This window comes from Paraoerskovia marina DSM 21750, assembly GCF_000701465.1.
In the GTDB taxonomy this organism is placed as follows: Bacteria; Actinomycetota; Actinomycetes; order Actinomycetales; family Cellulomonadaceae; genus Paraoerskovia; species Paraoerskovia marina.
The window spans coordinates 1-57,671 of the sequence record NZ_JNIY01000006.1 but is presented as its reverse complement, the minus strand read 5'-3'; the positions used below and the strand labels follow the sequence as shown (position 1 = coordinate 57,671).

The 57,671-nt window shown below is 68.8% G+C and carries 39 protein-coding genes, 4 tRNA genes and 4 pseudogenes (1 of these 47 running past the window's edge); 26 read left to right on the top strand and 21 right to left on the bottom strand.

All coding sequences use genetic code 11. The features are described 5' to 3' along the window. On the top strand, positions 1-532 hold the 3' portion of the coding sequence (locus Q343_RS0110565) for a class I SAM-dependent RNA methyltransferase (protein WP_029253547.1). The gene continues 716 nt to the left of window position 1, outside the view; the window shows 532 of its 1,248 coding nt (coding positions 717-1,248); its start codon lies beyond the left edge, outside the window; its stop codon occupies positions 530-532. Positions 533-713: 181 nt separating this feature from the next. Beyond that, complete coding sequence (gene acnA / locus Q343_RS0110560; RefSeq protein WP_029253546.1) at positions 714-3,470, top strand: aconitate hydratase AcnA; 2,757 nt, start codon at positions 714-716, stop codon at positions 3,468-3,470. A 45-nt stretch (positions 3,471-3,515) separates the two neighbouring features. On the opposite strand, the gene Q343_RS0110555 is transcribed toward acnA, so the two are convergent. The 4 genes from Q343_RS0110555 to Q343_RS0110540 form a co-directional block, all read right to left on the bottom strand. Then, positions 3,516-3,923 carry a DUF1801 domain-containing protein gene (locus Q343_RS0110555; RefSeq protein WP_029253545.1) on the bottom strand — a complete coding sequence of 136 codons (408 nt, stop codon included), beginning with the start codon at positions 3,921-3,923 and terminating at the stop codon, positions 3,516-3,518. Positions 3,924-3,997: 74 nt separating this feature from the next. Next, a complete protein-coding gene (locus tag Q343_RS0110550; protein WP_029253544.1) occupies positions 3,998-4,909 on the bottom strand; it encodes an aminoglycoside phosphotransferase family protein in 912 nt (303 codons plus the stop codon). 4 nt (positions 4,910-4,913) lie between these two features. Continuing rightward, complete coding sequence (locus tag Q343_RS0110545) at positions 4,914-5,612, bottom strand: NUDIX hydrolase (protein WP_029253543.1); 699 nt, start codon at positions 5,610-5,612, stop codon at positions 4,914-4,916. Next, entirely contained in the window at positions 5,609-7,057 is a 1,449-nt protein-coding gene (locus Q343_RS0110540; RefSeq protein ID WP_029253542.1) for a GuaB1 family IMP dehydrogenase-related protein, read from the bottom strand. Before Q343_RS0110540 ends, Q343_RS0110545 begins: the two co-directional genes overlap by 4 nt. 109 nt (positions 7,058-7,166) lie before the next feature. Here Q343_RS0110540 and dxs point away from each other — a divergent pair, with 109 nt between their 5' ends. The 5 genes and pseudogenes from dxs to Q343_RS0110520 all read left to right on the top strand — a co-directional run bounded on the left by dxs (position 7,167) and on the right by Q343_RS0110520 (position 13,636). Then, on the top strand, positions 7,167-9,062 hold the full coding sequence (dxs, locus tag Q343_RS0110535; RefSeq protein WP_029253541.1) for a 1-deoxy-D-xylulose-5-phosphate synthase: 1,896 nt from the start codon (positions 7,167-7,169) through the stop codon (positions 9,060-9,062). Between the two features lie 123 nt (positions 9,063-9,185). Then, positions 9,186-11,462 (top strand): formate C-acetyltransferase, encoded by a 2,277-nt coding sequence (gene pflB / locus Q343_RS0110530; protein ID WP_029253540.1) that lies wholly within the window; start codon positions 9,186-9,188, stop codon positions 11,460-11,462. Between the two features lies 1 nt (position 11,463). Then, positions 11,464-12,330: a pyruvate formate-lyase-activating protein gene (pflA, locus tag Q343_RS0110525; RefSeq protein ID WP_029253539.1), complete on the top strand. Its 867-nt coding sequence runs from the start codon at positions 11,464-11,466 to the stop codon at positions 12,328-12,330. A 261-nt stretch (positions 12,331-12,591) separates the two neighbouring features. Next, a pseudogene (locus Q343_RS15755) lies at positions 12,592-12,888 on the top strand (site-specific integrase); the annotation flags it as partial. A gap of 271 nt (positions 12,889-13,159) precedes the next feature. Beyond that, positions 13,160-13,636 (top strand): tyrosine-type recombinase/integrase, encoded by a 477-nt coding sequence (locus tag Q343_RS0110520; RefSeq protein WP_155990719.1) that lies wholly within the window; start codon positions 13,160-13,162, stop codon positions 13,634-13,636. Between the two features lie 199 nt (positions 13,637-13,835). On the opposite strand, the pseudogene Q343_RS14075 reads toward Q343_RS0110520, so the two are convergent. Beyond that, positions 13,836-15,152: pseudogene (locus tag Q343_RS14075) on the bottom strand (ISL3 family transposase). A 611-nt stretch (positions 15,153-15,763) separates the two neighbouring features. Between Q343_RS14075 and Q343_RS14925 the strand changes: the two are divergent. Beyond that, positions 15,764-17,329, top strand: coding sequence for an RHS repeat-associated core domain-containing protein (locus Q343_RS14925; protein WP_162175483.1), 1,566 nt, complete (start codon positions 15,764-15,766; stop codon positions 17,327-17,329). A 436-nt stretch (positions 17,330-17,765) separates the two neighbouring features. Here Q343_RS14925 and Q343_RS14070 read toward each other — a convergent pair. Next, a pseudogene (locus Q343_RS14070) lies at positions 17,766-19,078 on the bottom strand (ISL3 family transposase). A 2,812-nt stretch (positions 19,079-21,890) separates the two neighbouring features. On the opposite strand from Q343_RS14070, the gene Q343_RS15615 reads away from it, so the two are divergent. Next, positions 21,891-22,088 carry a PH domain-containing protein gene (locus tag Q343_RS15615; protein WP_248616817.1) on the top strand — a complete coding sequence of 66 codons (198 nt, stop codon included), beginning with the start codon at positions 21,891-21,893 and terminating at the stop codon, positions 22,086-22,088. Positions 22,089-22,146: 58 nt separating this feature from the next. Here the strand turns inward: Q343_RS15615 and Q343_RS0110500 are convergent, their stop codons facing one another. From Q343_RS0110500 to Q343_RS0110470, 7 genes are all read right to left on the bottom strand, one after another. Next, the gene (locus Q343_RS0110500; protein WP_029253537.1) at positions 22,147-23,136 is read right to left on the bottom strand and encodes an alpha/beta hydrolase; all 990 of its coding nucleotides are present in this window, start codon (positions 23,134-23,136) and stop codon (positions 22,147-22,149) included. A gap of 59 nt (positions 23,137-23,195) precedes the next feature. Further along, complete coding sequence (locus Q343_RS0110495) at positions 23,196-24,299, bottom strand: carboxylate-amine ligase (protein WP_248616816.1); 1,104 nt, start codon at positions 24,297-24,299, stop codon at positions 23,196-23,198. A gap of 142 nt (positions 24,300-24,441) precedes the next feature. Further along, complete coding sequence (locus Q343_RS0110490; protein WP_029253535.1) at positions 24,442-26,544, bottom strand: 3-hydroxyacyl-CoA dehydrogenase NAD-binding domain-containing protein; 2,103 nt, start codon at positions 26,542-26,544, stop codon at positions 24,442-24,444. A 5-nt stretch (positions 26,545-26,549) separates the two neighbouring features. Beyond that, entirely contained in the window at positions 26,550-27,824 is a 1,275-nt protein-coding gene (locus Q343_RS0110485; protein ID WP_029253534.1) for a thiolase family protein, read from the bottom strand. Between the two features lie 169 nt (positions 27,825-27,993). Continuing rightward, complete coding sequence (locus Q343_RS0110480; RefSeq protein WP_248616815.1) at positions 27,994-29,088, bottom strand: lipid II:glycine glycyltransferase FemX; 1,095 nt, start codon at positions 29,086-29,088, stop codon at positions 27,994-27,996. A gap of 45 nt (positions 29,089-29,133) precedes the next feature. After that, entirely contained in the window at positions 29,134-30,399 is a 1,266-nt protein-coding gene (locus Q343_RS0110475; protein ID WP_029253532.1) for an HRDC domain-containing protein, read from the bottom strand. Next, positions 30,396-30,986 (bottom strand): DUF3000 domain-containing protein, encoded by a 591-nt coding sequence (locus Q343_RS0110470; RefSeq protein ID WP_029253531.1) that lies wholly within the window; start codon positions 30,984-30,986, stop codon positions 30,396-30,398. Before Q343_RS0110470 ends, Q343_RS0110475 begins: the two co-directional genes overlap by 4 nt. Before the next feature lie 146 nt (positions 30,987-31,132). Here Q343_RS0110470 and gndA point away from each other — a divergent pair, with 146 nt between their 5' ends. Continuing rightward, on the top strand, positions 31,133-32,569 hold the full coding sequence (gndA, locus tag Q343_RS0110465; RefSeq protein ID WP_029253530.1) for an NADP-dependent phosphogluconate dehydrogenase: 1,437 nt from the start codon (positions 31,133-31,135) through the stop codon (positions 32,567-32,569). Then, entirely contained in the window at positions 32,566-33,840 is a 1,275-nt protein-coding gene (locus Q343_RS0110460) for a carboxylate--amine ligase (RefSeq protein ID WP_248616814.1), read from the top strand. Before gndA ends, Q343_RS0110460 begins: the two co-directional genes overlap by 4 nt. 66 nt (positions 33,841-33,906) lie before the next feature. Here the strand turns inward: Q343_RS0110460 and Q343_RS0110455 are convergent, their stop codons facing one another. Further along, positions 33,907-34,392 (bottom strand): hypothetical protein, encoded by a 486-nt coding sequence (locus Q343_RS0110455; protein WP_029253528.1) that lies wholly within the window; start codon positions 34,390-34,392, stop codon positions 33,907-33,909. 56 nt (positions 34,393-34,448) lie between these two features. Here Q343_RS0110455 and Q343_RS14570 point away from each other — a divergent pair, with 56 nt between their 5' ends. Then, positions 34,449-35,108, top strand: a complete 660-nt coding sequence (locus tag Q343_RS14570) for an SDR family oxidoreductase (RefSeq protein WP_162175482.1) — start codon at positions 34,449-34,451, stop codon at positions 35,106-35,108. Positions 35,109-35,141: 33 nt separating this feature from the next. Next, on the top strand, positions 35,142-36,218 hold the full coding sequence (zapE, locus tag Q343_RS0110445) for a cell division protein ZapE (RefSeq protein ID WP_029253526.1): 1,077 nt from the start codon (positions 35,142-35,144) through the stop codon (positions 36,216-36,218). On the opposite strand, the gene Q343_RS0110440 is transcribed toward zapE, so the two are convergent. After that, positions 36,219-37,079 carry a polyphosphate kinase 2 family protein gene (locus tag Q343_RS0110440; RefSeq protein WP_029253525.1) on the bottom strand — a complete coding sequence of 287 codons (861 nt, stop codon included), beginning with the start codon at positions 37,077-37,079 and terminating at the stop codon, positions 36,219-36,221. Positions 37,080-37,211: 132 nt separating this feature from the next. Here Q343_RS0110440 and Q343_RS0110435 point away from each other — a divergent pair, with 132 nt between their 5' ends. Then, complete coding sequence (locus Q343_RS0110435) at positions 37,212-37,436, top strand: hypothetical protein (protein WP_029253524.1); 225 nt, start codon at positions 37,212-37,214, stop codon at positions 37,434-37,436. Positions 37,437-37,460: 24 nt separating this feature from the next. On the opposite strand, the gene Q343_RS0110430 is transcribed toward Q343_RS0110435, so the two are convergent. Beyond that, complete coding sequence (locus Q343_RS0110430; RefSeq protein ID WP_331713048.1) at positions 37,461-37,769, bottom strand: hypothetical protein; 309 nt, start codon at positions 37,767-37,769, stop codon at positions 37,461-37,463. Positions 37,770-37,829: 60 nt separating this feature from the next. Between Q343_RS0110430 and hrpB the strand changes: the two genes are divergently transcribed. Further along, positions 37,830-40,340 (top strand): ATP-dependent helicase HrpB, encoded by a 2,511-nt coding sequence (gene hrpB / locus Q343_RS0110425; RefSeq protein ID WP_211249000.1) that lies wholly within the window; start codon positions 37,830-37,832, stop codon positions 40,338-40,340. Here the strand turns inward: hrpB and Q343_RS14060 are convergent, their stop codons facing one another. The 4 genes from Q343_RS14060 to Q343_RS0110405 form a co-directional block, all read right to left on the bottom strand. Then, positions 40,341-41,762: a DNA polymerase IV gene (locus tag Q343_RS14060; protein WP_052367118.1), complete on the bottom strand. Its 1,422-nt coding sequence runs from the start codon at positions 41,760-41,762 to the stop codon at positions 40,341-40,343. It abuts the gene before it with no gap. 67 nt (positions 41,763-41,829) lie between these two features. Further along, a tRNA-Val gene (locus Q343_RS0110415) sits at positions 41,830-41,904 on the bottom strand. A 17-nt stretch (positions 41,905-41,921) separates the two neighbouring features. Continuing rightward, positions 41,922-41,992: transfer RNA gene (locus Q343_RS0110410), tRNA-Cys, on the bottom strand. A 50-nt stretch (positions 41,993-42,042) separates the two neighbouring features. Then, positions 42,043-42,114 (bottom strand) — tRNA-Gly (locus Q343_RS0110405). A gap of 160 nt (positions 42,115-42,274) precedes the next feature. On the opposite strand from Q343_RS0110405, the gene Q343_RS0110400 reads away from it, so the two are divergent. The 10 genes and pseudogenes from Q343_RS0110400 to Q343_RS0110355 all read left to right on the top strand — a co-directional run bounded on the left by Q343_RS0110400 (position 42,275) and on the right by Q343_RS0110355 (position 56,155). Beyond that, positions 42,275-43,369, top strand: coding sequence for a chorismate-binding protein (locus Q343_RS0110400; protein ID WP_231959155.1), 1,095 nt, complete (start codon positions 42,275-42,277; stop codon positions 43,367-43,369). After that, a complete protein-coding gene (locus tag Q343_RS0110395) occupies positions 43,366-44,217 on the top strand; it encodes an aminotransferase class IV (protein WP_029253519.1) in 852 nt (283 codons plus the stop codon). The genes Q343_RS0110400 and Q343_RS0110395 overlap by 4 nt, the downstream gene beginning before the upstream one ends. 68 nt (positions 44,218-44,285) lie before the next feature. Further along, a tRNA-Val gene (locus Q343_RS0110390) sits at positions 44,286-44,357 on the top strand. 667 nt (positions 44,358-45,024) lie between these two features. Then, a pseudogene (locus Q343_RS14055) lies at positions 45,025-46,018 on the top strand (transposase family protein). A 109-nt stretch (positions 46,019-46,127) separates the two neighbouring features. Then, positions 46,128-47,003 (top strand): hypothetical protein, encoded by an 876-nt coding sequence (locus Q343_RS15480; RefSeq protein WP_211248999.1) that lies wholly within the window; start codon positions 46,128-46,130, stop codon positions 47,001-47,003. Then, a complete protein-coding gene (locus Q343_RS0110375) occupies positions 47,000-48,565 on the top strand; it encodes a hypothetical protein (protein WP_029253517.1) in 1,566 nt (521 codons plus the stop codon). The genes Q343_RS15480 and Q343_RS0110375 overlap by 4 nt, the downstream gene beginning before the upstream one ends. Positions 48,566-48,614: 49 nt before the next feature. Beyond that, positions 48,615-52,202 (top strand): helicase-related protein, encoded by a 3,588-nt coding sequence (locus Q343_RS0110370; protein WP_248616822.1) that lies wholly within the window; start codon positions 48,615-48,617, stop codon positions 52,200-52,202. After that, positions 52,199-54,127, top strand: a complete 1,929-nt coding sequence (gene drmB, locus Q343_RS0110365; protein WP_029253515.1) for a DUF1998 domain-containing protein — start codon at positions 52,199-52,201, stop codon at positions 54,125-54,127. The genes Q343_RS0110370 and drmB overlap by 4 nt, the downstream gene beginning before the upstream one ends. A gap of 431 nt (positions 54,128-54,558) precedes the next feature. Next, the gene (locus tag Q343_RS0110360; RefSeq protein ID WP_029253514.1) at positions 54,559-55,821 is read left to right on the top strand and encodes a DNA cytosine methyltransferase; all 1,263 of its coding nucleotides are present in this window, start codon (positions 54,559-54,561) and stop codon (positions 55,819-55,821) included. Between the two features lie 46 nt (positions 55,822-55,867). Continuing rightward, entirely contained in the window at positions 55,868-56,155 is a 288-nt protein-coding gene (locus Q343_RS0110355; protein ID WP_029253513.1) for a DUF6881 domain-containing protein, read from the top strand. Positions 56,156-56,173: 18 nt separating this feature from the next. On the opposite strand, the gene Q343_RS14915 is transcribed toward Q343_RS0110355, so the two are convergent. Further along, on the bottom strand, positions 56,174-56,401 hold the full coding sequence (locus Q343_RS14915; RefSeq protein WP_428829349.1) for a transposase: 228 nt from the start codon (positions 56,399-56,401) through the stop codon (positions 56,174-56,176). A 2-nt stretch (positions 56,402-56,403) separates the two neighbouring features. Between Q343_RS14915 and Q343_RS0110340 the strand changes: the two genes are divergently transcribed. Further along, positions 56,404-57,632 (top strand): IS3 family transposase gene (locus Q343_RS0110340; protein WP_407946453.1). Its coding sequence is split into 2 segments (ribosomal slippage): positions 56,404-56,719 and positions 56,719-57,632, totalling 1,230 coding nucleotides; the frame shifts between segments, so codons are not numbered across the junction. The last annotated feature ends 39 nt before the right edge of the window (positions 57,633-57,671 follow it).

Below are 57,671 nucleotides of genomic sequence, written 5' to 3'. Positions count from 1 at the left end.
CCGTCTCCCCGCAGACGGGTTCTGGCAGGTCCACCGCGAGGCACCGCGCGCCCTTGTCGGCGCCGTGCTGCGGGCCGCGGGCGACGTGCGCGGGCTCCGCGTGCTGGACCTGTACTCCGGAGCCGGTCTCTTCACGGCCCCGCTGGCCGACGCGGTCGGGCCGGACGGCTCGGTCGTCGCGGTCGAGGGCGACGCCGACGCGGTGCGGGCCGCTCGCCGCAACGCCCACGGCCTCGACCGGGTCGACCTGCGGCACGGGGCCGTCGAGCGTGTCCTTTCCGGTCTCGACGAGGGTGCCCGTGCGGACGTCGTCGTCCTCGACCCCCCGCGTGTCGGAGCGGGACGGCGAGTCGTCGACCAGGTCGCGGCTCTGTCTCCGTCACGCGTCGTCTACGTCGCCTGCGACCCGGCAGCCCTGGCGCGCGACGTCGGCTACCTCTCGGCCCGGGGGTACGAGCTGGGGGACCTGCGGGCGTTCGACCTCTTCCCGCACACGCACCACCTGGAGGCCGTCGCGGTCATGGAGCGGTGAGGGGCAGGTCAGCATTGCCTAACTATCTTGACGTCAAGATATATGCGCTATGCTGGACGCGGACACAGTCCCGCCGCGCCCGGTCCGCCGGGCACTGCCAGTCGAAGCCCCCAGAGCCCGGCCGCGCCCACCTCCTGCACGGAGCCGCGGCCAGCGGCTCGCCAGCAGTGAAGGAGCAACCGTGAGCAGCGTCGACACGTTCGGGTCGAAGGGAAACCTGGAGGTCGGTGAGAACTCGTACGAGATCTTCCGACTCTCCGCCGTCGAGGGGACCGAGCGCCTTCCGTACAGCCTCAAGGTGCTTGCGGAGAACCTCCTGCGGACCGAGGACGGGGCGAACATCACCGCGGACCACGTGCGTGCCATCGCCGCCTGGGACCCGGACGCGCAGCCCGACACCGAGATCCAGTTCACGCCCGCGCGCGTGATCATGCAGGACTTCACCGGCGTGCCCTGCGTCGTGGACCTCGCTACCATGCGTGAGGCCGTCGCCGACCTCGGCGGGGACCCGGAGCGCATCAACCCGCTCGCGCCCGCCGAGATGGTGATCGACCACTCCGTGCAGATCGACGTCGCCGGCCGTGCCGACGCGTTCGAGCGCAACGTCGAGATCGAGTACCAGCGCAACCACGAGCGCTACCAGTTCCTGCGCTGGGGCCAGACGGCGTTCGACGACTTCAAGGTCGTCCCCCCGGGCACCGGCATCGTCCACCAGGTCAACATCGAGTACCTGGCGCGCACCGTCATGACCCGCGAGGTCGACGGCGTGCTCCGCGCCTACCCCGACACGTGCGTCGGCACCGACTCGCACACGACGATGGTCAACGGCCTCGGCGTGCTCGGCTGGGGCGTCGGCGGCATCGAGGCCGAGGCCGCGATGCTCGGACAGCCCGTCTCGATGCTGATCCCGCGCGTCGTGGGCTTCAAGCTCACGGGCGAGATCCCCGCCGGCGTGACCGCGACCGACGTGGTGCTCACGATCACCGAGATGCTGCGCCAGCACGGCGTCGTCGGAAAGTTCGTCGAGTTCTACGGCGACGGTGTCGCGTCGGTGCCGCTCGCCAACCGCGCCACGATCGGCAACATGAGCCCGGAGTTCGGCTCCACGGCCGCGATCTTCCCGATCGACGACGTGACGCTCGAGTACCTGCGCCTGACGGGCCGCAGCGAGGACCAGGTCGCACTGGTCGAGGCCTACTCCAAGGAGCAGGGGCTCTGGCTCGACCCGAGCGCCGAGAGCTACGTCCAGCCCAAGTTCTCCGAGTACATCGAGCTCGACCTCGGTTCGGTCGTGCCGTCGATCGCCGGCCCGAAGCGCCCGCAGGACCGGATCCAGCTCAGCCACGCGAAGTCCGCGTTCGCCCGCGACCTGCCGAACTACGCCTCTGACGTCATCGACTCGGTCGACCAGGCCGAGCTCGAGTCGTTCCCCGCGTCCGACTCGCCCTCGACCCACGCGCAGGTGCGCCGCGAGGTCGCGGTGACCGACTCGAACGGCAAGGAGTTCAACCTCTTCCACGGCGCCGTGGCGATCGCGTCGATCACCTCGTGCACCAACACGTCGAACCCGTCGGTCATGATGGCCGCTGCGCTCGTCGCCAAGAAGGCCGTCGAGAAGGGACTGACCGCCAAGCCGTGGGTCAAGACCTCGATGGCCCCCGGCTCGCAGGTCGTGACGAACTACTACGAGAAGGCCGGCATGTGGCCCTACCTCGAGAAGCTCGGCTTTCACCTGGTCGGCTACGGCTGCGCCACCTGCATCGGCAACTCGGGCCCGCTCGACGAGAAGGTCTCCGAGGCGGTCCAGGAGAACGACCTCGCGGTCGTCTCCGTGCTCTCCGGGAACCGGAACTTCGAGGGGCGCATCAACCCCGACGTGAAGATGAACTACCTGGCCTCCCCGCCGCTCGTGATCGCGTACGCGCTGGCCGGGACGATGGAGTTCGACTTCGACCACGACCCGCTGGGCCGTGACGAGAACGGCGAGCCGATCTTCCTCAAGGACATCTGGCCGACGGCCGAGGAGGTCGAGCAGACCATCGCCGGGTCGATCGACCGCGCGATGTTCGAGTCCGACTACGCCGACGTCTTCACGGGCGACGAGCGCTGGCGCTCGCTCGAGACGCCCGAGGGCTCGACCTTCGAGTGGGACTCCGAGTCGACCTACGTGCGCAAGCCCCCGTACTTCGAGGGCATGGGCACGACGCCGGAGCCCGTCTCCGACATCTCGGGCGCCCGCGTCCTGGCGAAGCTGGGCGACTCGGTCACGACCGACCACATCTCGCCGGCCGGTGCGATCAAGACCGACAGCCCGGCGGGGGTCTACCTCGCCGAGAACGGGATCGCTCGCAAGGACTTCAACTCCTACGGCTCGCGCCGCGGGAACCACGAGGTCATGATCCGCGGGACGTTCGCGAACATCCGTCTGCGCAACCAGCTCCTGAACGACGTCGAGGGTGGCTACACCTTCAACTTCGTCAAGGGCGAGCAGGACACGATCTACGACGCCGCGCAGGACTACGCCGCGCAGGGCACCCCGCTCGTCGTCCTCGGTGGCAAGGAGTACGGCTCGGGCTCGTCCCGTGACTGGGCGGCCAAGGGCACCGCGCTCCTCGGGGTCAAGGCCGTCATCACGGAGAGCTTCGAGCGGATCCACCGCTCGAACCTCATCGGGATGGGCGTCCTCCCGCTGCAGTTCCCGGCCGGGGAGAGCGTCGAGTCCCTGGGGCTCGACGGCACGGAGACGTTCGACATCGCGGGTGTCACGGCGCTCAACGAGGGCCGCACGCCGTCGACGCTGGCCGTGACCGCGACCAAGGAGTCGGGCGAGACCGTCACGTTCGACGCCGTCGTCCGGATCGACACCCCGGGTGAGGCTGACTACTACCGCAACGGCGGCATCCTGCAGTACGTGCTGCGGTCGCTCGTCAACGCCTGACCGACCCGAGTCCCGTAGGGGCGTCCACCGTCACGGTGGGCGCCCCTACGGCGTCAGGGCCTCGTAGGACCGGCGGATCAGCCGCTCCAGGACGTCCATGTCCACGCGCTCAAGGTTCGTCACGTACAGGCACCCGACACCACGCCGGTGCGGTCCGAGCTCGGCGAGCAGGTGGTCGTCGTCGTCCTGGCCGTAGAGGTAGAACGTCGTCGCCGCGGTACGCGGCGAGAACGCCGCCGCGGGCATGTCGCCCTCGTGCCCGGTCGCGTACCGGTAGTGGTGGCTGCCGTAGCCGATGATGCTCGGCCCCCACATCACGGGCTCCAGCCCGGTGATCTGCGCGTGCAGGTCGAGGAGCGTGTAGGCGTCGCGGCGCCGTGTCGGAGAGCGGACGGTCTCCACGAACTGCCCGACGTCCGCGTCGGTCGGACGGGTCTTCGCCTCGTACGCCATCTCCTGACGGTAGCGAGGATCGACCGCGGGCGCCGACCGGGGCGGTCGAGGAACGGCCGCATCGGGAACGTTCGTTACGGGAACAGCTGCGGTGCGTCGTCGAGCACGGCGTCGATCGCGGCGAGCCCGAGGCGGCGGTAGGCGGCGTGGTCGTCGCTGCTCTCGACGAGCGCGCTGGCCACGACGACCGCCCATCCCGCTGCCCGCCGCCACGTGGCCCTCGAGGTGTCGCAGAGCTCGGTCACGACGGAGCGGAACTCGTCGCGCGCGGAGCGGTCGAAGGTGAGCCACGCGGTGGCGAGGTCGGTCGCCGGGTCACCCGCACAGACGTCGCCGAAGTCGATCACCGCACGGAGCTCGTGCGGCGCCGCCGTGTCGAGGACGAGGTTCCCCGGGTGGAGGTCGCCGTGGAGCCATCGCGGTGGGCCGTCCGCGACCGGTGCGGCGCACGCGGCCTCCCACACCTGGGTGAGGTCGCGGGCACGCGGTACGACGCCGGCATCCAGCCGTCGGCGCACGTCGCCGTCGCGGTGCGTCAGCGGGACCCCGCGGTACGGGTTCTCCGGGGCACCGGCCGGGGCGGGCGTATGGAGCGCCGCGAGGAACGTGGCGAGCGGTCGGGCGGCCGCACCACGGCTCCGGCCGTCGAGGCTCAGCGCGCTCACCCCCTCGAACCACGGGACGACGCTCCAGGCCCACGGGAACGACGACGTGGGCCTGCCCACCCGGACCGGTGCTGGTACGGGACAGGGGACGAGCGCAGCGATCGACGGCAGCCAGCGCTGCTCGTGGCGGACGAGGTCGGCCGAGAGACGACGGCGCGGCAGTCGGACCGCGAGGTGGTCGCCGAGGCGCAGGGTCGCGTTGTCCCACCCGTCGGTCTCGGGTCGCAGGGGCAGGGTGGCGAGGTCCGGGTGCTGCTCGCGGAGCAGCTCCCGGACGAGGTCCGTGTCGATCCGGACGTCGGCGCGAGGGGTGTCGGCCACGGCGCTAGAGGACCGGACGTTCGTCTGCCGCGTCCCAGGGTTCCGCCCAGCCGAGCCGCTCGAAGAGAGCGTCCAGGACCCCTCCTGTGAAACCCCAGACGATGTGCTCGCCCTCGTTCCCGACGACGCGGAAGGCGGGGCTCCGGAACGTCCGCGAGCCGTGTCGCACGACGGCCGTGAACCGGGACCGGGCGTCGAGAAGGTCCGCGACCGGCGCACGGAACACGTACGCCGACTCGCGCTCGTCCACGACGGCGACGGGCGAGGGCTCGGCCCACCACGCCAGCACCGGGGTGACGCGGTGGTTCGAGACGGGGAGGGGGAGTGCGCCCAGCGGGCCCAGCACCTCGACCCCGGCAGGGTCGAGGCCGGTCTCCTCGACCGCCTCGCGCATCGCGGCGTCGAGCACCGAGTCGTCCTCGGGGTCGACCCGCCCGCCGGGGAAGGCGACCTGCCCGGGGTGGCTGCCGAGCGTCGTGGCCCGTGCCAGGAGGAGCACGTCCAGCTCGGCGGCCACGGCCTGCGAGCGGTGCTCGGCCGGGACGTGGTCCAGGGCCCCGAACAGGACGAGGACGGCCGCCTCACGGGCCGTGGCGTCCAGGCGTCCGACGGCGAGCCGCCACGGGCGAGGCCAGGCCCCGCCGTCGTCGGTCAGGTGAGCGAGCTCGTCCCGGGCCCGGCCGAGCGGTCGAGAGGCGCTCACCAGCCGGCGGGCAGCGGACGCCCCTCCTCGTACCCGGCCGCCGACTGGATGCCGACGACGGCGCGTTCGGCGAACTCCGGCAGGCTCGTGGCCCCCGCGTAGGTGCAGGAGCTCCGGAGTCCGGAGGTGATCTCGTCGATCAGGTCCTCGACGCCGGGACGCTGCGGGTCGAGGTACATCCGGGAGGAGCTGATGCCCTCCTCGTACAGGCCCTTGCGGGCACGGTCGAACGCCGATCCGCCGGCCGTCCGCGCGGCGACAGCCCGGGCCGAGGCCATCCCGAAGCTTTCCTTGTAGCGACGCCCGGTGCCGTCGTCGTGCAGGTCGCCCGGCGACTCGAACGTCCCCGCGAACCACGACCCGATCATCACCTGCGAGGCTCCTGCGGCCAGGGCGAGCGCGACGTCGCGCGGGTGTCGGACCCCGCCGTCGGCCCACACGTGCTTGCCCAGCTCGCGGGCGGCGGCGGCGCACTCGAGCACCGCCGAGAACTGTGGCCGCCCGACCGCCGTCATCATGCGCGTCGTGCACATCGCCCCGGGGCCGACCCCGACCTTGACGATGTCTGCGCCCGCGGCGACGAGGTCCCGGACGCCGTCGGCGGTGACGACGTTGCCTGCGGCGATCGGCACGGTCGGCTCGAGCGCCCGGACGGCGGCGAGCGCCTCGAGCATCTTGGTCTGGTGGCCGTGGGCGGTGTCGACGACGAGGACGTCGACGCCGGCCCGCAGGAGCTCGGCGGCCTTCGTGGCGACGTCGCCGTTGATCCCGACGGCGGCGCCGATGCGCAGACGGCCGGAGTCGTCGAGCGCGGGGGAGTAGATGCTGGACCGCAGCGCACCCTTGCGCGTGAGGATGCCGACGAGGGCACCGTCCCGGACGACGGGTGCGACGTGGACCCGTGCGGCGTGCAGCTGCTCGAACACGCGACGGAGCCCGTCGGTGCCGTCGAGGTCGGCGGCGTCGACGACGACGCTTGCGTCCGACATCACCGCGTGGACCTGGGTGAAGCGGTCGACCCCCTCGCAGTCGCCGCCGGTGACGATCCCGAGGACCTGCTCGTCCTCCACGACGACGGCGGCCCCGTGCGCCCGCTTGCCGAGCAGCGTCAGGGCCGTGTGCACGGTGTCGTGGGGGCCGACCGTCACCGCCGTGTCGACCACCGGGTCCTTGGCCTTGACCGAGGCGACGACGTCCGCGACCACGTCGGTCGGCACGTCCTGCGGGATGATCGCGATCCCGCCGCGTCGTGCCACGGTCTCTGCCATCCGACGCCCGGCGACCGCCGTCATGTTCGCGACGACGAGCGGGAGGGTGGTCCCCGTGCCGTCGTCCGTCGCGAGGTCGACGTCGAACCGTGAGGTGACCTCGGAGCGGGACGGAACCATGAACACGTCGCCGTAGGTGAGGTCCGTCGTGGGGTGCTGATCGGAGAGGAAGTGCATACCCTGAGTCTACGGTGGTGGTCTGTGACACTGCGCACATGCCACGGCGGTGTCACCATCGGGCCGGTCGACCGCCTATGGTGGTCCGGCTATGGAGAACGGAGCACCCATGTCGTCAAGTCGCGGGCCACTGCTGGCCGGCATCACGTCGCCGGAGGACGTACGACGCCTCTCGAGCGCCCAGACCGTCCGGCTGTCCCAGGAGATCCGGGACTTCCTCGTCGACTCGGTCTCACGGACCGGGGGACACCTGGGGCCCAACCTCGGCGTCGTCGAGATGACGGTCGCGATGCACCGTGTCTTCCGCTCGCCGACCGACACCTTCGTCTTCGACACGGGCCACCAGTCCTACGTGCACAAGCTGTTGACGGGGCGTCAGGACTTCTCCGAGCTGCGGTCCAAGGACGGGCTGTCGGGCTACCCGAGCCGGGCGGAGTCCGCGCACGACGTCGTGGAGAACTCTCACGCGTCGACCGCGCTGAGCTGGGCCGACGGGATCGCCAAGGCCAACGTCGTGCGCGGTCTGACGGACCGCCATGTCGTCGCCGTCATCGGCGACGGAGCGCTGACGGGCGGCATGGCCTGGGAGGCGCTGAACAACATCGCGGAGTCGCAGGACCGCCGGCTCGTCGTGGTGGTCAACGACAACGGCCGCTCCTACTCGCCCACGATCGGCGGCCTCGCACACCACCTGGACACCCTGCGTGTCACCCAGGGGTACGAGGCCTTCCTCGGGTGGGGCAAGCGTGCCCTGACCCGTGGCGGCGCCCCCGGTCGCTTCGCCTACGACTGGCTGCACGGGCTCAAGAAGGGCCTCAAGGACGTCGTCGCCCCGCAGGGCATGTTCGAGGACCTCGGGATGAAGTACATCGGTCCTGTCGACGGGCACGACGTCGAGGCGATGGAGCGCGCGCTGCGCGCCGCACGCGCGTTCGGTGAGCCGGTGATCGTGCACGCGATCACCGAGAAGGGCCGCGGGTACAGCCCGGCGGAGCAGGACGTCGCGGACCGGTTCCACGCGGTCGGCAAGATCCACCCGGAGACCGGGCTGCCCGTGGCACCGTCGCGGTTCGGGTGGACGTCGGTCTTCGCCGACGAGATCGTCGAGATCGGGCGCGACCGCAAGGACGTCGTCGCGATCACGGCGGCGATGCTGCACCCCGTGGGCCTGGCTCCGTTCGCCCAGGAGTTCCCCGACCGCACGTTCGACGTCGGGATCGCCGAGCAGCACGCGGCTACCTCCGCGGCGGGCATGGCCTTCGCCGGCCTCCACCCGGTCGTTGCCGTGTACGCGACATTTCTCAACCGAGCCTTTGACCAGGTTTTGCTCGACGTTGCCCTCCACCGGGCGGGGGTGACGTTCGTCCTGGACCGCGCCGGGGTGACCGGCTCGGACGGGGCGAGCCACAACGGCATGTGGGACATGGCGATGCTCCGCATCGTCCCCGGTCTGCGGCTCGCCGCGCCCCGGGACGAGAAGACCCTGCGCACGGCGCTCCGCGAGGCCGTGGACGTCGACGACGCACCGACCGTCCTCCGCTACCCCAAGGGTGCGATCCCCGCGCCGATCGAGGCGGTCGACACGATCGACGGTGTCGACGTGCTCGCACGGCACGCGGGCGACCCGGACGCGCCGCGCGTGCTCGTCGTGGGCGTGGGCTCGATGGTGCCCGTCGCGCTCGACGCGGCCTCGTCCCTGGCTCTGCACGGCGTCTCGGCGACGGTCGTCGCCCCGACGTGGGTGCTGCCGGTGCCGCCCGCCGTGGTCAAGCTCGTCCCGGAGCACGACGTCGTCGTCACCGTCGAGGACGGGCTGGTCGACGGCGGGGTCGGTGCGGCGATCGCGCAGAGGTCGGCGGAGGCCGGTGCGGGCTCGAGGTTCGTCCATGCCGGCATCGGGCACGAGTTCCTCGACACCGCGGAGCGGTCGGAGATCCTCGACGCACAGCGGATGACGGCCGGTGACGTGGTGCGCGACGTCCTCGGCGCGCTCGGTCGAGCCTGACGCCGCGCGGTGTGATCCGCGTCTATCTCCGACATCACGGATTCTTGACGCGCCTTGTGAAGACATTCACGATATCCTAAAGGGGCGACGACGGACCGTCCTCGCCGCACGGAGGAGACACGAATGACGAGCGTTTCGCAGGCTGCGCAGACCACCGGTGACGACGCACCTGTCGCTGCCTGGGCCGGATTCACTCCGGGCCCCTGGTGCGACCAGGTCGACGTCAGGAACTTCATCCAGGAGAACTACACGCCGTATGAGGGCGACGGGACCTTCCTCGCCGGCGCCACCGCCCGGACCACCGGTATCTGGGACCAGCTGAGCGCGATGTTCCCGGCCGAGCGCGAGAAGGGCGTCTACGACGTCTCCTACGACGTGCCCGCCGGCATCACCGCGCACGAGCCCGGCTACATCAACGAGGCCGCGGAGCTCATCGTCGGCCTGCAGACCGACGCCCCCCTGAAGCGCGCCATCATGCCGAACGGCGGATGGCGCATGGTCGAGGGCGCGCTCAACACCTACGGCTACCCGGTGGACCAGAACCTCAAGAAGGTCTTCACCGAGTACCGCAAGACGCACAACCAGGGTGTCTTCGACGTCTACCCGCCCAACGTCCGCGCGGCACGCAGCTCGCACATCATCACGGGGCTGCCCGACGCCTACGGCCGTGGCCGGATCATCGGTGACTACCGCCGCGTCGCGCTCTACGGCGTCGACCAGCTGATCGCCGCGAAGAAGGTCGACAAGCTCACGCTCGAGACCCAGCCGTTCAGCGAGAAGATCGCCCGCGAGCGCGAGGAGCACTCGGAGCAGATCCGTGCGCTCGGCGAGCTCAAGGAGATGGCGGCCTCGTACGGCTACGACATCTCGGGCCCGGCGACCACCGCCCGTGAGGCCGTGCAGTGGCTCTACTTCGGCTTCCTCGCCGCGGTCAAGGAGCAGAACGGCGCCGCGATGTCGCTCGGACGCACCTCGACCTTCCTCGACGTGTACATCGAGCGCGACCTCGCGGCCGGCGTCCTCACCGAGGAGCAGGCGCAGGAGATCATGGACGACTTCGTGATCAAGCTGCGCATCGTCCGGTTCCTGCGCACTCCCGAGTACGACGCGCTGTTCTCCGGGGACCCGACGTGGGTCACCGAGACGATCGGCGGCGTGGGGGAGGACGGGCGCCCGCTCGTCACCAAGAACTCCTTCCGGATGCTCCAGACCCTCTACAACCTGGGCCCGGCACCCGAGCCGAACATGACCGTCTTCTGGACGGACAAGCTGCCGCAGGGATTCAAGGACTTCTGCTCGCAGGTCTCGATCGACACCTCCGCCGTCCAGTACGAGTCGGACGACGAGATCCGTGCGGCCTGGGGCGACGACGCGGCGATCGCGTGCTGCGTGTCACCGATGGCCGTCGGCAAGCAGATGCAGTTCTTCGGGGCGCGGGTCAACCTGGCCAAGACGCTCCTCTACGCCATCAACGGTGGTCGCGACGAGGTGTCGGGCAAGCAGGTCTCGCCGACCGTCGCGCCCGTCCCCGAGGGGCAGCCGCTGGACTACGACGACGTCCGTGCGCGCTTCGACAAGACGATGGACTGGCTCGCGGAGACCTATGTCGAGGCGCTCAACTGCATCCACTGGTCGCACGACAAGTACGCGTACGAGCGACTCGAGATGGCGCTGCACGACAAGGACGTGCTGCGCACCATGGCCTGCGGGATCGCCGGACTCTCCGTCGCGGCCGACTCGCTCTCCGCGATTCGGTACGCGAGCGTCACCCCGGTCTTCGACGACCGCGGCGTCGTCGTCGACTACGTCACCGAGGGTGACTACCCCGCCTACGGCAACGACGACGACCGCGCCGACTCGATCGCCGTCGAGCTCGTCGAGTCGTTCATGGAGAAGATCCGTCGGCACACGATGTATCGCGACGCGGTGCCCACGCAGTCCGTGCTGACGATCACCTCGAACGTCGTCTATGGCAAGGCGACGGGCAACACGCCCGACGGCCGTCGGGCCGGCGAGCCGTTCTCCCCGGGAGCCAACCCGATGAACGGCCGTGACACGCACGGCATGCTCGCCTCGGCGCTGTCGGTGGCCAAGCTGCCGTACGAGGAGTCCCAGGACGGGATCTCGCTCACGAACACGATCGTGCCCGCCGGGCTCGGCCGGACGCGCGAGGAGCAGATCACGAACCTCTCCGGCCTGCTCGACGCCTCGTTCGGCGGCGGTGGCTACCACATGAACGTCAACGTGCTGGTGCGCGAGACGCTCGAGGACGCCATGGCACACCCCGAGAAGTACCCGCAGCTCACGATCCGTGTCTCCGGGTACGCCGTGAACTTCGTCCGCCTCACCCGCGAGCAGCAGCTCGACGTGCTCTCGCGGACCTTCCACGGCACCGTCTGACATGACCTGCCAGGTCGAGACGACCGACCTCGAGGCCCCCACCCGCCGTCGTGCGGGTGCGGGGCTTCGGGGGCTGTCCACCTCAGAGGTTCCGCGTGCAGAGAAGTTCGCACTGATGCGGACCGGCGAGCTCGGGTCGATGCACTCGTGGGAGCTCGTCACGGCGGTGGACGGCCCAGGGACCCGGATGACGATGTTCCTGTCCGGCTGCCCCCTGCGCTGCCTGTACTGCCACAACCCCGACACCTTCGCGATGAAGGACGGCGACCCCGTCCTCGCCGACGAGGTGCTGGCACGGATCAAGCGGTACCGCGGCGTCTTCTCCGCGACGAACGGCGGCATCACGCTCTCGGGCGGCGAGGTCCTCATGCAGCCGGCGTTCGCCGGCCGGATCCTGCGCGGCGCCAAGGAGATGGGCGTCCACACGTGCATCGACACGTCGGGATTCCTGGGCGCCAACGCCTCGGACGAGATGCTCGACGACGTCGACCTGGTTCTCCTCGACATCAAGGCGGGCGACGAGGAGACCTACCAGCGCGTGACGAGCCGGTCGTTGGCTCCGACGATCGCCTTCGGTCGACGTCTCGCGGAGCTCGGCAAAAAGGTCTGGGTCCGGTTCGTGCTCGTGCCGGGACTGACCGACGACCCCCGCAACGTCGAGCTCGTGGCCGGGCACGCCGCCGCGATCGAGGCGGTGCGCCCCGGGACCGTCGAGCGCGTCGAGGTCCTGCCGTTCCACCAGATGGCCCGCGACAAGTGGGCCGAGCTCGGCCGGACGTACGAGCTCGGTGACACCGAGCCGCCGACCCCCGACGCGACCGAAGCCGTCCGCGACGTGTTCCGTGCCGAGGGACTGACGACGTTCTGACAGAATTCGCGTGATTCGAACTGTCACCGCCAAGGGGATTCCCCAGCCATCCGGTACGTGGATCGGAGTGCCGAAGACGTCCGCCGCGGACGGTCACCGGTGGCAGGAGGCCCGTCGCCGGCAGTGTCATCAGGTACGGCTGTTTCGGATCGAGTAGGCGCATTCGTCGGATTCGTATACATCGCTCCTGGTGTGCTCCGAGCGGACGGATGGAGGTTCGGTGGCGACACCCCTGCGCGTTCATGCTGAGACGGGCACGACCTGGACCGTCGTCGGACCGGACCGCCGCGTCATCGAAACCGTCGAGGACTACCGAGAGCTGACCCCCAGTCGGACTACTCCCAGCACACGGTCCGCGCGTACGCCAAGGCGTTGGCGATGTGGGCGACGTTCCTCGAGGACCGTCAGCGTGCGTGGGATGCCGTGGTGCTTGCTGACGTCGGTGCGTTCTTGCGAGCCCTCCGGGCGGGCGAGATCGGTGCGGGCGTCTCGGCTCTACGGTCGGAGCGTGTGGTCTCCGACGCCACCGTCGCGGCCCGACTTGGGCCGGTGATGAGCTTCTACCGATTCCACGGGGCGATGGGCGTCCCCGCAGCGTCCTTCCTCTACGAGCAGGTCAACGCCCGCTCCGGCCGGTACCTGCCCTTCCTCGAACATGTCGCCCGTCGGAAGGGCAGCCGACGCTCGCCGTTGAGGGTCCCGACTCAGATGAGGGACGGTCCGGTCCTCGGCCCGGCGGCGATCGATGACCTGATCGCGGCTGAGGTCGCCTTCGACCCTGTCGCTTCAGCATCGAGACTGGACGACGGGGCGTGGGGACACGGCCAACGTGGAGATCGTCCCTCGTCCGCATCCGCACGGGATCAGGCCCGAGAGTGGTTCTCAGCGGGTGTTCGTCGGCAGCCGAGCCGATCGCTTGTACGGCGACAACGTGTGGTGGCTGTGCGAGCGCGGCGCGGATGCCGCCGTCGTCGACTGGGACTCGGCGTACATCTTCTGCAACGTCTACCGGGAGCCGATGTTGGGGCCACTGCGCGTCGAGAGCGTCTACGCGCACCTCGAGCGGACGAGGCGGCGCGTGCCCCTGGTGCCCGCCGCTTTGACCCGGCACTGGTTTCGCCACACCCACGCCACGGCATTGCTGCGCGCGGGCATGCCCCTGCACGTGGTCAGCCGACGCCTCGGCCACAGGAGTGTGCAGACCACGACCAACACCAACGGGCACATCACGGACGATGCCGTGTTGGCGGCGCTAGCGAACTGGCACGAGGTCGCCGCCGGCTGGGCGGCGAGGGCCGATGGCTGAGCCCGAAGCGGGCACCGGTAGGAGCGGCTGGGCGGGCAAGCGTGCCGACCGCGTGATCCTCAACGGACGGTGCAAGCTCCCCCACGGCAGACATGCAACCGCGGCAATGCGTGTCTCACCTGCGACAAGTTCGTTACCGACGCCAGCCACGGCAACGAATTGCGGCAACAGCTCGACTCCACCGAGTCGCTAATCTGGCTTAACGCAGTTGAGGGTGTAGTCGCGGTCTGAAGCCGCCGGCCTCGAGGAGCGATCGGGCGATGTAGTGAGTGAGGTTGCGGAAGCCGAGGGCGGAGCCGCGCAGGTGCTCGAGGTGGCCATTGATCGCCTCTGTCGGGCCGTTGCTGGTGCCGGGCAGGTCGAAGAACGCGAGCACGTCGGCGGCGCGCTTGGTCAGGGTCCGCCCGAGAGTGACGAGCTCAGTGAGCGCGGCCGGCACGCCGTTGGCCACCGAGTCGACGACCGCGGTCATCGCGGTGCGGCCCTGGGCCCGGTCGGGGTGACGGTAGGCGGCGATCATGCGCTGGTAGACGCCCCAGGTCTCCTCGACCTCGACGTGCTCGTCGGAGGCGAAGAGTGCTTCGATCCGGTTCTTCTGGGAGTCGGTGAGCAGGTCGGCACCGGGGTGCAGGGTTCGCCGGGCCTTGTCGAGCGGGTCCTTCGCTCGTCCGCGGTGGCCGTGCAGATCGAGCTGGACCCTGCGTCCCCACCGGTCCAGGGCGTCGCCGGCGAGGCGCACGACGTGGAACGGGTCCATGACTGCGGTTGCGTCGGGCAGTTCCTCGGCCGCGGCGGTCTTGAAGCCGGTGAAGCCGTCCATCGCGGCGGCCTATACCCGGTCGCGCCAGGTTTTCGGGCGGGCGGCGAGCCAGGTCTTGAACGCGCTCTTGGAACGACCTTCGACCATGTCAAGAAGCCTCGCCGGACCGGTCTGGTCGCGGATCGGGGTCAGGTCGATGATCACGGTCACGTACTTCTCGCCGCGCCGGGTCTGGCGCCACACGGGCTCGTCCACGCCGATCACGGCCACGCCGTCGAACCGGGCACGATCGCCGATCAGGGCCCGGCGCCCTTCGGCCAGGACGGCGTCGTTCGCGGTATGCCACGCGACCGCGAGGGCCTCGGCCACCCGCGCGACGGTCAGGTGCTGCACCACGAGGGCGACCAACGCCCACCGCACCGCCGCCCGGGACAGCCTCGCCAGCGGCCCGGCCACAGCCGTGGTGTCCTGACGCCACACCCGCTTGCAGGCTGAGCAGCGGTAACGGCGAACCCGCACCTGCAACGTCACCGGCCGACACCCGAACGGCTAGTGCGCCAGGCGCCTGGTCACAGTGTCTCGAGGAAAGCCCTCGGCGCCGCACTTGCGGCAGAACGCGTCGTCCACGCGTGCCACGACCCGGCAGGACAGCACCGCCCGATCGGGTTCCAGGCGCTGCCCGACCGCGACGAGACCGAGTTCGTCCAGGCGCGCGAAGGTAATCAGGTCAGGGGCAGCGAAGGTAGGTTCAGGCACGTCGAGGTCTGCCAGATGGGCAGTGTCAGAACTTCCATCCTGGGGGATCTGGACCCATCCCCGGAGCAGCTCAGCCCGCCAGCGCTACACCCTCAACTGCGTTGAGCTGCGATCCTCTCCCGCCTGCGCAAGGGGAACTTGCGGGCACTTGCGATGTGGCCTTCGACTACGCTCTCGATGGACGGCTCAAGACCGCGACGTTGAATGAACTTACGAATTTGGGTACCGAGCACGTCAACTATTACTACGATGATCTTGGCAAGGCCGAAGGGACGAGTTCGGGATATGGGTGGGGTGTGTGCGTCGCGAACGCTATGTATAACTCCTACGGTGAGCCACTGATGGTCGATGCGGGGAACTACTACGCACTGGTCCGGACCCATACGTACGAGCCTGGATGCAGGCGTCTGGCTCCGACGGCGTTGAACGTTGAGGGGACAGCAGGGACGTCCTATGCCTCTGCATACTCTCACGATTCGGCGGGAAATCTCGCGCGGATCGATAGCAACCCAACTCAGGCTGGAGTTGCACGAGATACTCAGTGTTTCGACCATGACGGGCTACGGAGGCTCACTTCAGCCTGGACTCTCGAGAATAGTTCGTGCGCGGCGGTGAAGATCACGACCGCCCTTGGTGGGCCAGCGGAGTACTGGACCGATTTCACCTACGACCCAATCGGCAATTGCACGTCGACTACCGACCACACCACGGCAGGGGCGGAAGCGCAGAACTACGCCTATCCGGCGTCGGGCCAGGGCCGTCCCCACGCAGTCGCGAGCGTGAGATCAGGGGCTAGCCAGTCAACGTTCGGCTATGACGAGACAGGGAAGACCGCGGTCCGGGACCTGCCAGGGCAGGGCACCCAAACTCTGACATGGGATGTCGAGGGTGAACGTGACTCGGTCGAGCAGGCTGGAACCCAGGGGGTTAACTTTATATACACCGCTGATGGTGACCGCCTAGTGCGTACCCAGGAGGGTGTCACCACTGTGCATCTTCCTGGCGGCCAGGAACTCGCGCTCACGGCTAGTGACCAGCAGGAAGCTACTCGCTACTACAGTTTCAACGGCGAAACCATCGCACTGCGTACCGGTCCCAGGTTCGACGACGTCACCACACTGACCTCCGACCATCAGGCAACAGCAACCGCCGCGGTGACGAACATCAGCTGCGGGATCACGCGCCGCTACGGGACACCGTTCGGTAGCGAACGTGGGCAGACGTCCGCCATGCCAGGTGACCACGGCTTCCTCGATAAACCCGAAGACACCACAGGCTTGACGTCAATCGGCGCCCGCTATTACGACAATACGACCGGACACTTCATCTCGGTCGACCCCATCATGGACGTCGCTGACTCACAACAATGGGCCGCCTACAACTGCGCCAATAATAACCCCACCACCTGGTCCGACCCCACCGGAATGATCTACTGCGGATCATCAACGTGCGCCCAACAGTTCGAGTACGGCACCGACAAGAAAACCAAAGAACGTACCGGAACGATATCAACCCGGACAAAAAGTGGGCCCTTTCGTCGAAGGAAGACGGTCATTATTCCAGTCAGTATTCCCACGGAACAGCCCGACCCTCCGACTTCAAAATCGACCGGTTCCAGTGCGAAAGATGAGGACTCGGGCAAGAAGAAGCCGCGGTACAAAAGAGCTCTCGACAGTACTTTGGAGTGGGGGAATTCTGCCGTTGATTGGGCTATGTCCGACGAAGGGAACGCAATCCTTGCGCGCGTTGGCCAAGGAATCGGAGTCGCCGCGGCGGTAGCGTGCATCATCGCCTCAGCCGGGCCGTGCACCGTGGTTGGCCTATTTGCTCCGGGCGCCAGCGCCACTGTTAATGGAATCGGAGTGGCACGCGGGGGTCAAAGCCCAACCGAGGCTGTCGCGAATACAGGATTTGATCTCGTTCTTGGAAAGATCCTGGGCGCGCGCGCATCGAGACGGGAAGACGTTCTTCGGACGGCGCTCGGGCAACACTCTGATCTAATCGGCTTCGCACGAAGGGCAGCCGACCCGGGAAAGGAATTCACAATCGGATTGGGGCGGGCTTTCCAATCAAGAACCATTCCAACAGCCACCCGAATCGCTGATCACGGATACGTTGGTGTGATGTCCGCCGCAGGCCAGACTGGGTGCACTCAGCATGCATCCGGTTGGCGGTGAGCGTTAAGCATGCCAGCCTATGTTGTTTTATTTGCGGTGCTAGCGTCGATATCGGGGTGGGCTCTTTGCGTTCTATCTATCTGGCGATCCAAATTGGTGACAATTGGAATCTCGCCACTGGGTGAAAACGTTGTCCTCATTGGATCACTGTTAGTCGCCTCTTTCGGAATATCGTGCTTCTACTTCCTTTTTGACCATTCCGGATTGCCCACCATAATGCTCTGGGCGCCAGTCGGGTCAGCCGGGTATTCGCTAACCTTGTGGCTGTCCCGTGATTGGCTATCGAAAACCGACGGGGACCTTCTCCTAGTGCGGCTTGAAACGAAAAGACGGATTTCACAAATTGCTGTACTTTCAGGTGTGACGACAGTTCTTCTCGCTATTCCACTCGTTTGGGCTGTGTGGAATGGGTGATGATGAAGCGCCAGTTGCGGGCTCATCCGAAAGCAAGGTGTAGTCGGGATTTGAAGCCCCCGGTCTCGAGGAGGGACCGGGCGATGTAGTGGGCGAGGTTCCGGAAGCCGAGGGCGGAGCCGCATAGGGGTTCGAGTCGTCCATTGATGGCCTCCGTTGGTCCGTTGCTGGTCCCGGGGCGGTCGAAGTAGGCCAGGACATCGGCGGCGCGCTTCTTGAGGGTCCGTCCGGGCGTGATGACGTTCTTCAGGTCGTCCGGGGGCCGGTACTCAGGGAGGTGATGAGCTCGCTCATCAGCGTTCGCCCGGTCGCGCGGTTGGGGGGCGGTATGTGGCGATCACCTTCTGGTAGATCCCCCAGGTCGCTTCGATATCGACGTGCTCGTCGGTAGCGAAGAGGGCCTCGATCCGGACCCGCTGTTTCTCGGTGAGCAGGTCGGTCCCGGTGTGCAGGGTCCGTCTGGCCCGGTAGAGAGGATCGCCAGAGCGTCCGCGGTGGCCGTGCAGCTGCTGTTGGACGCGCCGGCGGCAGACATCGAGTGCGTCGCCCGCGAGGCACACGACGTGGAACGGAGCCATTACGGCGACGGCGTCGGGCGGTTCCTCGGTGGTAGCGGACTTGAGCTCGGCGAAGCCGTCCATCGCGACGACCTCGACACCATCGCGCCACGCCTTGGGGCGGGCTGCGGGCCACGCCTTGAACGCCTGTTTCGAGCGCCCTGGGACCATGTCGAGCAAGCCCGCTGGCCCCGTGTTGTCGCGGATCGGGGTCAGATCGATGACCACGGCCACGTACTTCTCGCCGAACCGCGTATGACGCCATACATGTTCGTCGACGCCCAGCACAGCGACGCCGTCGAACCGCGCCGGGTCATCGATCAGGACCCGTCTACCTTCGGCCAGGACAGCGTCGTTCGCGGTATGCCACGACACGGCGAGGCTCTCGGCGATCCGCGCGACGCTCAGATGCTGTGCCACGAGCGCTTCTAGCGCCCAGCGCCCCGCCCCGGGACAACCTCGAACGAGGGCCCGCAACCTTCGTGGTGTCTTGGCGCCACACGTGCGCGCACCCCGTGCACTGGTAGCGGCTCACCACGATATCCAGGACCGTGCGTCGCCACCCGAACGGCTCGTGCGCCAGGCGCCGCCGCACCGTGTCTCGCAGAACGCCTTCACACCCGCAGCGACGACACCAACCGTCGTCCGGGCTGCCCATGACCCTGCGCGCGAGCACCGCTCGATCGGATTCAAGGCGTCGGCCCACGACAACGAGACCGAGCTCGTCGAGGCGGGCGAATGTAGTCAGGTCAGGGCACACGAAGGTAGCGTCACGCATGTCGAGGTCTGCCGGCTGGACGGCGTAGGAACCTCCGTCATCAGGGGACCTCGACGTCTACCCCGACACGACCGCTACACCCTCATCTGCGATGCGCCGCTAACCTTCCGACGCCAGGCCGCGTTCCGCACCCGATGCGGAACGGCAATGGACGACGAGAACCTCTGGCTTCAAGGCCGGCAGGCCGAGACGTGCTCCCTGAGCCAGATCCTCATCGCCATCGAAGACGTCTCCGGACCTTGCCGGGCGGTCCGAGGGGCGGGGACGGTCGATCAGCCCAAGAACCCTGCCCCAGCAGCCGGAGGAACAACATGAGTGAGCACCTCGTGGAGGCCGCGAAGGCGCGTCATGCAGACTCCCTCGCCAAGGCGAACGCCGCACTCGTCGCCCTCTCCGGAGCCGGCGAACCGATCACCTTCGCCGCAGTCGCCCGTACGGCCGGAGTGTCGACTGACTTTCTGTACGCGACGCCTAGCCTCCGGATACGCATTGACGAGCTCCGCCGAGCACATCGGCCGGTAGCCGAGATGCCGTCCGTCCCAGGCGCCGGTGCCAGCTCAGCGATTCGGGCACTTTCCGCACGGTCCAAGGACGAACGGTAGAGGCACCGAAAACGAGGTGCGGACGCTCGAGCAGGCACCGGCCGCAGCCCACGGCGAGAACCTCGAACTTTGGCGCCGAATCGCACTGCTGGGTGATCGAGCACCGAGTACATTCAAGCGAACTGTTCGGCTGGCGACTCGAACTCGGCGCGCTCGAAATCGGACTCGTTCCATAACTCGCAATCGAGCTCGCCCAAGCCGCCGATGAGATGATCCTGTCAAAGACCATCGCCTCGTTTGCGGGCTGGACCAACACACTCGCCGATCCAGACTCTGCGCTGCGACCGTCGACCGCCTCACCTTTAACGGCCCCCTCATCGAAACCGAGCGACGGCTCCCGTGAAAACCTAGGATCTAATCGAGCGTCACAGTTACGAGCAACGGTGCCGCAAGTCCTCGCCTTACGGCACAATCAGCCAATAGAGCAGCAACCCAGCCGATCGCGTCAAGGCTCCAGCCAGAAACGGAGCCATAGATACGCAGACCATCACCACGGGGACCTTGCCAAACTCGGTCTGGAAAGGCCGAATGTGCCGCCGAGCCTTCTATCCATTCGTTGGCCTCGAAGACAGGTGATGCATACGATTTTATATCCCTTATAAGCCCCGATGCGAATTCTGGGGTGAATCGCGACCTAGCACCCACGGCAATATCCATCGACACTCGAACGCGCTTCGGGTGTTCGAGCGCACCACTAAACCAATCTCGCGTTTCTACACTCGGCGCCGACGCAGCATGGCCATTCCGTCCGACAGACAGCTGGGAGATTGGCAACACCAATTGCGCCGCTCGGAGCTCAAACTCGCCCAAGGTCGCTGCGACGGCAGCCGCGCAGCAAAGGAAGGGTTCAGTTGGAAGGGGGCGCGAATCAGACAGTTTGTCAATGCCAACCTGGAACCAGAATGTCGGCGCAAGACTTCTGCTCTCTGTTCCTATCGGACCATATCCCCCATCATTCATTTGCCATAGGCCCGCATTTCCAACTACGCGTTCATTGCCGCTCGGGTCAACAATGACCATGCGTTCGTCGAGCCAACCCATTGCTTGCGAACGTTGGACGAACCGAGAGTGCGGGTCATTGTTGAGGTTGTGCTGACCGTCTGGATCGATCCGGGACTTGCCCCAGACCGCCCCCAGGAGCGGTCGGGGCGCAGCTGCGGCGCCCCGACCGCCATGGATGCCCGGCCGCATCTCTCCGGATGCCATCATCATCTCACCGCCACGCAGAATCCTCAGAGAACCCTGCAATAGACATCTGCTTGCCGGTAAGGCACTTCTGACGTGTCGATCTGTCCATCAACATCCACGTCAACACGAGCACGCCACGACACTCGCGTGTCGTCGTGGCAGTCTTCGTGGGCGGTCACTCGGTAGCTGCTGCCGCCCCCGGGCTTCAGAGGGTTCCTGGGCGAACAGTTCATTCGTTCCCAGTAGCCCTCTGGGCCGTTCGTCAAGTACTCGTAGAGGCATACCTGTACGTGAGCAGTCGCGGCTGTGCATGTTCCCTTCTTCCACCACCCATGTGCTCGCACCGCGTCGGTTGACGAGGTGCTGGAGATGTGGGGATTATCGACACCACAATCCGGCGTGCAGCCGATAGCCTGCGTCGATGAACCTGCGTCCGGAGTGTCGGTGTCGACAGGAATCGGATTGCCCGCCTTGTCGACATACCGAGCTTGCGTGGCCTCGGCTGCGGTGGCGACTGCAGGGGTGGGCTCTGACGAAGACGCGCTCACGGTGTTGTCAGCGAGTGCGGTTGGCGACGCTGCCACCCCAAAGCCTACTGTCAAAACGAACGAAACGACCCCGGCGACTGCCAGCTTCTCCCGACACCTTTGTCGTGGCGAGCTTGTGTCGCCCGAGGATTGCACGAGCCATCAGCCCGGTCAACGAGGTTCCCGGCGCCGCGCAGCATGTGTGTCGAGGAACGAGCGCTGACCACTGGGCTGACACGGGACGCGTCGCCAACGGCATACCGCCTACGCCCTCACCTGGTACTTCTCATGCGAGATCTGTGAACGCCGCAGATACGATGTGATCGACTTTCAGAACGCGGCCTATACGAAGCTCGGACCGTGGAGTCCCGCGGAAGCCGGTGAGGCACTGAGCGGCGTCCTGCTCTCTGGGAAGAGGCCCTCGGCGCGTTCAAGGGGATGCGTGACTCCGTGACCGTCACGGACAAGCGGATCGTCGCTCTGAAGGTCTAGGGGATGACCGGCAAGAAGAAGGACTACACCTCCATGCCGTACGGGAAGATCCAGAGGTTCTCCGTCGAGACTGCGGGGACGTTCGATCTCGATGCCGAGCTTTTGCTGTGGTTCAGCGGACTTGGCAAGGTCAAGCTGGAGTTCAAGAGCGACGTCGACATTCGTTGGATCGGACACCTCGTCGCCAGCAAGGTCCTGTGACCGGTTCGCCTGCAGCTCGGTTCGTGCGCCGGGCAGCCGGCGTGATCCCTGGCGGACGCTATGGCTGGTGGTCGAGGCCGTCGAGGAGCGCGAGACTTGCCTCGACGATCTGGGCCTGGGCGTCGTCGCGGCTGATCGTGGGCGCCCCGTCGCCGGGCTGCGGGCCGTAGTCGGCGAAGTCGGCGTGCACGGCTCCGGCGATCTCGACGAACGTCGTCGCCGCAGGAAGGTCCTGCCGTGAGTCCGCGATCGCCTCGGGGGTCGAGAGACCGTCCTCGGAGCCGGAGACCGAGGTGACCGTCAGTGGGCTGTCGCTGATGTCGCCCGCCGGGTACGACGCGTGGAGCAGGAGGCCGTCGACGGTCTCGGGGTTGGCGCCCGCGAACGACGAGGCTGCCACGCCGCCGAGGGAGTGCCCGCCGACCACCCAGGTCTCGACGTCGGGGTGGGCCTCGATCGCGTCTGCGGACTGGTCGATGTCGACGAATGCGATGCCGAGCGGCTCCTTGAGGCTGACCACGGTGTAGCCGGCCTCGGCCAGCGGGCGCAGGATCGCGGCGGTCGCACGGACGTCGACCCGGGCTCCGGGGGAGTAGACGAGGCCGACCTCCGACGCAGAACCCACGGGTGTGAAGCTGTACCAGCCCGACGTCTCGGCGACCGTGACCGTCTCGTCGGACCCGAGTGCGTCGAGTGCGCGGTCGGTCGCGCCGAACGGTTCGAGCCACCATGCGGCCCCGAGGGTCCCGACGAGCGCGATGCTCAGGACGGTCGCCCCGACCACCCGCCGGACGGGATGCGCGACGTCGCGTCGCGGACGGTCCCCCTCCCGCACGTCGCGGACGACGGCGGCGACCAGGAGGACGCCACAGGCCGCGGCGACACCGAGGAGCGCGCCGTAGCTCCAGTGCTGGTGCTGGACGACGTCCGCGGCCGTGAGCAGGACGACGGTGGGGACGATCAGGAGCATGGCGCCGAGGACCGCCGTGGCGACGAAGCGGACGACGGTGGACCGGGTGCGCCCGGGCGTCCCGGTTGCGGAGTTCATCGTCCTATCCTCGTCCTCTGCAGTGTCTCTCCCGGAGTCCCGCGCCCGACGGCCATCGTTTACGCCTGGCTGGCCGCCACCGCCCGGTCCACGAGGTGGCGGAGGTCGCCACCTCCTTCGGCGTACCAGGCGCGCTGCCGGTCGGCCCCGCCCCCGCCCGCCCACAGCGCCCCGAGCAGGTCGGTGACCGCATCCATGTCGCCTGCGTCGACGAGCGCCTCGCGCACGTGCGTGACGAGCGCTCCGACGACGTCGTGCGCCGGTGCCGGCCGCCACGTGAGAGGGGAGACGAGGTCGCCGGAGATCCCCGAGCGTCCGGCCCGCCAGGCTGCGGTCCGGAGCAGCTCGGGTGCGTCCTCGGGGGCGGGTTCGTCGGCCGCGGCCGACCGTGCGGCCGTCTCGACCAGGCCCCGCGCGAGGGCTGCGAGGAGCGTCGTCGTGCCCGGGTCCAGGCAGACGTCCGCCACCCGGATCTCGACGGTGGGGTAGGTGGGGGAGAGACGGGCGTCGAAGAAGACCATGTTCGCGTCGAGCACCGTCCCGGTCGCGACGAGCGTGTCGACGGCGGCGTGATACCGCTCCGGCGTCCCGAACGTGCGGGTGGGCCCCGACGTCGGCCAGCGGGCCCAGACCTGGGACCGGAAGCTGGCATAGTCGGTGTCGTCGCCCTGCCAGTACGGCGAGTTGGCGCTGAGCGCCATCAGGGTCGGCAGCCACGGGCCGATGCGGTCCAGGACGGCGACGCCCTCCGTGTCGTCGGCGACGGCCACGTGGACGTGGCAGCCGCTGGTGAGCTGCTCCCTCGCGGTGATGCCGAAGACGCGCCGGGCCTCGAGGTAGCGCAGGCGGGACACCGTGGTGCCGGTGAAGGCGATCGGGGAGGTCGCGAGCGCGACGGCCCGGGCGCCGACCCGGTCGGCGACCTCCTGGGCACGCGATCGGCCCGCCCTGACCTCCCGTGCCAGGTCCTCCAGGGAGTCGCGAGGGTGCGTGGCGGTCTCCAGCTGTTCTTCCATGAACTCGTTCTCGACGGCCCCGGCGGCCGTGTCCGTGACAGCGCCGCCGTGCGCGTCGAGGGCCGCCGCGGCCTTGGCGACGGGCGCGCCGTCGTCGCCGACGAGCAGGAATTCTTCTTCGACGCCCATGGTCCGTAGTTCCGTCATGGCCGCAGTCTGCTGGTTGGAGGCGGACCACGCTCGCGGACGGCCCCCGGTTCCGGAACCCGGACGACCCGGCGCTCGCGGTCGGTCCCGAGGGGGACGGACCGCGAGCGCCGGGTCGGCGGTGGAGCGGGTGCGGGTGAGGTCAGCCCTGCGGGACGTTCGCGACGCCGTCCGGCAGCAGACGCCGGCCGAGGACCTTCTCCGAGTACCCGGTGCGGTCCAGGTACGGGGTGATCCCGCCGAGGTGGAAGCCCCACCCGGCGCCGAGGATCATGCAGAGGTCGATCTGGGTGGGAGTCTCGATCACCTTCTCGTCGAGCATGTGACCGATCTCGACGGTCAGTGCCGTGAGCACCGAGTCGAGGACCCCTGCCTCGTCCAGCCCGGTGCCGGGCGTCGCTGCGAAGGCGGACTGGATCTCCGGGTCGACGTCAGCCGGAAGGCCCTTGGCGGCAGGCTTGAGCGAGAGCCGTGTGCCGTCCTCGACGAGCTTCTCGAGCCCTGGGGACTGCGGGATGCGCTCACCGAGGTCCTCGCGCAGGGAGGTCAGGACGTGGAGCCCGACCGCCGGACCGACGAGGTCGAGCAGCTGGAACGGAGGCATCGGCAGACCGAGCGGACGCAGAGCGCGGTCCGCGGCCTCGACGGGCGTCCCGCCCTCCACGGCCTCAGCGATCTTTCCGAGGAGGAGCACCAGCAGGCGGTTGACGACGAAGCCCGGCCGGTCGAGGCAGCCCACGGCCGTCTTGCGGAGCTTCTTGGCGACGGCGAACCCGGTGGCGAGGGCCTCGTCCGACGTCTTCTCGGCCTTGATGATCTCCACCAGGGGCATCTGGGCGACCGGGTTGAAGAAGTGGATGCCGACGACGCGCTCGGGGTGCTGAAGGTCGGCCGCCATCTCGGTGATGGACAGGGCCGAGGTGTTCGTCGCGAGGATCGCGTCGGGGGAGATGATGCCCTCGAGCTCGGCGAAGACCTTCTTCTTCAGGCCCATGACCTCGGTGACGGCTTCGATCACGAAATCGCAGGACGCGAAGTCCTGGATGTCCGTCGTGCCGTGAACGGAGGCGAGGATCTTCGCCCCGGCGTCGGCCGACATCCGTCCCGACCCCGTGAGCTTCTCGACGGTGCCGCGCACGTGCTGCAGTCCCTTGTCGACGCGCTCCTGGTCGAGGTCGCGCATCACGACCGGCACACCGAGCCGCTGGGCGAACAGCATCGCGATCTGTGCGGCCATGAGCCCCGCACCGACGATGCCGACGCGGGTGACGGGCTTCGCGAGGCTCTTGTCCGGGGCACCGGTCGGGCGCTTGCCCTGCGAGACCGCCTGGAACGCGTAGACGCTCGAGCGCATCTCGTCGGTCATGATGAGGTCCGCCAGGGCCTCGTCCTCGGCGGCGAACGCGTCCGCCTGCGTCGCGGTCCGTGCCGCGGCGATGAGGTCGAGCGCGCGTCCCGGCGCGGGGCGGGAGTCGGCGACGACGGCGTCCAGGCGCTGGCGGGTCGCGTGCACGACGGCGTCCCAGACCTCGGGCGAGTCGAGCTCGCGTCGCTCGACGGTGACGTCGCCGCGCAGGACGGACTCCGCCCACGCGATGGACTGCTCGAGGTAGTCGGCCGAGCCGAAGAGCGCGTCGACCAGTCCGAGCTCGAGGACCTCGGCGGGCTTGAACGGCTTGTTGGCAGCGGGCCGCGTCAGGATCACGTCGACGGCCTTCTCGACGCCGATCAGGCGAGGCACGAGGTAGGCGCCGCCCCAGCCCGGGATCAGACCGAGGCCGGTCTCCGGGAGGGCAAGTGCGCCCGCGTCCGAGGCGACAGTGCGGTAGGTGCAGTTGAGCGCGAGCTCGAACCCGCCACCGAGGGCCAGGCCGTTGACGAACGCGAAGGTGGGCACGCCCAGCTCGCCCAGCAGGGTGTAGGCGCGGTGACCGTTGCGGCCGAGCTCACGCGCGTCGTCGTGCGTGGTCACCGCGGCGACCTGCGTGAGGTCGGCACCGGCGGCCAGGAAGTACGGCTTGCCCGTGACACCGACGGCGACGATCTCGCCGGCCGCCGCGCGCTCCTTCAGCCCCTCGAGGGCCGTGGTCAGCTCGGCCATCCCCTCGGGGCCGAGGGTCGACGGCTTGGTGTGGTCGAGCCCGTTGTCCATCGTGATCAGGGCCATCGTCCCCGTGCCGCCCGGCAGGGCGACGTCGCGGACGAGGGAGTGGGTGACGCGCTCGGCGCGTGTGTCGGTGCTCATCAGGCTCAGGCCTCCTGCGTCGTCGTGTGGCCGGAGTAGTCGGCGTGGTGGGGGTTCTCCCAGATGACGGTGCCGCCCATGCCCAGGCCGACGCACATCGTCGTGATCCCGTAGCGGACCTCGGGGTGCTGCGCGAACTGGCGGGCCAGCTGCGTCATCAGGCGCACGCCCGTCGAGGCGAGCGGGTGACCCATCGCGATGGCTCCGCCGTAGACGTTGACGCGCTCGTCGTCGTCCGCGATGCCGTAGTGGTCCAGCAGGCTGAGCACCTGGACGGCGAACGCCTCGTTGATCTCGAAGAGCCCGATGTCGTCGATGGTGAGCCCCGCGGTGCGCAGCGCACGCTCCGTCGCCGGGATCGGGCCGATGCCCATGACCTCGGGGTCGACGCCCGCGAAGGCGAACGAGACCATGCGCATGCGGACGGACAGGCCGAGCTCCTCGGCGACGTCCCCGGCCGCGAGCAGGCAGGCGGTGGCACCGTCGGTCAGCGGCGAGGCGTTGCCGGCCGTCACCTTGCCGCCGGGGCGGAAGGGCGTCTTGAGGTCGGCGATGGCCTCGACCGTCGTGCCCGGGCGCGGCAGCTCGTCGGTCGTGGCGAGACCCCAGCCGTTCTCCGGGTCGCGGGTGGCGACCGGCACGAGGTCGGGCGAGATGTGACCGTCCGCGAGGGCCTGGGCGTACTTGGCCTGGCTGGCCACGCCGAACGCGTCGGTGCGCTCCTTGGTCAGGTGGCTGAACCGGTCGTGGAGGTTCTCCGCCGTCGCGCCCATGACCAGGGCGGAGGAGTCGACGAGCTTCTCGGAGACGAAGCGCGGGTTCGGGTCCATGCCCTCGCCCATCGGGTGGTGGCCCATGTGCTCGACCCCGCCGGCGATCGCGACGTCCTGCGCGCCGACCATGATCGCCGAGGCGGTGTTGGTCACGGCCGTCATCGCACCCGCGCACATGCGGTCGATGGCGTACCCGGGCGTCGTGCTCGGCAGACCCGCGAGGAGCGCGACGCTGCGCCCGAGGGTCAGACCCTGGTCGCCCGACTGGGTGGTCGCCGCGAGAGCGACCTCGTCGACCCGCTCGACGGGGAGCTCGGGGTGGCGACGCAACAGCTCACGAACGGCCTTGACGGCCAGGTCGTCGGCGCGGGTGTGCGCATAGATTCCGTCGGGACGTGCCTTGCCGAACGGTGTTCGAACACCTTCGACGAAGACGACGTCGCGGACGTGCGGGCGGACGCGCGGCGCTGTGGCGCTCGCAGTCTGCTCGGTGGTGACCGAGGTCATGGAGTCTCCTTGGGGTGGACGGCGGTGTCCGGTGAGCGGCACCGCTCCTGCAAAGTAGAGGCTACCCGCGGTAGCAGGTAAATGTCACTACCTGACGGGGTGTCGTGGAGACGACGACGCCGCACGGCCCGGGTGGGCGGTGCGGCGTCGGGACGGGTCGGGCGTGGCGCTAGTGAGAACCTCGCAGCGTCCGGACGACCTTCTTCGCGGTCGGCAGCGCGCTGTTCCACGCGGAGTACCAGATCGAGAAGGGGACGTCGACGCTTCGGACGAGCTCGTCGCTGTGGTGCGCGAAGCTCTTCTTGAACTCGCTGATCCCGTCGTTGAGCAACCCGTTCATGTCGTAGCGCACCACGCCCGCCTCGCGTGCCAGCTCCATGGCGTGCCACTTGACCGGGGCGTTGGCGCGCAGCTTGCGCCCCGCGTCGTTGATGCCGCCGTACAGCTCGAACGAGGTCGAGGCCGACTGGACGCACCAGACGAACGCGACCGGCGCGCCGTCGTCGTCGAAGGCCGCCACCAGCACCGAGGCGTCCGCCATCTCGCGGTGGATGGCCAGGTAGTACGCGTCCTCGTGGAGGGCGAACCCGGCGCGCTCCGCCGTCTCCTTGTAGACCTCGAGCACCGCGCGGACGGTCTCATCGTCGACGACGCGGCGCACGTCGAGGCCGGACCGTCCGGCCTTGCGGATGTCGTACCGCGTGGACTTGCTCATCGACTTCATGAGGGTCTCGGGGTCGTTGGTCAGGTCCACGATGAGCGTCGACGGGTAGAGGATCGGGTTCGGCGACGGCCGCGCGTCGGCGAGCGTCAGTGAGGTCCCCTCGGGCCAGTCCGGCTCAAGGGTCATCCCGACGCCGCCGATGTTCGACTTCGCCCAGGCGGCGATCGCCGTGGTGACGGCCGAGCGCTGCGGCTCCCTGCCCACGCCGTACCCGCCGCCCGCGTAGGCACCCTCGGGACCGGGCTCGACGTCGTCGCGCACGCCGTCGTCGTCGGCGGGGGAGACGACCACCGGGCCGCGGGGGACGTGGCACAGGGCCTTGAACTGGGCGGGCAGACGACGGACCAGGATCTGCGCCGCGCCGACGAGCTCCTCGCCGTCCAGCACGTGCACACGTCGCGCCGTCCAGGTCCCGGTGCTCTTGACCTCACCCCATCCCCACATCTGCAGCGGGTGGCCCCCCGCGTCGAGGATCGAGCGATCCCAGGCGTCGCGGTGGGTGATCTCAACGACCGTCAGGTCCATCTTCGGCTCGTGCACGCGCTCGACCCTATCCTGTCCGTCCTCGTCGCACGGCGACCGCGGTCAGGCCCCGGCCAGGCCCGCGAACGCGCGGGCGAGGGGTTCCGCGACGAGCGCACGCTGCCACGGCCTGGCGCCTCCGGCCGCGAAGGCCTCGTCGAGGTGGTCGGCGTCCAGGCGTTCGGGCGGGGTCCAGCACACCGCGCGCAGCAGGGACGGCTGGACCACGTTCTCGACGGGCATCGTGACCTCCTCCGCGACGGCGTTGACCGTGGCGCGGGCGGCCTCCAGCCGTGCGGCGGCCTCGGGATTGCGGTCGGGCCAGGCGCGCGGGGGCGGGGGAGCGTCGGTTCGCGGGCCCCGGGTCGACGGGAGCTCGGCGTCGGGGAGGGCGAGCGCCTCGTCGATGGCGACCTGCCACTGCGGGGCGCGGCGCTTGGTGGCACGGCCGGAGAACTCGCGCAGGGCGGTCAGCGCGGGGACCGAGCGCGGCATCGCGCGGGCCGCGGCGACGATCGCCCGGTCCGGAAGGATGCGGCCGGGCGCGATGTCCCGGCGCCGTGCGTTCAGGTCGCGCGCCTCCCAAAGACTGCGGACGACCGCCAGCTGGCGACGGTCGCGGAGTCCGTGCATCCCCGACGTCCGGCGCCACGGGTCCACCCGGGGGGCGGGCGGCGGCATCGTCCGGACGTGCTCGAACTCCTGGGCGGCCCACTCCGTCTTGCCGGCGGCGTCGAGGCGCGCCGCGAGCTCGTCGCGGAGGTCCACGAGCACCTCGACGTCGAGCGCGGCGTACCGGAGCCAGGACTCGGGAAGGGGCCGGGTCGACCAGTCGACCGCGGAGTGCTCCTTCGCCAGTCCCAGGCCGAGGATCTCGGCGACGACGGCCCCCAGCCCCACCCGCTCGAGCCCGAGGAGTCGGGATGCGAGCTCGGTGTCGAAGATCGTCGTCGGCAGCAGACCGTGCTCGGCGAAGCCCGGCAGGTCCTGGGACGCGGCGTGCAGGACCCACTCGGCGTCCCCGGCCGCCTCGGACAGCGCGGAGAGGTCCGGGAGCTCCCGCGGGTCGACGAGCCAGGTACCGGAACCGCGGCGTCTGAGCTGCACCAGATAGGTGTCCTGCCCGTACCGGTAGCCCGAGGCACGTTCGGCGTCCGCGGCGACCGGACCCGTGCCCGCGCGGATCGCGGCGACCGCGGCGGCGAGCCCCTCGGCGGTCGTCGTCACGGCAGGAATGCCGTCGGCGGGTTCGGTGAGCGGGGTGACCGGGTCCCCGGGGGTCTCCTCGGCGTCGGGCGGCCCGTCCGGAGTCTGCGTGTCCGTCGTCATGGGTCCATCGTGCCGTGTCGAGGTCGCAAAGTGGTCACGCCGTCCGGCTGGGGCGGGATCCCTGCGGCCGAGAGCATGAGGTCGTACCAGGCCTGGAGGTGGGGTGCGAGATCAGCCGTCCCGGGCGTCCAGGAGGCGCGGATCTCGACGTCGACGTCCTCGTCTGCCGTCGAGAGGACCCCGAACGACGTGGACAGGACACGTGTGACCGTGCCACCCAGGGTGTGCGCGTCCGTCTCCTCGACGGCCTCCTCGAGCCAGGACCACGCGACGTCGTCGAACAGCGGGTCCGCGGCCATGTCGACGTCGAGCATCGCCCGCGTCAGGGTCACGACCCGGAACCGGCCGTTCCAGGCGTCCTGGCCCGTGGGGTCGTACAGCACCACGATCCGGCCCGTCGCGAGCTCCGTCTCGTCCGAGCCCCCCGGGGCACGCACGGTCGCCTCGAACGCCACGGCGTAGGGCGAGATCCGACGGGGTGCCTCGATCTCGCGCAGCTCGATGCCGGCGCGCGGTGCGTGGGAGGCGAGGGCCTCGAGAGCTCCGAGAAACTCCTCCGGAACCCCGGCTCGGGGGGCGTGGATCACATGCCGAACCCTACGAGGTCGTGTCCAGGATGTGGAGGAACGGCGCGCGGAAGGGGCCTGCGACGGGCGGCCTACTAAGGTGGACCCCGGCGCCCACCGAGGGGTGTCGCAAGAACGAGACGACCTCCCGAGGAGAATCGAACCGTATGTCTGCACGTGCTCAGATCGGCGTCACCGGCCTGGCGGTCATGGGCCGCAACCTCGCCCGCAACTTCGCCCGCCACGGCTACACCGTGGCGGTGCACAACCGTTCGTACGCGAAGACCCAGTCGCTGATCGAGGAGAACGGCTCCGACGGCGACTTCGTCCCCTCCGAGTCGATGGCCGACTTCGTCGCCTCCCTCGAGCGTCCGCGCAAGGTCGTGGTGATGGTCAAGGCCGGCGGCCCGACGGACGCCGTGATCGACGAGCTCGTTCCCCTCCTGGAGGAGGGCGACATCATCGTGGACGCCGGCAACGCACACTTCCCGGACACCATCCGCCGCGAGAACGACCTGCGCGCGCAGGGGCTGCACTTCGTCGGCACCGGGGTCTCGGGCGGCGAGGAGGGCGCGCTCAACGGCCCCTCGATCATGCCGGGCGGTACCCGGGAGTCGTACAAGAGCCTCGGCCCGATCCTCGAGGACATCTCGGCCAAGGTCGACGGAACCCCGTGCTGCACCTATGTCGGCCCCGACGGCGCCGGACACTTCGTCAAGATGGTGCACAACGGCATCGAGTACGCCGACATGCAGCTGATCGCCGAGGCCTACGACCTGCTCAAGCAGGGACTAGGCGCCTCGGCGGCCGAGATCGGCCAGATCTTCGCCGAGTGGAACACCGGTGACCTCGAGTCGTTCCTGATCGAGATCACGGCCGACGTGCTGCAGCACGTGGACGCCGAGACCGGGTCGGCGTTCGTCGACGTCGTCCTCGACCAGGCCGAGCAGAAGGGCACGGGCCGCTGGACCGTCCAGAACGGCCTGGACCTCGGTGTGCCCATCACGGGCATCGCGGAGGCGACGTTCGCGCGGGCGCTGTCGGGCTCGGTCCCGCAGCGCGAGGCCGGTCGTGCGGCTCTGCCCGCCCACACGCAGGAGTGGACCATCACGGACCGCGACGCGTTCGTCGAGGACGTCCGCCTCGCGCTCTACGCCTCGAAGGTGGTCGCCTACTCGCAGGGCTTCGACCAGATCGCGGCGGCGAGCGTCGAGAACGACTGGAACATCGACCGTGGTGCGATGGCCCGTATCTGGCGTGGCGGCTGCATCATCCGTGCCGGGTTCCTCAACCGCATCACCGAGGCCTACGAGCGCGACGCCGACCTGCCGCTGCTGCTCGCCGACGAGTACTTCACCGGCGCGGTCGGCAACGGCCTGGCCGCCTGGCGTCGCGTCGTCGCGGGTGCCGCCCAGAACGGCATCCCCACGCCGGCCTTCAGCTCGTCGCTCGCGTACTACGACGGTGTCCGGGCCGAGCGGCTTCCCGCCGCGCTGATCCAGGCGCAGCGCGACTTCTTCGGCGCGCACACCTACCGGCGCGTCGACCGTGAGGGCACCTTCCACACGGAGTGGTCGGCGGACCGCAGCGAGTCGGAGGCGTGAGCCGGCCCTCAGCCGCCGTGACGGAGACCCTGCTGCCCGTCGCGGTCGGCGGAGACATCGGTGCCTACGCGATGCTGCGGGCGTTCCACGAGCGCTACGGCTGCGACGCCGTCGTCGTCTCGGCCGTGGCGACCCGGGCGATGGCCGACTCCTCGTTCGTCTCCGTGGTGGTCGAACCACGCGTGGACGAGCCGGAGCGGATGGTCGCGGCCCTCGAGCGCGTCGCCGCGCAGAACCCCGGGCGCACCCTCGTCCTCCTGACGAACGCGGACTGGTACGTGCGCACCGTCATCGAGCACCGCGAGCGGCTGGAGGGCGCCGGGTACCGGCTGCCCTACTGCTCGCTCGACGTGCTCGAGCGGGTCTCGACGAAGGAGGGGTTCGCCGAGATCTGCGACCGTCTGGGCATCGCGACGCCGCGCACGGTCGCCGTGGACGTCCCGGCTCTGGTCGCCGCCGGGGGCAGGGACGCCGTGGGTTCGTTCCCGGTCGACCTCTCCTACCCGTTGATCGGCAAGCCGTCGTCCTCGGCGGACTACTACTTCGTCGACTTCCCGGGCAAGAAGAAGATCCACCACATCGGCTCGCGTGCCGAGCTGGACGAGCTTCTCGGACACCTTGTCGACGCGGGGTACACCGGGACGTTCCTGCTGCAGGACTTCATCCCGGGGGACGAGACCCAGATGCGGTCCCTGACCGCGTATCGGGACCGGTCGGGAAAGATCACGCTGCTCGCGACCGGTCAGGTGCTCCTCGAGGAGCACACGCCCGGCACGCTCGGCATCCCGGCCGCCATCCTCGTCGAGGAGGACCGGGACGCGATGGACACCGCGCAGCGGTTCCTCGACGAGGCGGGGTACGTGGGGTTCGCGAACTTCGACTACAAGGTGGACCCTCGCAACGGCGAGCGCGTCTACTTCGAGATGAACCCTCGTGTCGGGCGGAACAACTACTACGTCACCGGCGCCGGGGCGAACATCGCCGAGGCGATCGTCGACGACTGCGTCCTCGGCGAGTCCGGTGAGCTCAGCACGCCCGACCGTGAGGTGCTCTACTCCGTCGTGCCCTACGGCCTGCTGCGCAAGTACCTCGTGGACGAGGCATTGGCAGCGCGGGTGCACGCCGTCAAGAAGCGGGGCGACGTCGTGAACCCGCTGAAGTACGGGGCGGACTCCGGCATCAAGAGGCGGTTCGTCGTCGAGGCCGTGACGCAGAACTATCGGCGCAAGTACGCCCGGTACTACCCCGAGCCGGTGTCGACCGACGTCTGAGTCCGACGACGGGTGGTGCGGCGACGGCCGCGGACGGGGACAGGGTCCCGGTCCGCGGCCGTTCTGCTACCCGAGCTCGCTCGTCCCGAGGTACACGTGCAGGACCGGGACGTCGAAGGCGGCACGAGCCTTCGAGGCCCAGTCGGTGTGGAAGGTGTCCTCGACGGCGTGCGGGTAGGTGAACACCGCGATCTCGCTCGCGTCGTGGTCGGCGACCGCGGTCGCGACGCTCGGCAGCGGGTCGTCGTCGGTCACACGCCCGCTCGCGTCCGCCCCGGCGCCGGTGAAGGCGGCCAGGCTCTCCGCGAGCTGCTCGTCGGCGGTCTTGCGCGCCTCGTCCGGGTCCGGCTCCTGGCCGGTCACCGCTGCCCAGGCCTCCTGCAGGTACCCGAGGCTGAGATAGTCGATGAACGAGGTCACCGGGTCGTGCGAGGTGTCGGCGGGGACCAGGAGACGGAAGTGGACGTCGCGGTCCGCGTAGAGCGACAGCAGGTTCTGGACGTCGGACTCGGCGAGGGCGGCTTCGGACAGGACGAGGATCGTATCGGTCACCTGACGAGGATATGCCCGACGCGCACGCCTGTCCGTGCGGTCGGTACGGTGGGGCCATGTCGAGCGAAGCGCCCGCGGTGGTCGTCGTCGGTGCGACCGGATACGTCGGGAGCCGGCTGACCCGATGGTTCCTCGACCGGGGCTGGGCGGTTCTCGCGTGCGGCCGGGACGCCGCCGCGCTCGCGCGCCTGGAAGAGGCCGGAGCCCAGGTGGTGGACGTCAGGGCGTTCGACGACCGCTCGTCCGGCCAGCCCGAGAGGGCGATGCGCGAGCTCACCGCGCAGCACACGCTGCACGGTGTGGTCGCCTCCGTCGGCGGGTGGTGGATCGGGGACCGGCTCGAAGACCTGTCCCGTGACGTCTGGGACGGATTTCTCGAGAGTCATCTCACATCCCACCTGACGTCCGTCCAGCATCTGGTGCCACACCTGCCCCCGGGCGCGGGCTACGTCGTCCTCAACGGCGCCGCGTCCCACGTCCCGATGGCGGGCTCGGGCCCGGTCAGCGTCACCGGGGCCGCCCTGCACATGCTCGTCGAGGTGCTGCGGGCCGAGTCGACGGGAGTCCGGTTCCGCGAGGTCGTCGTGGAGCGGGCGATCGCGGGCGACGACCGCAACCGGGACCCCGAGGCAGAGGTCGCTCTCGACGCCGTCGCCGAGGCCGTCCGCGACGCGCTCGACGACGGACCGGACGTCCGCAGGGTCGACGTCGGCTGAATCCCACGGCCGGGGAGCGTACGCTCGTGCGTCGTGACAAGCGCCGACCCCACCTCCGAGCCGACCGCGACCGGCACCACGGCACCGCGGTCCCTGACCGCGGTACGACCGGCGGCCGACGCCCGACGTCTGCTCGCCGACCTCGTACCTCCGCGCCACTTCCAGGACGCGCGGTTCGCCACCTACCGTGCCGACGAGGCATACCCGAGCCAGAGGGCCGCCGTCGAGCGGCTGGAGGAGGTCGCCGCCGAGCTTCGCCGTCCGCGCGGCGGCGGGCTCTTCCGCCGGCGCCGCCCGGCGCCCGCCGTCTACCTGGACGGAGGGTTCGGTGTCGGCAAGACCCACCTGCTCACCTCCCTGGCGCACGCCGTCGGGGTGGAGCGCGCGGCCTACGGGACGTTCGTGGAGTACACCAACCTCGTCGGGGCGCTGGGGTTCCTCCCGACGGTCGAGGCGCTCGCGGAGAAGCGGCTCGTCTGCATCGACGAGTTCGAGCTCGACGACCCCGGCGACACGGTGCTGATGTCCCGGCTGCTGCGCGAGCTCGGGGACCGGGGCGTCGCCCTCGCCGCGACGTCGAACACCCTGCCCGACGCGCTCGGGGAGGGGCGCTTCGCCGCCGAGGACTTCCTGCGGGAGATCCAGGCGATGGCCGAACGGTTCGAGGTCATGCGCGTCGACGGTGAGGACTACCGTCACCGTTCCGTCGTGACGGACGCCGAGCCGCTGGACGCGGAGACGATCCGCGCGGTGGTCGAGGAGACCGCCGGTGCGACGCTCGACGACTTCTCGGCGCTCGTCGACCACCTGCGCGAGGTGCACCCCAGCCGGTACGGCGCGATGCTCGACGGCGTCAGCGTGGTCGGGCTCACCGACGTCGGCCCGGTCACCGAGCAGGCGGCCGCGCTCCGGCTCGTCGTGCTGGTCGACCGGCTCTACGACCGGGACGTGCCGGTCCTGCTCGGCGGCGCCGGCGAGCACGGCCTCTTCACGGACGCGATGCTGCGCGGCGGATACCGCAAGAAGTACTACCGCGCGCTGTCGCGGCTCGGGTCGCTGGCGGAGGACGGCCGGGGCGTCGCCGAGGGCGGCGGGTCCGTACGGCGCTGACTACGAGCGTTCCAGCAGGGCGAGCTGTTCCGCGACGTCGTACGAGGCCGTGGGCCAGTCCAGGTCGAGAGAGCGGAACGCGTCGAGGACGAGCTCGGTGACCACGAGGCGTGAGTACCACTTGTGGTCGGCGGGGACGACGTACCACGGCGCCGCCGCGGTGCTCGTCCGGTCGAGCACAGCCTGGTACGCCTCCTGGTACGCGGGCCACTGAGCCCGGCCGGCCAGGTCGCTCGGGTCGTACTTCCAGTGCTTGTCGGGCCGCTCGAGCCGCTTGCGCAGCCGCTCCTTCTGCTCGTCCAGCGAGACGAACATCGCCACCTTGACGATCGTCGTGCCCGACGCCGCGAGCTCGGCCTCGAACTCGTTGATCTGGTCGTAGCGGGCCTCCCAGGTGGCGCGGGGCACCAGGTCGTCGACGCGCGCGATCAGGACGTCCTCGTAGTGGGACCTGTCGAAGACCCCGAGCATCCCGGGACGGGGTGTGCGACGTCGGATCCGCCACAGGAAGTCGTGGGCCAGCTCCTCGGCGGTCGGTGCCGCGAAGGCCGCGTGGTCGACGCCCTGGGGGTCGACCATGCCGATCACGTGGCGGACGATGCCGCCCTTGCCGGCGGTGTCCATCCCCTGGAGCACCAGCAGGACCGACCTCTCGCCACCCGTGCGCCCGTGGGCGAAGAGCCTCTCCTGCAGGTCGGACAGGTCTCTCCCGCGGCGTGCCATCGACTTCTCGGCGGCCTTGCGCCCGTGATGCCACCCTGGCGTGGCACCGGGATCGAGGGTAGAGAGGTCGAAACCGGCGTCTACCCGCAAAGCCTCGGTCGGCGGGACGGAGAAGTGGCTCGTGGGCGGGTTGTTCATCTCCAGATCGTGCCACCTCTGCCCGGATCGCGCAGATTCGTGCGCATTGGCGTTGCGGTCGCCGTGTGAAGAACTCGGACACGTCGCGTGCGACACGATGCGATCGGGCGGTCGACCTGATAGGCAGGAGCCATGAGCTCGCACCCAGGTTCATCCTTCCGTCGCGACGACCCGAACACCTCGGACGTCGCCCAGGCACGTCTGTCGCCGTACCGGCGCTCCCGTCACACCGAGCCGAGCGCCGTCCTCGAGGGGGGCGACCCCTCGCGCGCACCCCAGTCCCTGGGCGGCGCGAGCCGGACACAGCCGGCGCGCGGATGGCCCGCCGTCTCGTGGGACGACCCCGACGAGCTGTAGGACGCCGACCGGCCTCGCCGGCCGTCAGCCGAGGCGCGGCAGCCTGGTCGCGTCGACGTCGATCAGGCGGGGCATACCTGCGGGTGCCACGGCGCTGAGGGCCAGATAGCGGGCCTCTGCCCGGTGCAGGCGGATGTGCTCGTCGACCGACCAGTCCGGCCCGTTCGTGAGCACCATGCCGCACGAGCACTCGATCTCGACGTGACCCGTCCGGTCGGGGGTGGCCTGACCCACCGTGACGTGGGAGGAGCGCGCGGCGGCCTTCGCGTGGCGCATCGCGGCGCTCACCGCGCTCGGGCCGGGCATCTCGTCGGCTGGTTCGGAGTTCTCCACGAGACAGAACCCTATGCGGTCCGTGCACGGAACGGCCGCCTCGTCGGGCACACTCGCAGTGTGGACCCGATCGACGCTCTTCTCGCAGATCCGCCGCCTCTCCCTGTCGCCGCGGCTCTCGACCGGGTGGTCGGGCGACGCGCCGAGGCGGGGTCGGTGGTGGTCCAGGCTCCACCGGGCACCGGGAAGACGACGTTGATCCCGCCCGCACTGGCGGCACGGTACCCAGGGCGCGTGCTCGTGACCCAGCCCCGACGCATCGCCGCGCGTGCCGCCGCCCGCCGCCTCGCCTCGTTGCTCGGCGAGCCGCTCGGCCGGACCGTCGGGCACACTGTGCGCGGCGAGTCGAGCACCTCGCGCACGTCGCGGGTGGAGTTCGTCACCACCGGGGTGCTGCTGCGTCGCCTGGCGCGGGATCCTGAGCTGCCGGGCATCCACACGGTCGTCCTCGACGAGGTGCACGAGCGGCATCTCGACGGCGATCTGGCACTCGCACTGCTTTCCGACGTCAGGGAGAACCTCCGGGCCGACCTCGGTCTCGTCGCGATGTCGGCGACCGTCGAGGCGGGACGTACCGCTGCCGCCCTGGGGCCGGGGACCTCTGTGGTCGACGTCGAGGGCACCGTCCATCCCGTCGACACCGTCTGGTGTCCGCCGCGCACGCCGGCGACGGACGCCCGTGGGGTGGCCCCTGCGTTCTGCGACCACGTCGCCGACGTCGTCCGGCGCGCGGTCGACGAGACCACGGGTGACGTCCTGGTGTTCATGCCGGGCGCCCGTGAGGTCGACCGGGTGCTGCGGGGCCTGGGTGGGCTCGGTCTCGACGTGCTCGCCCTGCACGGGCGCCTCCCGCCGGGGGACCAGGACCGTGCCCTGACGCCCGGCGCACGCCGCCGCGTGGTGGTCTCGACGGCCGTGGCGGAAAGCTCGCTCACGGTGCCGGGCGTCCGTGTGGTGGTCGACGGGGGCCTCTCGCGCGAGCCGCGCACGGATCACCGCCGGGGGCTCGCGGGGCTCGTGACGGTCTCGGCGAGCAAGGCGTCCGGCATCCAGCGAGCGGGCCGCGCCGGTCGGGAGGGGCCGGGGACGGTCTATCGCTGCTGGTCGTCCACGGACGACGCGATGCGCGCGGAGCACCCCGAGCCCGAGATCCGCACCGCGGACCTGACCGGCTTCGTCCTGACGCTGGCGCGATGGGGGACACCGCGGGGCGACGGACTCGCGCTGCTCGACCCGATGCCCGACGCGGCGCTGGAGTCCGCGCTGGCCACCCTGCGCGAGCTTGCACTGCTGGACGACGCCGACCGGACGACCGTGCTCGGCGGGCAGGTAGCAGACCTGCCGCTCGACCCGCGCCTCGGGCGGGCGCTGCTCACGGGTGCCGACGTGGTGGGTGTCTCGCGCGCGGCGGACGTCGTCGCCGCCCTCTCGGAGGACGTCCGCGTGAACGACGGCGACCTGCCTGCGGCGTTGCGGCGGCTGCGTCGGGGTGGGACGGGGTCGAGGCCCTGGGAGCAGCAGTCGCGTCGTCTGGCCCGTGCTGTTCCCGGCCCTGGGTCTGGCGGGGCAGCCGCACCGCGGGATCCTGGCCCGAGGTCCTCGATGTCCGACGACCTTGCGGTCGGTGTCGTCGCGGCGCTCGCCCACCCCCGGCGCGTGGCCCGTCGGCGGGATCGAGGCGACTCGTACCTCATGGCGTCCGGCACCGGAGCGGTGCTCCCGCCCGGCTCGCCGTTGACGGGCGCGCCGTGGTTGGCGATCGCCGACGTCGAGCGCTCACCCGGTCGGACCGACGCGATGATCAGGTCGGCCGCACCGATCGACGAGGAGACGGCCCTCGAGGCCTCCCAGGGACTCCTGCACGAGGACGACGAGGTGACCTGGGCGAACGGCCGGGTCGAGGCGCGTCGCGTGACGAGACTCGGTGCGATCCCGCTCGGGGCGAGCGTCGTGAGCCGTCCGTCTCCCGAGCGGGTGCGTGACGCCGTCGCCGAGGGCCTGCGGCGGGACGGGCTCGACATCCTCCGGTGGAGCGACGCCGCCACGGCGCTGCGCCACCGGCTCGCCTTCCTGCACGGTGCCCTCGGCGAGCCGTGGCCCGACGTCTCCGACGAGGCGCTGATCGCGCAGGTCGACCGGTGGCTCGGAGCCGACCTCGACGGGTCGCGGGGACGGGTCGACCGGATCGACACCGTGCAGGCGGTCCGGCGGCTCCTGCCGTGGCCGCAGGCCTCCCGCCTCGACGAGCTCGCGCCGGAGCGCCTGGAGGTGCCGAGCGGGTCGCGCGTGCGGGTCGACTACAGCGGTGATCAGCCCGTCCTGGCGGTGCGCCTGCAGGAGGCGTTCGGCTGGCAGGTGACGCCTCGCCTCGCCGACGGCCGCGTGCCGGTGCTGGTCCATCTGCTCTCGCCGGCAGGACGCCCCGCGGCGGTGACGGCCGACCTCGGGTCGTTCTGGGCCAACGCCTACCCCCAGGTGCGCGCCGAGCTCCGTGGGCGCTATCCGAAGCACTCGTGGCCGCAGGACCCGGCCGACGGTGTTCCGAGTCGACGCGTCCGGAGACCGCGGTAGCTAGGACGAAGGGTCGGGTCCGTCGACCGTGTCCGCGAACCGGACGACGGCGAGCGGAGGCACCACCGTGACCGGATGGGTCGTCAGGTCGATCACCCGGGATCGGGCGGGGGGCGTCTCGTGGGTCTCGAACCGGACGGTGGCCTCGTCCCCGCGGACGTGGACCACCCAGCCGCGCCCGTGCTCCGGGTGCTCGATGTCGAGTCCCGGTCGGGCGTTCGCCGCGGTGAGCGGGCCACGGATGGTGCGGCGGCTCGACCCGACGACAGGCCCTGCCTCCGGCTCTCGTGCGTCGAGGACGGCACGGTCGAGGTCCGCGGTGTCCGTGTCCTCCTCCCACCCGAGGGTCAGCTGGGCGTGGGGCGAGAGGTTGTGGAACGAGACCCCCAGAAGTCGGACGGCGTCCCGGGCGCCGACGCCGCGGACGGCCTCGTGCGCCGCCGCACGCAGGGTCGCCGGGTCGGCGCTCGGCTGCGACAGCGTCGCGGAGCGTGTCACGGTCGTGAAGTCGGCGAACCTGACCTTGGCGACGACGGTGCGCGCGCCTCCTCCGTGGGTCGCCAGGCGGCGCAGGGCCTCGTCCGTGACGGCGTCGACCGCGCGGGCGATCGTCTCGCCGCCGAAGATGTCCGTGGGATAGGTCCGCTCGGCCCCGACGGACTTGCGCTCGCCGGACGGTGCCACCGGGCGCAGGTCGATGCCGTGCGCGAGTCGGTACAACGAGGACCCGTGCGCCTCGCCGACGGTCTCGGTGAGGACGTCGAGACGCTGGTGGCGCAGATCCGTCACCAGGCGTACGTCGAGGCGCTCGAGCGCGGCCGCGGTCGCGGGGCCGACGCCGGGGATCGCGCGGACCGAGAGCGGCAGCAGGAACGCGTCCTCGTCCGACGGGTCGACCACGAGGAGTCCGTCCGGCTTCGCGGCGTCGGAGGCGATCTTCGCGACGAGCTTGGTCCGCCCCGCCCCGATGGACACCGCCAGGCCGGTGCGCTCGCGGATCCGTGCACGGACCGCCTGCGCCGCCTCCGCGACCCGGCTCTCCCAGGGGCCGGCTGCGAGATCGACGAAGGCCTCGTCGATGCTGAGCGGCTCGACGAGCGGGGAGAGCCGAGCCAGCTCGCTCATGATCACGCGCGAGTACGCGGAGTAGGCCTCGAACCGGGGGAACAGGACCGCTGCGGCGGGGGAGAGGCGGCGTGCCCGGCTCATCGGCATCGCCGAGTGCGCGCCGGTGCGGCGGGCCTCGTACGACGCGGTGGCGACGACGCCCCGCGGGCCGTTGCCCCCGACGAGGACGGGCTTGCCGCGCAGGGACGGCTTGTCGCGCTGCTCGACGGCGGCGAAGAAGGAGTCCGCGTCGGCGTGGATCACCGACGGCACACCGCGCAGCCGTGCGGCGTCGGAGCTGAGCGCGGAGTCCACGAGACCTACTCTGCCTGAGTCTGGCAAACAGCGAAGGCCCCGACCGTGGTCGGGGCCTTCATCCTGCTGGTGGGCGATACTGGGATCGAACCAGTGACCTCTTCCGTGTCAGGGAAGCGCGCTACCGCTGCGCCAATCGCCCAGAGATGTACTGCTGAGAGGTGGAGATGGGATTCGAACCCACGTATACGGCTTTGCAGGCCGCTGCCTCGCCTCTCGGCCACTCCACCCTGAGAGAGTCTGCCTCGTTGATCAACACGTGATCGGAGAGCGTTCTCCGAGCGGATGACGGGATTCGAACCCGCGACCCTCACCTTGGCAAGGTGATGCTCTACCACTGAGCCACATCCGCACGATCGGGCCGCTCGGGGTTTCCCCCGGGCTTTCCGGCGCGATCAGAACTCTAATAGACCCGGGGCGAGAAGTACAAACCGGGGCCGTCGGGATCGGCTCTTCCGCGAGATTCCGCCGATTCGTACACCCCCGGTGTCGGCCTCGGTAGCGTTCTGGGTGTGCTGAGCAGCCAGAGTTCCCCGCCCGGAGCGGGTTCGGACGTCGGATCGGGCTGGGCCGCGTTCGGGTCACGGTCGGGACGCGGCGTCGTGGAATGCGTCGACCTGCACGCGGACCCGGGCGCTCTCGAGCGTGGCGGACTCTGGTTCGTGGTCGCGGACTTCGAGGGTGCCGAGCGCGGCGGACGGGCTCGCGCCTGGCGGTTCGCGGAGTCCGGGCCGCCGCCGGCCCCGCGCGCGTGGCGGGGTCCTCGTCCGGACCGGTGGCGGTCGTCGTCGGACCAGCAGGAGTACGAGGCGGCCGTCTCCACGGTGCGTGCCAGGGTCCGATCCGGCGACGTCTATCAGGTCAACGTGTGCCGGGTGCTCTCGGCCGAGCTGTCGCCCGAGGGTTCGGAGCCGAGCGCCGCGGCCCTGGCGCACCGGCTGGCGCAGGGAAACCCGGCACCCTACGCCGGGGCGATCCACGTCCCCGCCGGCTCCGGCGTCGACCCCGTCTGGGTCGTCTCCGCCTCGCCCGAGCTCTTCCTCCGACTGGATCAGGGGATCGTGACCTCCGGTCCCATCAAGGGGACGGCGACGACGGCGGCGGGGCTGTCGGCGAAGGACCGTGCGGAGAACGTGATGATCACGGACCTGGTGCGCAACGACCTGCAGCGCATCTGCGAGCCGGGGACCGTCGGCGTCGACCGGCTCCTCGCAGTCGAGCAGCACCCGGGCCTGGTGCACCTCGTCTCGACGGTCAGCGGCGCGTTGCGGCCTTCGGCGTCACCGTGGTCGGACGTGCTGGCGGCGACGATGCCCCCTGCCTCGGTCTCGGGCGCCCCGAAGCGCGCGGCGCTCGGCATCGTCGACGAGCTGGAGACGGAACCTCGGGGGCCCTACTGCGGCGCCGTCGGATGGGTGGACGCGGACCAGGGGGCGGCCGAGCTCGCCGTCGGGATCAGGACGTTCTGGTGGTCCGACGGCGTCCTGCGGTTCGGCACCGGCGCGGGCATCACCTGGGGCAGCGACCCGCGTGCCGAGTGGGAGGAGACCGAGCTCAAGGCTCGCCGGCTCGTCGCGCTCGCCTCTGGTGCAGAATGTGACCCATGACTCCGGTGATCTGGGTGGGCGGCGTGCTGGTCGACGCGACGCAGCCGTCGGTGAGCGCCGTCGACCACGGTGTGACGGTGGGCGACGGCGTCTTCGAGACGTGCCGCGTCGACGACGGGGCGCCGTTCGCGCTGACGCGACACCTGGCGCGGTTGCGCCGGTCTGCAGAAGGGCTGGGGCTCGACGCCCCGGACGACGGCACGATCCGGCGCGCTGTCCGCGAGGTGCTCGCGGCGGCGCCCGACGCCGGCCGGCTGCGCATCACGGTCACCGCAGGACTCGGGCCCCTCGGGTCTCAGCGCACGCCGGGCGAACAGACGATCGTGGTCGCCGCCTCGGAGGCCGGCGCGTCACGACCCGCGCGGGTGGTCCGTGCCCCATGGGCGCGCAACGAACGGTCCGCGGTGGCGGGGCTGAAGACGACGTCCTACGCCGAGAACGTCGTCGCGCTGCGGTACGCGTCCGAGCGTGGCGGCGACGAGGCGGTCCTGGCCAACACGCACGGCGAGCTGTGCGAGGGGACGGGGTCGAACGTCTTCGTCGAGCGCGGGGGAGAGCTGCTCACACCGCCCCTCTCGTCCGGATGTCTCGCCGGGATCACCCGCGAGCTCCTGCTCGAGTGGGCCGCCGACGACGGCCTCGCGGTGCGCGAGGCGGAGGCGGGCGAGCTGGGCTTCGAGGTGCTCGACGACGTGCTCGACGGCCGGGCGCAGCTGTTGATCACCAACAGCGTCCGGGACGCGCAGGCCGTCACCTCGCTCGACGGCGTCGACCTGGAGGCCGGGCCCGTCTCGCTCGCCGCCGAACAGCTCTTCGCTCGACGTCGCGCGGCCCAGGTCGACCCGTAGGCGTCCGATTGGAACTGAGGGGGCCGAACCGGCTACTATCGTCCAGCACGCAGGGCCTGCCCTGCGACGGGCGATTGGCGCAGTGGTAGCGCGCTTCGTTCACACCGAAGAGGTCACTGGTTCGAACCCAGTATCGCCCACCCGCAGAGATCCCCTCTGACCAGCGGAGACGCTTGGTTGGAGGGTTTTCTCATTTGCGCGTTGGGGCTTTAGAATCCGCTCAGTTCGCTTATTCTCCCGAACATGGGCGGTCGCCGACAAGATTGACGGCGACCGTGCAGCAGTCCCGTACACCTTCGGCTAGAGGGGGACTCGGCCCGAACCTACTCGATTCGTGTAGCGACTTCAGAACTCCACGGTACCTCGATCGACCGGTACGAGCTGACCAGTCCGTCATTGGCGATCTCTTCGTCCCGAGTGACGAGCGACCCGCGGAGGCATGCGTAGACCGGTGGATTCTCGCCCATGGTCGTTCACCGGCGTCCACCCGTGGCTGGGGCTTCATGGAGCGATTGATGAAGCAATGAGGGGTGGGTGCTTCGGGCTGCGCCCGTTCCTCAAAGACAAGCGCGTCCCGGCTGTCCACCAGGCCGCAGACAATGACAAGCGCCGTCTCCCACCGGAAACACCACCGCGGGTGCCCCAGTGGCAATCTGACGACCGCGAGAGTGTCGGTGGTGGCCCGCAGTTGTTGTGGGTCGTGACGTTGGCGACACGCCGGCGGGCATTGAGGTGAGGAAGGGGAGCATCTCGACCTGGAGGATGGAAGAATCTTTACCATCCGCCTGCGAGAAGGACCTACCCCTCATGACCCGCGCTAGCGCTATGTTGACCGCTGCTGGAAGGTTGTGCCTGTTTGAGAGGTGCGAGCGTCGTCCGATCGCGCACGTCGCCGCGAGGGCAGTCGTTCCCTGCCAAACGGTCACGAAGTGGCTGTGCCGGTCTGAGAGTCTCGGCGAGGTGGGCGTCGTGGACCATTCGAATGCCCTGCACACCGGCCCGACTCGAACTAGACCTGAGTCCGTGGCTCGATTTGAGGCCCTGCGCCGGACCGACAAGTTCACCGCTCGGCAGATCCACGTCGAGCTGAACCGTAAAGCCCATTCGATCGCGCCGGTGACGGTCGAGCGGCGGCTGGGTATCGTCCGGCGGCGAGGTATTGACTCCACCCGCGACACCAACCTCATGATTGGGCGGATCGTGGCCCGCTGTCCGGAGCACATGGTTCACCTGGGCCTCAAGGAGCTCGGTCTCATTCCGACGGTGGTGGCTGGCGTACCCACGGCTGCGGGTCCGAGGCCGCCAAGGCCGTCAACCGCGCCAACGCCAAGGGCACCCGAGTTGAGTACTTCTACCGGCATTCGGCCGTCGACGGGGTCTCCCGCCTCGCCTACACCGAGGCCTCCCCGACGAGAAGTTGAGCAACATGATCGGGTCCAGGAGCCGGGCCCGGAGGTCCTTCGCCGCGCGCGCACCACCCGGATTTCATGCGTGGTGACCGGCAGCGGCTCGAACCGCCGCGTTAGGGACTTCTACGGCGCCATGTTCGCCTCCGCGGCCCGTCACCAGGGCATCTGCCCGTGCACGTCCAAGCGCAGCGGCAAGGTCCAACGCTACAACTGCGACTTTTCCGACGAACTCTTTTGCGCCTGCATTCGGACCTCAGACGCGCATCGCGCGGAGGCGATTATCGTCTGGACCATCCACCACAATTACCATCGAGCACACTGCAGCCGGGGATCAACCCCCAGCCTCATGGCTCCGAACGCCTGCCACCAAAGTCAGGACTCAGAACTCATAGAGTTCCGGGAGCCGACTGACAGAGAGGTGGCCTAATGGCTCAAGCGCCAGTGCCAGGCACGCTCGGACGTCAATTGATCCTGTCAGATGGTCCTCAGGAGATCTCTGGTGTGCCCACGGAGTGGGCAGGCAGGATGTTTGTCCTGGGCGTGAACGTCGCCCGGTTCGCCCGGACCGCTCTACCCGAGGACCGGCAACTCGTGATCGCGCTGTCGGTGCCTGCGCGGGACTTCACAGCAGTGCTCCTGGGAGCCGGGTGGACCTGCGCCAGTACGCCGAAGCCCTTGTCGTCCCTCGAGGCCGTCCCGGTCGGCGCCCCTGTGCGCCTAGTCACCACCGGAAAGATCGTGACTGGGACGCTCCGGGAGTTGCGGACCGTCCGCGGTCAGGAACGTGTGGTCACCACGCAGGGAACCTATCAACTCGACTCCGTTTGTGCCGTTGCCCATCTGGACCATCCGGTGGAAGACGCAGACGGAATCCGTCCCGATCCAGGAGAGTTCTCCAGGTACGTCGACCTCGACCGGATGTGGAACCAGCGATTGGCCAACCCTGCTGCTGATCTGGCAATCGTTGGCACCCGGTCCTGGCTTGAAGAAGATCTCGCTTCCTACATCGGAGTCAGCGGACGCCGCTGGGCCCCGACCCGCGTCCGTGACGTCCTTCTCCCCTCCGGAGCGGGAGCTATATCGGTAGGGACGCAGATCTACCCCGCGGCGGACTTCGCCGACGCAGACGTCCACGAGCAGATTGAAGGGGTCATCCTCGATGGGACCGCCGCGATCCGGTACCTCAACCAGATTGAGGCGCGCGTCGTCATCTGCGTACTGGATCGATCCGTCGTCGACGAGACCGCGGTCGACCTCGTCCTCGGGCGCCGAAATCCCCGCGGGAGGCCGCTGGACGAGGGCGCGCTGAATTGGTCCACCCCGGACGGGGTGGAAGCAATGGCCTTCACAGTCAAGAGAAGGACGGCGACCTGGTGAGCCGCCGGATCGAGAACCTCAACAAGCGGTTCGCCGACATCGCTTCCATCCTCAAGTATGGGGTCGAGGTCCAGCTGGCAGAAGACCCGCTCGGCTACCGGTACAGCCAGGCCGTGCGGACCGTCGTCCGAACCGCCAAAGACGACGACCCCGAGGTCTGGGCCGACGTCCTCGGCGCGGCCAAGTCGCTGCGCTCGAAGTTGCTGCTGCACCCTGAGGAGGACAGCCGCACGATCGCCGAGCACGTCGACGCCCTGCGTGTGCAGATAACACGGATCCGTCCGAACCTCGCGGACAGCGCGATGCTCGACGAGGCGCTCGCAGCCGCTGTCGCCTTGCGCGGACAGCAGTCCGCCGTGGGCGAGCTGCTGTGGCAGGCGGTCGAAGATTTTACTGCCGAGGACTGCCTTGTGGTCGTCGGCAGTAGGCGTGCGGCCGAGGCCATCAGCGACTGGATTGCTCCGCTAGGCGCGAGGGTGCTCACCCCTGGAGACTTGCGCAGGGAGCCCCTCAGCGCCTCAATCGCCCTGATCGTCGGCCCTCCGAGGTTCTTCCACTCGTCGATGGTCACATCGCCGATGACCTCTGAGGTGACCTTCATCGTCCCGAACTGGTTCGGTGACCGGAGCATCCCTACCACCAGCCTGTCGGAGTACGCGGAAAAACCCATCCTGGTTACGGCCCGCGAAACGGGCCCCAAGCGTCCGGCCCCTCTACCAGCACGAGCTTCCGAGGCCGAAGGGGCTGCTGAGGTACAGCCCGACGAGACCGAGCTGGAACCGTCGGCCTTGTGGAAGGCGCCGCAGGACGGCGAGCGAACCCCTCGGCCCGACGAGGTGCGCGCACGCAAGGTTCTGCTCAGCGGCGGCTACTCGGTCTGGATCGACGCCGGAGACCGGATCCGGTCTTTGGACCCCTACCAGCCGGCGGGGGAGAACGTCGTATATCTCGGCGTCGCCACCTTCCGGGACCTCAGCCCAGAACAGCTCGCCCGTACGGAGATCTACCTGCTGCTGCGCAGTGCCACGAAGACGCAGCACTCCTATCTACACGAACGTGCCCGAGCCTCCCTCGGACCGACGCGCACCCTGGTCCAGGAGACCCAGCAGTCCTGGAAGAGCAAACTGCGGGGGCGGATCGACTCCTGGGGTGAGCAACAAGTCGTTCGATCCCTCGAAGACCACGGCGTGCAGGCAGCAGGCGAGGCAGTGGCATGGACCAGCGAAGAATTCACCCGACCGCTGCGCAACGACGACTTCCGTCTGCTGTTGGATTGGCTAGACCTTGCGACTGATGGGCCCGAGTACCGCAACGCCACCAGGCTCCGCAGTGCCTTCCGTTCCGAGAGTCACAAGGTGCAGACGCAGATCGGGAGGTCGGTTACTGGTGGCGACCTGGCGCACCTGAAGCAGGACGGGCACCGTTTGCTGCCCGCACCAGAACCGGGAGAGCCCGGGTTGACAGCGGCCCGGGTGCTCGCAGTTTCCCCGCATGACGAGATCAAGCCACGGCACGAAGTTCGGGTTCTCCGGGCCGACGACGCAGGCCGTTGGCTGCAGTAACGACGACCGCCTCGGGGCCGGGGCCAGGAGGAAGAGAACTGTGAACGGTATGCAAGCACGCCAGGTGATGGAAGACGCGGTTCGGCGCGAGCTCGTCGGCCCGATCGGGGGCGGGCCCCCCGAGGGCAAGGCGATCGACTGCTCTGACGGGAAGGTGGTCTTTGCCACGTGGCAGGAGGCCTCGGGCCGGTTTCATGACGAGACGAGCAAGGAAGAAGTCCTCACCCAGGACAAGCCCCTGCGCCGCTACGGAGTCGGGGTGCTCTATCCCGAGGCCATGACCGCACCTCCCACGGTCGAGGAGAAGGAGGCCCAGGACGCAGAACTGGACGGCGTCACGAGTATTGCAGTCGCGCCCGACGAGGTCGACCAGGAGGCCATGTCGACCGGCGAGGAGGAGGTCGAGTCCAAGCGGCCGGTCCGCGGAGCATTAGACGATGATCTCGACCTGACCGACGCGAACGGATTCAAGCCCTCGGCGATGGCGATTTCCTTCGAGTGCCGCATCTGCACGGACTCCAGCCTCGTCGTTGATATCTCGGGCGCCCAGTACTCCAAGGTCACTGCCCGTATCCCGAGGAAGGGCCAGAGCACGGACACCCACGAGGAGACGTGGTGGCTGCGCCGTCCGTTCACGGGCAATGTGACCTTGCCTGGTCAAACCTTGCAGGCGCAGAACCGTCGGCTCCACCGGGCTGAGATCTCCTACGAGGGCGACGAACCCACTGTGCGGCCGTCCCTCGAGGTCTTCAGCCGCCCCGTTCCTGGCGGCGGAGACTCAGACCTGCGGATCGTCACCGTTGCGTTGGTCAACCGCAGTGCCGGTGTCGGCGACGCAAACGCGATCTTCCAGGCCGGGTTCACGGTCACCACCCAGGGGAAGGCTCGCCTGGTTGCCTACCACGAGGCCGCGCGCAAAGACCTCGACGAGGAGGAGCAGTCGCTCGACCTGCTCTACCGCAACCATCGAACCTACGCTGTCGGGCACGGGTGCGCCGCCCGCTGGGATGAGAGCAACCGTGAGGCTCCTTCGTGGGTGGCCACCGACGCGCTGCCCGCCTACGAGGTCGAGAGCCTCACCCCCGACATCTTTGCGACCGACGACAACGGCCAGCGGGCCCCGGTGACGGTCAGCATGCGCGACCTTGCACTGGGGAACGATGACGGTGTGCAGCAGGTCAGGCAGGTCCTGAGCCTGTACGAGGCCTGGATCGCCGAGCAGAGTGCGCTGATTCCCAGCCTGCCCGAGCGGATGCAGGCCCCTGCCCTCCGGCACATGGAGGAGGCCGACCGGGCCCTGGCACGCATGCACGAGGGCTGGAGGACCGTTCAGGAGGAGCCAGACGTCGCCCAGGCGTTCCGATGGGCCAACGAGGCGATGCTCTTCCAACAGATCCGCTCGAGCCTGCCGCTGCGCAAGCTCGAGGAGCACGGTCGAGGCAAGAACGTCACCACCGCTCCGGTGGGGGCGCACCCTGAGGTTGGCGACCTGCAGAGCGTCCGGATCCCTGCGCGCAAGGGCACCTGGCGGCCCTTTCAGATCGCATTCATCCTTGCCTCGTTGCCGGAACTGACCAATCCAGCGCATCCCGAGCGCGCGCTCGTCGACCTGATCTTCTTCCCCACCGGTGGCGGCAAGACCGAGGCTTACCTGGGAGCCGCTGCGGTTAGCCTGCTGGCCCGACGGCTGCGGGACCCGAACGACGCCGGCACCGACACGATCATGCGGTACACGCTGCGGCTACTGACCGCCCAGCAGTTCCTGCGCGCCGCTTCCCTGGTCTGCGTGCTCGAAGAGTTGCGCACCCGCCGGCCGGAGGGAGTGGCGACCCCGAACCGGGACCGGCTCGGGACGGAGCCCTTCCGCATCGGTATCTGGCTCGGTGGCACCTCGACCCCCAACACTTGGGACCAGGCCTCAAGGAGCCGGACTGCACTGGGCAAGGAGGTGAACACGCAGAACAAGTTCCTGCTTCTGCGCTGCCCGTGGTGCGGCACCCAAATGGGCCCCTATGGGAAGGCGAGCAAGAACGGGCAGAAGATCGCTGGGTACGTGCAGCAGGGCAAGCAGGTCGTCTTCGAGTGCGCCGACGAGGACTGTTACTACGCCGACCGGCCTATGCCGGTCCAGGTTGTGGACGCAGACATTTACGCCAACCCGCCCTCGATTCTCATCGGCACCGTCGACAAGTTCGCGATGCTGGCGTGGAAGCCTGAGGCCAGGGCGATCTTCGGCTTGGAGTCCGACGGCAGCCGTACTGACGTCTCCCCGCCCACCCTGGTCCTGCAGGACGAGCTGCACCTGATATCTGGACCGCTGGGGTCGATGGTCGGCATGTACGAGGCGATCATCAATGACCTGTGCACCGACCACCGCCCCGCAGGACCACCCGTTCCGCCAAAGATCATCGCGGCGACCGCGACGATCCGCAGCTACAAGGAGCAGATCCGCAATCTCTACGGGCGCAGCGACGTCGCGCTGTTCCCGCCGCACGGCTTGGAGGAGGGCCGGTCCTTCTTCGCCGAGCCTGACCGTGCCCCGGACGGCAGTAAGAAGCCTGGGCGCAAGTACTTGGGTGTCATGAGTGCGTCCCTGGGGTCGACGCAGACCGTCCAGGTCCGCGTCGCGGCCGCCATCGCACTGGGGCGCGAGCAGATCCCGGAAGAGTCAGAGGACGGTGGGCCCAGCCCGCGCGATGGGTACTGGACCAATCTGAATTTCTTCAACAGCCTGCGCGAGCTCGGCAACACCCTGTCGCTGCTGGAGTCCGACATCCCCGACCGCCTCCACGGCCTCAGGAAGCACATCGACGGGGACTTCCACTTCCTGCGCAACTATATGGAATTGACCTCCCGACGCCGCTCGGACGAGATCCCCAAGGCGATCGAGAAGCTCCAGGTGCCCTACGGCAAGGTCGGGTGCGTGGATGTGTGTCTTGCCTCGAACATCATCGAGGTCGGTGTCGACATCAACCGCCTTGGCCTCATGACGATCATTGGCCAGCCCAAGACTACCGCCCAGTACATCCAGGTCAGCGGGCGCGTAGGGCGCAACCCGCGGGTCAGCCCCGGACTGGTCATCACCCTCTACGGAGCAGGAAGGCCGCGAGACCGCAGCCACTACGAGCGGTTCCGTACCTACCATCAGCAGTTGTATGCCCAGGTGGAACCGACCTCGGTCACTCCGTTCGCCACCCCGGTGCTGCGTCGCGCCCTGCACGGCGCCGTCATCTCGTACATCAGGCAAACTTCCGACGCGGAGCAGCCCTTCCCCTTCCCCGAGGAGAAGTACTGGGAGGCTGTCGAACTGTTAAAGGCCCGCGCATACACCGTCGAGGAGGGAACCTACGTCGAGACGGACGACGTCGCGCACCTCCAGGCTGAGGCCGAGCAGCGTGCCGCCAAATGGCGCAAGGGCGGCAGGACCGTCTGGGATGCCAACGTCGGATTCGGAGACCCTGACAACGGGCTCATCCGGTTCGCGGGCACCCTCCCGAAGGACGGTGACAAACAGATCCTCACCTGGGACACACCCAGCAGCATGCGGACCGTGGACGCCGAGTGTCGCCTGGACATCCGCAAGGGCAACGCCTACATCGAGAACGACCCCGAACTGCAACCTGGAGGTTCCAAGTGAGCACGGGAGACATTCGGCGAACACAGCTCGTCGCCCCCTTCGGGGTCGGAGCGATGAGCATGCTCGTCAACGGAACCTCGGTCATCACCGCAGGACTGGACCACTGGTTCCCGACCGCCAAGGAGGACTCGAACTACGAGCCCGAGGAATTCCAGGCCAGTGATTGGCGCCTCGAGAAGCAGCTTCACGTCTCCGAGTTCCGCCTTCCCCCGGACTTCCGCCCCTACTACGCCGGCGATAGCGACTCCAGGAACACCGGGTTAAAGGTCCCCGCGCTCCGCTTCCCCCTGGTGCATTTCTGCATGTACTGCAGGCGCTTGGAGGCCAGCACTCTGAATCGGACCGGTCGCGTCGAATGTAAAGACGCCAAGCACAACGACTGGAAGCGCCCCCCGCGCATGGCTCAGGTCCCGTTCGTCATGGCGTGCCCCAAGGGTCACCTAGCCGACTTCCCATTCTCCGAGTGGGTCCACCGAAGCCTGCGCCCGGCCTGCCGCAAGCCCCTGAGGTTGCGCTCATACGGTGGCGGGCTCGAAGGGCAAGTTGTGGTGTGTGAGTGCGGCGAGCGCCGCTCGCTGCAGGGCATCATGCAGGGCGGGAGTCAGCAGACCGTGGCGACATACCTCAGCCGGGAGTTGATCGGCGGGCAGGGCAATGAGTTCCTGTGCAAGGGGTCGGCTCCGTGGCTTGCGGAGGAGGGAAACCGCCTTTGTGGCGAGAACGTTCGCGGCGCCCTGCGAGGTGCCGGGAACATCTACTTTCCCAAGGTTGAGTCTTCGATCTACCTGCCCGTTGTGGCCGGCGCCGTGCCGGCTGAGGTCAAGGAGCTCCTGAAGCACCCGAAGGTCCAGAGTGTCCTCCTCGACTTCTATGAGGACTCGGACGCGGGCAGAAGTGAGATCGATCCGGTCGCCCTGCACAAGAAGCTCGTCAAGCGGCTGCCTGCCGAGCTCGTCGATGGGGTCGGCGTGGAAGAGTCCCATGCCCTCTACAAGGAGCGCTTCGGCATTGGTGGACAGGTTCCCGCAGACGTGCCGCTCTCCAGTGACGTCGACCTTCTAACCGCAGACGACAGTTGGCGGTATCCCGAGTACGCGCAGATTCGACAGGCGCCCAAAGACGACGACCTCGCGGCCAGCGACCCCGGAGTGCACCCCGATTCTGCCGAGGCGATCAGCCGGGTCCGGTCGGTAGAGACTCTGCGCGAGACCCGGGTCCTACGCGGCTTCACCCGTCTCACGGATACGCCTCTCGGACTGGCAGAAGGCAAGCAGATGCTGCGACGCAATAAGCTCGACCGTGAGCACGACTGGCTACCCGCCTACGTCGTCAGGGGAGAGGGCATCTACCTTGAGTTGGACCACGAGCGGCTGGAGGTGTGGGAAGGACGTTCCGAGGTCAAGGCTCGAGCGCAGTTGATCAGCGACCACTATGGAGTCGCGGCCTCCAACCGGGGGCTACTGCTGAGGGACTTCTCCCCACGCTTCGTCATGTTGCACACCCTGGCGCACCTGCTGATCAACGAGCTGGTCTTCGCCTGCGGTTACAGCTCGGCCTCCTTGCGTGAACGGCTCTACGTTTCTACCGTGCCTGGCAAGGAGATGGCTGGCCTGCTGGTCTACACCGCTGCGGGTGACTCGGAAGGCACCATGGGAGGCCTGGTACGCATGTCTGTGCCCAGCAACCTCAACAAGGTCCTGCAGGCATCGCTCGGCAATGCAACCTGGTGCTCCACCGACCCGGTGTGCATGGACGCGGGAAAGCACGGACAGGGGACGGACTCGTGCAACCTGGCAGCCTGTCACGGATGCGCGCTGGTCCCGGAGACCAGCTGCGAGGAGTTCAATCGCTTCCTCGACCGAGGCCTGGTGATCGGCACGTTCGACGAGCCCGACCTCGGGTTCTTTTCCGACATCGCACGCTGAACGACCCGCCGCCTGCTGGGCGTACCAAGAAAGGGGAATCCCTTTTGGTCTACCTACGTACTGCAGCGGTGGACGATCGCCAGATCCGTGGCTCGTTGGACGAGCTGCTCAGCTAGAGCGCCGACCCGGCCTAGGCTGGGGTCAACGTCACTGGGAGTGGCACTGGCCGGGCCGCGTGAAGGGTAGCGTTGCCTCTCGACCGCGTGCTTTGGGGACTGCGGTCCGCGGCAGTCGCGAGGGACAAGTAGGGGTCCTCGGCTATCCACAGCCTGCTCCCACCGGTAGTTACCCACAACCGAGCGCGCTGGACGTCGTCCGTACTGAGCGGAGCCGACAGGATGGCCGCCAACCTCTCGCGCCGTGGTCCGTGTCGGTGGCGGGTGTCAGCATCGCCGTGGATAAGCCTCGGTGAGACCGAAGAGGAGTTGAATGTGAGCGGTCTGACGGTCGTTGAGATCTGCGCAGGTGCCGGGGGACAGGCTCTCGGCCTCGAACTCGCTGGCTTTGAGCACCGGCTAGCAGTTGAGCTCGATGAGAACGCCGCTGCGACCCTGAGGGAGAACCGCCCTGAGTGGGAGGTCAAGGTTGGCGACGTCGCTGATGTGGGCGTCTGGAATCCCGACGACTACAGCGAGGGCCTCTCTCTGCTTGCTGGTGGTGTTCCGTGCCCCCCGTTCTCGATCGCCGGCAAGCAATTGGGGACCAGCGATGAACGCGACCTGTTCGCCTGGGCGATCGAGCTCGCCGGCCGGATGCAGCCACGCGCGTTGCTCCTCGAGAACGTTAGAGGCCTGTCCATGCCTCGCTTCTCCGGCTACCGCCAGCACGTCAAGGACCGCCTCGCAGAATTGGGGTACTGGTCGGACTGGAAGCTGCTTGAGGCGCGAGATTTCGGAGTGCCACAACTACGCCCGCGATTCATTCTTGTTGCGTTGCGAGAAGAGGACGCGAGGTACTTCAGCTGGCCGGAGCCGACCCCGTACATCGGGACAGTCGGTACTGCGCTGCTCGATCTGATGAAGGATGACGAGTGGCCCGGCGCCGACGCTTGGGCCTCGCAGGCGGACGGCATCGCACCCACCATCGTCGGCGGATCTAAGAAGCACGGCGGGGCAGACCTCGGCCCAACTCGCGCTAAGCGGGCATGGGCGGCACTCGGAGTCAACGGTCTTGGCATCGACGACGCACCGCCGACAGCTGATCACGACAGCAACTATGTTCCGAAATTGACCACAGAGATGGTTGCACGCCTACAGGGGTGGGGGCCGGACCCAAAGTACCGATGGAAGTTCACGGGTCGAAAGACCAGCCGCTATCGGCAAATCGGCAACGCCTTCCCGCCACCGGTTGCCCGTGCAGTCGGCGGGGCGATTGCTGCGGCTCTCAAGCACGAAGGTGCCCGAAAGGACTTCGCCGAGGCCGAAGCTGAAGCCCTGCATGATCCGATCTACCTTGCCCTGAAGGACGCCAAACGCCCCCTATCAGTCCAGCAGATCTCCAAGGCGACCGGCGGCGTGGTCGGTACCCGGGACATCGAACAGCGGCTTGGGATACTCTCGCGCGACTTTGAAATCAAGCACGACGGTTCTGGCGACGAACGGACATACGCGCTGGGCGCATTCAAGGGGTTCATTGGTCAGGAGGACCACCTGCGCCACGCAGCGTTCGAGGCCGCGAGATCTAGGATCAGCTAGGGCGTGTCTCCCATTTGGGCGGTGAGGCTCGCGCGAGCATGACGGGGTGACGAGCGACTACTACCAGCGGGTGCGGTGGCGGCACGTGAGCGGCGACGACCCTGTCGCCTTGTGGGCGCACGTTGTCGATGGTTGGGAAGTGCGGAAGGTCGACGAGTTCGCCGACGGGCATCTGGTTTGGGCGGACGGGGGCCGCGGGTCCGGCTCCACACGTCTGAGCGAAGTACCGATGCCGACGGCTCGGGAGATCGCTGGTGACTCGCAGTTCGCCATCGAGATCGTCGATGCGACCGTGTTCGATCGCGTGTGGCAGCGAGCCCTCGCGAGTTCGTGACTGCGGCTATGCGCGAGCCTAGGCGATGCAGGCGCAGAGAATGTAGGCCGCACGATAGGTGATCGCGAGTTTGTCGTAGCGGGTAGACAGTCCGCGCCACTGCTTGGCGAGGTTAAAGTGCCGCTCGACGACGTTGCGACCCTTGTAGGCGGCCATTTCCACGCGGGGCGGCCGCCACCGGGCCTTGACCCCAGATAGTGGACACGCTTGATCCAGGTTCGTCCTGGAGGAAGCGAGATGATCCACTCATGGCGAGGAAGAACTATTCCGAGGAGTTCCGCCTCGATGCGGTCGAGCTCTACCGGTGCACCGATGGCGCGACGATCAGACAGATCGCGGACGAGCTCGGGGTCTACGACGCGACGTTGTCGAGCTGGCTCAAGGCAGCCGGCGTGCCGACAAGGTCGGCCTCCGGGACGACGGCGTCGTCGACCACCGGTGGTGGGGCCGGGACCGCCGAGGAGGAGAACGCCCGGCTGCGCGCCCAGGTCGCCCGCCTGGAGGCAGATCTCAAGCGCACCGAGACCGAGAAGGACATCTTGAAGAAGGCGGCGAAATATTTCGCCGGGGAGACGAACTGGTGAGCCGCTTCCAGTTCGTCGCCGACCACTGCGACACCTTCGAGGTCAAGCGGCTGTGCAGGGTCATGGGGATCGCCCGTTCGTCGTACTACAAGTGGGTCGCCACCGCTGGCGCCAGGGCCGCCCGCAAGGCCGCTGACGACGCCCTGGCCGCGCGGATCGTGGCGGTGCAGAAGAAGGACAAGGCCTACGGGGCGCCGCGGGTGACCGCGGACCTCAACGACGGCGTCGCCGAGCCTGAGCGGGTCAACCGCAAGCGAGTCGCCCGCGTGATGCGTCAGCACGCTCTGCCCGGGCTGCGGCTGCGCCGACGTGTACGCACCACGATCCCTGAACCCGCCGATCGCAAGTACCCCGATCTACTGGGCCGCGACTTCACCGCCGTCGAGGCGAACCGCAAGTACGTCGGCGACATCACCTACCTGCCCTGCGGTGACGGCACATTCCTCTACCTGGCCACCGTGATCGACTGCTACTCACGCCGACTGGTCGGCTGGTCGATCGCCGACCACATGCGCACCGAGCTCGTCATCGACGCCCTGGATGCCGCAGCCCGTGAACGCGGCACCCTGACTGACGCGATCTTCCACGCCGACCATGGGGCGGTCTACACCTCCAAGGACTACGCCGCTGCCTGCGCCCGCCACGGCGTGCTGCAGTCCATGGGCGCCGTGGGCTCCAGCGCGGACAACGCCCTGGCGGAGTCGTTCAACGCCACGATGAAACGCGAAACCCTCGCCGGCGCGCACGCCTACCACGGCCCCGAACACGCCCGCCGGACCGTGTTCCGCTGGATCAACCACTACAACAAGCGCCGCCGCCACTCCTGGTGCGGATACCGCTCACCGATCACCTACGAGACCACGACCACCGCTACGCTGCGACTGGTCGCCTAACCACCCAGCGCGTGTCCACTATCTGGGGTCAAGGCCCAC

Coding starts and splice junctions, on each gene's coding strand:
- Q343_RS0110440 (WP_029253525.1), bottom strand. CDS start 37,079: ATGAACAACCCGCCCACGAGCCACTTCTCCGTCCCGCCGACCGAGGCT.
- Q343_RS0110370 (WP_248616822.1), top strand. CDS start 48,615: ATGCAAGCACGCCAGGTGATGGAAGACGCGGTTCGGCGCGAGCTCGTC.
- Q343_RS0110500 (WP_029253537.1), bottom strand. CDS start 23,136: ATGAACTCCGCAACCGGGACGCCCGGGCGCACCCGGTCCACCGTCGTC.
- Q343_RS0110555 (WP_029253545.1), bottom strand. CDS start 3,923: ATGGCGTACGAGGCGAAGACCCGTCCGACCGACGCGGACGTCGGGCAG.
- pflA (WP_029253539.1), top strand. CDS start 11,464: ATGACCTGCCAGGTCGAGACGACCGACCTCGAGGCCCCCACCCGCCGT.
- Q343_RS0110475 (WP_029253532.1), bottom strand. CDS start 30,399: ATGACGACGGACACGCAGACTCCGGACGGGCCGCCCGACGCCGAGGAG.
- Q343_RS0110495 (WP_248616816.1), bottom strand. CDS start 24,299: ATGACGGAACTACGGACCATGGGCGTCGAAGAAGAATTCCTGCTCGTC.
- Q343_RS0110435 (WP_029253524.1), top strand. CDS start 37,212: ATGAGCTCGCACCCAGGTTCATCCTTCCGTCGCGACGACCCGAACACC.
- Q343_RS0110540 (WP_029253542.1), bottom strand. CDS start 7,057: ATGCACTTCCTCTCCGATCAGCACCCCACGACGGACCTCACCTACGGC.
- Q343_RS14570 (WP_162175482.1), top strand. CDS start 34,449: ATGTCGAGCGAAGCGCCCGCGGTGGTCGTCGTCGGTGCGACCGGATAC.
- dxs (WP_029253541.1), top strand. CDS start 7,167: ATGTCGTCAAGTCGCGGGCCACTGCTGGCCGGCATCACGTCGCCGGAG.
- pflB (WP_029253540.1), top strand. CDS start 9,186: ATGACGAGCGTTTCGCAGGCTGCGCAGACCACCGGTGACGACGCACCT.
- Q343_RS0110490 (WP_029253535.1), bottom strand. CDS start 26,544: ATGAGCACCGACACACGCGCCGAGCGCGTCACCCACTCCCTCGTCCGC.
- gndA (WP_029253530.1), top strand. CDS start 31,133: ATGTCTGCACGTGCTCAGATCGGCGTCACCGGCCTGGCGGTCATGGGC.
- Q343_RS0110395 (WP_029253519.1), top strand. CDS start 43,366: ATGACTCCGGTGATCTGGGTGGGCGGCGTGCTGGTCGACGCGACGCAG.
- Q343_RS0110485 (WP_029253534.1), bottom strand. CDS start 27,824: ATGACCTCGGTCACCACCGAGCAGACTGCGAGCGCCACAGCGCCGCGC.
- Q343_RS15615 (WP_248616817.1), top strand. CDS start 21,891: ATGACCGGCAAGAAGAAGGACTACACCTCCATGCCGTACGGGAAGATC.